Annotated in this window: 54 protein-coding genes (1 of these 54 only partly in view); 36 read left to right on the top strand and 18 right to left on the bottom strand. The window is 66.4% G+C overall.

The window, feature by feature from the left end; genetic code table 11:
* Positions 1–270 carry the 3' portion of a DUF333 domain-containing protein gene (locus ACOZHM_RS13060; protein ID WP_421569748.1) on the top strand. 3 nt of this gene lie to the left of the window's left edge, so only the last 270 of its 273 coding nucleotides appear in the window; the start codon falls outside the window, past its left edge; its stop codon occupies positions 268–270.
* Between the two features lie 421 nt (positions 271–691).
* On the opposite strand, the gene ACOZHM_RS13055 is transcribed toward ACOZHM_RS13060, so the two are convergent.
* Positions 692–1,021, bottom strand: a complete 330-nt coding sequence (locus tag ACOZHM_RS13055) for a nuclear transport factor 2 family protein (RefSeq protein WP_421569747.1) — start codon at positions 1,019–1,021, stop codon at positions 692–694.
* 99 nt (positions 1,022–1,120) lie between these two features.
* Between ACOZHM_RS13055 and ACOZHM_RS13050 the strand changes: the two genes are divergently transcribed.
* The 3 genes from ACOZHM_RS13050 (at position 1,121) to ACOZHM_RS13040 (ending at position 4,483) form a co-directional block, all read left to right on the top strand.
* Positions 1,121–2,062: a LysR family transcriptional regulator gene (locus ACOZHM_RS13050; protein WP_421569746.1), complete on the top strand. Its 942-nt coding sequence runs from the start codon at positions 1,121–1,123 to the stop codon at positions 2,060–2,062.
* Positions 2,063–2,187: 125 nt separating this feature from the next.
* A complete protein-coding gene (locus ACOZHM_RS13045; RefSeq protein WP_421569745.1) occupies positions 2,188–2,991 on the top strand; it encodes a hypothetical protein in 804 nt (267 codons plus the stop codon).
* Positions 2,992–3,439: 448 nt separating this feature from the next.
* Complete coding sequence (locus tag ACOZHM_RS13040) at positions 3,440–4,483, top strand: glycoside hydrolase family 43 protein (RefSeq protein WP_421569744.1); 1,044 nt, start codon at positions 3,440–3,442, stop codon at positions 4,481–4,483.
* Here the strand turns inward: ACOZHM_RS13040 and ACOZHM_RS13035 are convergent.
* The 4 genes from ACOZHM_RS13035 to ACOZHM_RS13020 all read right to left on the bottom strand — a co-directional run bounded on the left by ACOZHM_RS13035 (position 4,455) and on the right by ACOZHM_RS13020 (position 7,207).
* Positions 4,455–4,835, bottom strand: a complete 381-nt coding sequence (locus tag ACOZHM_RS13035; RefSeq protein ID WP_421569743.1) for a response regulator — start codon at positions 4,833–4,835, stop codon at positions 4,455–4,457. The two genes, ACOZHM_RS13040 and ACOZHM_RS13035, sit on opposite strands and share 29 nt — an antisense overlap.
* 278 nt (positions 4,836–5,113) lie before the next feature.
* Positions 5,114–5,806, bottom strand: coding sequence for a type 1 glutamine amidotransferase domain-containing protein (locus ACOZHM_RS13030; protein ID WP_421569742.1), 693 nt, complete (start codon positions 5,804–5,806; stop codon positions 5,114–5,116).
* A 101-nt stretch (positions 5,807–5,907) separates the two neighbouring features.
* Positions 5,908–6,513, bottom strand: coding sequence for a TetR/AcrR family transcriptional regulator (locus ACOZHM_RS13025; RefSeq protein ID WP_421569741.1), 606 nt, complete (start codon positions 6,511–6,513; stop codon positions 5,908–5,910).
* A gap of 49 nt (positions 6,514–6,562) precedes the next feature.
* Entirely contained in the window at positions 6,563–7,207 is a 645-nt protein-coding gene (locus tag ACOZHM_RS13020; RefSeq protein WP_421569740.1) for a TetR/AcrR family transcriptional regulator, read from the bottom strand.
* A 128-nt stretch (positions 7,208–7,335) separates the two neighbouring features.
* On the opposite strand from ACOZHM_RS13020, the gene ACOZHM_RS13015 reads away from it, so the two are divergent.
* Positions 7,336–9,639: a TonB-dependent receptor gene (locus tag ACOZHM_RS13015; protein ID WP_421569739.1), complete on the top strand. Its 2,304-nt coding sequence runs from the start codon at positions 7,336–7,338 to the stop codon at positions 9,637–9,639.
* A gap of 17 nt (positions 9,640–9,656) precedes the next feature.
* Positions 9,657–10,571, top strand: coding sequence for a tyrosine-protein phosphatase (locus ACOZHM_RS13010; protein WP_421569738.1), 915 nt, complete (start codon positions 9,657–9,659; stop codon positions 10,569–10,571).
* Positions 10,572–10,621: 50 nt separating this feature from the next.
* Here ACOZHM_RS13010 and ACOZHM_RS13005 read toward each other — a convergent pair whose 3' ends face one another.
* The 3 genes from ACOZHM_RS13005 to ACOZHM_RS12995 are packed head-to-tail and all read right to left on the bottom strand — an operon-like array spanning position 10,622 to position 15,721.
* On the bottom strand, positions 10,622–12,982 hold the full coding sequence (locus ACOZHM_RS13005; RefSeq protein WP_421569737.1) for a PAS domain-containing protein: 2,361 nt from the start codon (positions 12,980–12,982) through the stop codon (positions 10,622–10,624).
* A gap of 31 nt (positions 12,983–13,013) precedes the next feature.
* Positions 13,014–13,487: a response regulator gene (locus ACOZHM_RS13000; RefSeq protein ID WP_421569736.1), complete on the bottom strand. Its 474-nt coding sequence runs from the start codon at positions 13,485–13,487 to the stop codon at positions 13,014–13,016.
* A complete protein-coding gene (locus ACOZHM_RS12995; protein ID WP_421569735.1) occupies positions 13,484–15,721 on the bottom strand; it encodes an ATP-binding protein in 2,238 nt (745 codons plus the stop codon). Before ACOZHM_RS12995 ends, ACOZHM_RS13000 begins: the two co-directional genes overlap by 4 nt.
* 78 nt (positions 15,722–15,799) lie before the next feature.
* Here ACOZHM_RS12995 and ACOZHM_RS12990 point away from each other — a divergent pair, with 78 nt between their 5' ends.
* The 7 genes from ACOZHM_RS12990 (at position 15,800) to ACOZHM_RS12960 (ending at position 21,454) form a co-directional block, all read left to right on the top strand.
* On the top strand, positions 15,800–15,940 hold the full coding sequence (locus ACOZHM_RS12990) for a hypothetical protein (RefSeq protein WP_421569734.1): 141 nt from the start codon (positions 15,800–15,802) through the stop codon (positions 15,938–15,940).
* 100 nt (positions 15,941–16,040) lie between these two features.
* On the top strand, positions 16,041–16,898 hold the full coding sequence (locus tag ACOZHM_RS12985; protein ID WP_421569733.1) for an STAS domain-containing protein: 858 nt from the start codon (positions 16,041–16,043) through the stop codon (positions 16,896–16,898).
* A gap of 1 nt (position 16,899) precedes the next feature.
* Complete coding sequence (locus tag ACOZHM_RS12980) at positions 16,900–17,265, top strand: STAS domain-containing protein (protein ID WP_421569732.1); 366 nt, start codon at positions 16,900–16,902, stop codon at positions 17,263–17,265.
* Entirely contained in the window at positions 17,262–17,663 is a 402-nt protein-coding gene (locus tag ACOZHM_RS12975) for an anti-sigma regulatory factor (protein WP_421569731.1), read from the top strand. The genes ACOZHM_RS12980 and ACOZHM_RS12975 overlap by 4 nt, the downstream gene beginning before the upstream one ends.
* Positions 17,654–18,670, top strand: coding sequence for an ATP-binding protein (locus tag ACOZHM_RS12970; protein WP_421569730.1), 1,017 nt, complete (start codon positions 17,654–17,656; stop codon positions 18,668–18,670). Before ACOZHM_RS12975 ends, ACOZHM_RS12970 begins: the two co-directional genes overlap by 10 nt.
* Positions 18,667–19,527 carry a sensor histidine kinase gene (locus tag ACOZHM_RS12965; RefSeq protein ID WP_421569729.1) on the top strand — a complete coding sequence of 287 codons (861 nt, stop codon included), beginning with the start codon at positions 18,667–18,669 and terminating at the stop codon, positions 19,525–19,527. Before ACOZHM_RS12970 ends, ACOZHM_RS12965 begins: the two co-directional genes overlap by 4 nt.
* Positions 19,514–21,454, top strand: coding sequence for a response regulator (locus ACOZHM_RS12960; RefSeq protein WP_421569728.1), 1,941 nt, complete (start codon positions 19,514–19,516; stop codon positions 21,452–21,454). Before ACOZHM_RS12965 ends, ACOZHM_RS12960 begins: the two co-directional genes overlap by 14 nt.
* A gap of 31 nt (positions 21,455–21,485) precedes the next feature.
* Here the strand turns inward: ACOZHM_RS12960 and ACOZHM_RS12955 are convergent, their stop codons facing one another.
* Entirely contained in the window at positions 21,486–21,788 is a 303-nt protein-coding gene (locus ACOZHM_RS12955; RefSeq protein ID WP_421569727.1) for a putative quinol monooxygenase, read from the bottom strand.
* A 224-nt stretch (positions 21,789–22,012) separates the two neighbouring features.
* Here ACOZHM_RS12955 and ACOZHM_RS12950 point away from each other — a divergent pair, with 224 nt between their 5' ends.
* A complete protein-coding gene (locus ACOZHM_RS12950) occupies positions 22,013–24,556 on the top strand; it encodes a methyl-accepting chemotaxis protein (RefSeq protein WP_421569726.1) in 2,544 nt (847 codons plus the stop codon).
* Positions 24,557–24,658: 102 nt separating this feature from the next.
* On the opposite strand, the gene ACOZHM_RS12945 is transcribed toward ACOZHM_RS12950, so the two are convergent.
* A complete protein-coding gene (locus ACOZHM_RS12945; RefSeq protein ID WP_421569781.1) occupies positions 24,659–25,048 on the bottom strand; it encodes a DUF2628 domain-containing protein in 390 nt (129 codons plus the stop codon).
* 211 nt (positions 25,049–25,259) lie between these two features.
* Between ACOZHM_RS12945 and ACOZHM_RS12940 the strand changes: the two genes are divergently transcribed.
* From ACOZHM_RS12940 to hemC, 6 genes are all read left to right on the top strand, one after another.
* A complete protein-coding gene (locus tag ACOZHM_RS12940) occupies positions 25,260–25,424 on the top strand; it encodes a hypothetical protein (protein WP_313348036.1) in 165 nt (54 codons plus the stop codon).
* Positions 25,425–25,897: 473 nt separating this feature from the next.
* Positions 25,898–27,802 carry a glucans biosynthesis glucosyltransferase MdoH gene (gene mdoH, locus ACOZHM_RS12935; protein ID WP_421569725.1) on the top strand — a complete coding sequence of 635 codons (1,905 nt, stop codon included), beginning with the start codon at positions 25,898–25,900 and terminating at the stop codon, positions 27,800–27,802.
* A 108-nt stretch (positions 27,803–27,910) separates the two neighbouring features.
* Positions 27,911–28,585, top strand: coding sequence for an alpha/beta hydrolase (locus ACOZHM_RS12930; protein ID WP_421569724.1), 675 nt, complete (start codon positions 27,911–27,913; stop codon positions 28,583–28,585).
* Positions 28,586–28,588: 3 nt separating this feature from the next.
* Entirely contained in the window at positions 28,589–29,635 is a 1,047-nt protein-coding gene (locus tag ACOZHM_RS12925; RefSeq protein WP_421569723.1) for a sensor histidine kinase, read from the top strand.
* A 10-nt stretch (positions 29,636–29,645) separates the two neighbouring features.
* Complete coding sequence (locus ACOZHM_RS12920; RefSeq protein WP_421569722.1) at positions 29,646–30,374, top strand: LytR/AlgR family response regulator transcription factor; 729 nt, start codon at positions 29,646–29,648, stop codon at positions 30,372–30,374.
* A 10-nt stretch (positions 30,375–30,384) separates the two neighbouring features.
* On the top strand, positions 30,385–31,296 hold the full coding sequence (gene hemC, locus ACOZHM_RS12915; protein WP_421569721.1) for a hydroxymethylbilane synthase: 912 nt from the start codon (positions 30,385–30,387) through the stop codon (positions 31,294–31,296).
* A 90-nt stretch (positions 31,297–31,386) separates the two neighbouring features.
* On the opposite strand, the gene ACOZHM_RS12910 is transcribed toward hemC, so the two are convergent.
* On the bottom strand, positions 31,387–32,163 hold the full coding sequence (locus ACOZHM_RS12910) for a DUF481 domain-containing protein (RefSeq protein ID WP_421569720.1): 777 nt from the start codon (positions 32,161–32,163) through the stop codon (positions 31,387–31,389).
* 117 nt (positions 32,164–32,280) lie between these two features.
* Entirely contained in the window at positions 32,281–32,901 is a 621-nt protein-coding gene (locus ACOZHM_RS12905) for a hypothetical protein (RefSeq protein WP_421569719.1), read from the bottom strand.
* Between the two features lie 96 nt (positions 32,902–32,997).
* On the opposite strand from ACOZHM_RS12905, the gene ACOZHM_RS12900 reads away from it, so the two are divergent.
* Both ACOZHM_RS12900 and ACOZHM_RS12895 read left to right on the top strand, forming a co-directional pair.
* Positions 32,998–33,963 carry a helix-turn-helix transcriptional regulator gene (locus ACOZHM_RS12900; RefSeq protein ID WP_421569718.1) on the top strand — a complete coding sequence of 322 codons (966 nt, stop codon included), beginning with the start codon at positions 32,998–33,000 and terminating at the stop codon, positions 33,961–33,963.
* Between the two features lie 185 nt (positions 33,964–34,148).
* Positions 34,149–34,943, top strand: a complete 795-nt coding sequence (locus ACOZHM_RS12895; protein ID WP_421569717.1) for a MetQ/NlpA family ABC transporter substrate-binding protein — start codon at positions 34,149–34,151, stop codon at positions 34,941–34,943.
* Here ACOZHM_RS12895 and glpK read toward each other — a convergent pair.
* The 3 genes from glpK to ACOZHM_RS12880 all read right to left on the bottom strand — a co-directional run bounded on the left by glpK (position 34,940) and on the right by ACOZHM_RS12880 (position 38,932).
* Positions 34,940–36,436, bottom strand: coding sequence for a glycerol kinase GlpK (gene glpK, locus ACOZHM_RS12890; RefSeq protein WP_421569716.1), 1,497 nt, complete (start codon positions 36,434–36,436; stop codon positions 34,940–34,942). The two genes, ACOZHM_RS12895 and glpK, sit on opposite strands and share 4 nt — an antisense overlap.
* Before the next feature lie 233 nt (positions 36,437–36,669).
* Positions 36,670–38,157, bottom strand: coding sequence for a glycerol-3-phosphate dehydrogenase (gene glpD, locus ACOZHM_RS12885; RefSeq protein ID WP_421569715.1), 1,488 nt, complete (start codon positions 38,155–38,157; stop codon positions 36,670–36,672).
* Between the two features lie 142 nt (positions 38,158–38,299).
* Entirely contained in the window at positions 38,300–38,932 is a 633-nt protein-coding gene (locus ACOZHM_RS12880; RefSeq protein ID WP_421569714.1) for an OmpW/AlkL family protein, read from the bottom strand.
* Positions 38,933–39,123: 191 nt separating this feature from the next.
* Between ACOZHM_RS12880 and ACOZHM_RS12875 the strand changes: the two genes are divergently transcribed.
* From ACOZHM_RS12875 to lpdA, 4 genes are all read left to right on the top strand, one after another.
* Entirely contained in the window at positions 39,124–39,648 is a 525-nt protein-coding gene (locus ACOZHM_RS12875) for a DNA-deoxyinosine glycosylase (RefSeq protein WP_421569713.1), read from the top strand.
* A 213-nt stretch (positions 39,649–39,861) separates the two neighbouring features.
* Positions 39,862–41,586: a dihydrolipoyllysine-residue acetyltransferase gene (gene aceF / locus ACOZHM_RS12870; protein ID WP_421569712.1), complete on the top strand. Its 1,725-nt coding sequence runs from the start codon at positions 39,862–39,864 to the stop codon at positions 41,584–41,586.
* Positions 41,583–42,233: a hypothetical protein gene (locus tag ACOZHM_RS12865; RefSeq protein ID WP_421569711.1), complete on the top strand. Its 651-nt coding sequence runs from the start codon at positions 41,583–41,585 to the stop codon at positions 42,231–42,233. Before aceF ends, ACOZHM_RS12865 begins: the two co-directional genes overlap by 4 nt.
* Positions 42,234–42,250: 17 nt before the next feature.
* Positions 42,251–44,062, top strand: a complete 1,812-nt coding sequence (gene lpdA, locus ACOZHM_RS12860) for a dihydrolipoyl dehydrogenase (RefSeq protein WP_421569710.1) — start codon at positions 42,251–42,253, stop codon at positions 44,060–44,062.
* A gap of 66 nt (positions 44,063–44,128) precedes the next feature.
* Here the strand turns inward: lpdA and ACOZHM_RS12855 are convergent, their stop codons facing one another.
* Entirely contained in the window at positions 44,129–44,944 is an 816-nt protein-coding gene (locus ACOZHM_RS12855; RefSeq protein ID WP_421569709.1) for a hypothetical protein, read from the bottom strand.
* Between the two features lie 538 nt (positions 44,945–45,482).
* Here ACOZHM_RS12855 and ACOZHM_RS12850 point away from each other — a divergent pair.
* The 10 genes from ACOZHM_RS12850 to glmU all read left to right on the top strand — a co-directional run bounded on the left by ACOZHM_RS12850 (position 45,483) and on the right by glmU (position 54,066).
* The gene (locus ACOZHM_RS12850; protein ID WP_421569780.1) at positions 45,483–45,851 is read left to right on the top strand and encodes an ATP synthase subunit I; all 369 of its coding nucleotides are present in this window, start codon (positions 45,483–45,485) and stop codon (positions 45,849–45,851) included.
* A gap of 35 nt (positions 45,852–45,886) precedes the next feature.
* A complete protein-coding gene (gene atpB / locus ACOZHM_RS12845) occupies positions 45,887–46,681 on the top strand; it encodes a F0F1 ATP synthase subunit A (protein WP_421569708.1) in 795 nt (264 codons plus the stop codon).
* Between the two features lie 67 nt (positions 46,682–46,748).
* Entirely contained in the window at positions 46,749–47,051 is a 303-nt protein-coding gene (gene atpE / locus ACOZHM_RS12840) for a F0F1 ATP synthase subunit C (protein WP_038686092.1), read from the top strand.
* A gap of 111 nt (positions 47,052–47,162) precedes the next feature.
* Positions 47,163–47,633 carry a F0F1 ATP synthase subunit B gene (locus ACOZHM_RS12835; protein ID WP_421569707.1) on the top strand — a complete coding sequence of 157 codons (471 nt, stop codon included), beginning with the start codon at positions 47,163–47,165 and terminating at the stop codon, positions 47,631–47,633.
* A 3-nt stretch (positions 47,634–47,636) separates the two neighbouring features.
* Positions 47,637–48,164, top strand: a complete 528-nt coding sequence (locus tag ACOZHM_RS12830; RefSeq protein ID WP_421569706.1) for a F0F1 ATP synthase subunit delta — start codon at positions 47,637–47,639, stop codon at positions 48,162–48,164.
* Between the two features lie 44 nt (positions 48,165–48,208).
* Positions 48,209–49,756, top strand: a complete 1,548-nt coding sequence (gene atpA / locus ACOZHM_RS12825; RefSeq protein WP_421569705.1) for a F0F1 ATP synthase subunit alpha — start codon at positions 48,209–48,211, stop codon at positions 49,754–49,756.
* Positions 49,757–49,834: 78 nt separating this feature from the next.
* Positions 49,835–50,698 carry a F0F1 ATP synthase subunit gamma gene (atpG, locus tag ACOZHM_RS12820; protein ID WP_123730109.1) on the top strand — a complete coding sequence of 288 codons (864 nt, stop codon included), beginning with the start codon at positions 49,835–49,837 and terminating at the stop codon, positions 50,696–50,698.
* 38 nt (positions 50,699–50,736) lie between these two features.
* Positions 50,737–52,143 carry a F0F1 ATP synthase subunit beta gene (gene atpD, locus ACOZHM_RS12815; RefSeq protein ID WP_421569704.1) on the top strand — a complete coding sequence of 469 codons (1,407 nt, stop codon included), beginning with the start codon at positions 50,737–50,739 and terminating at the stop codon, positions 52,141–52,143.
* A 2-nt stretch (positions 52,144–52,145) separates the two neighbouring features.
* Positions 52,146–52,568, top strand: a complete 423-nt coding sequence (locus ACOZHM_RS12810) for a F0F1 ATP synthase subunit epsilon (protein WP_313348055.1) — start codon at positions 52,146–52,148, stop codon at positions 52,566–52,568.
* Between the two features lie 133 nt (positions 52,569–52,701).
* Positions 52,702–54,066, top strand: coding sequence for a bifunctional UDP-N-acetylglucosamine diphosphorylase/glucosamine-1-phosphate N-acetyltransferase GlmU (gene glmU, locus ACOZHM_RS12805; protein WP_421569703.1), 1,365 nt, complete (start codon positions 52,702–52,704; stop codon positions 54,064–54,066).
* Positions 54,067–54,090: 24 nt separating this feature from the next.
* On the opposite strand, the gene ACOZHM_RS12800 is transcribed toward glmU, so the two are convergent.
* Together ACOZHM_RS12800 and ACOZHM_RS12795 are read right to left on the bottom strand one after the other, a co-directional pair.
* A complete protein-coding gene (locus tag ACOZHM_RS12800; protein ID WP_421569702.1) occupies positions 54,091–55,446 on the bottom strand; it encodes a sensor histidine kinase in 1,356 nt (451 codons plus the stop codon).
* Positions 55,443–55,716, bottom strand: a 274-nt coding sequence (locus ACOZHM_RS12795) for a helix-turn-helix domain-containing protein (protein WP_421569701.1), incomplete at its 5' end; no start/stop codon positions are given. The genes ACOZHM_RS12800 and ACOZHM_RS12795, both read right to left, overlap by 4 nt.

The raw sequence follows: 55,716 nt of genomic DNA, 5'->3' as shown, positions 1-55,716 counted from the left end.
CGTCTGCCCACATACGCAATACTTCTTGGCGCTGCGATCGTGGTCGCCGGAGTGTCCGGGTGTTCCCAGCAGAGCCAGGAAACGCGCGAGAACGGTGTTCGCACCGGCATGGCCAATCCAGCGTCCGAGTACTGCGTGAAGCGCGGTGGGAAAGTCGTCATCGAAAAAGATGAGGCCGGTGGCGAGCGCGGTATCTGCCACCTGCCGAACGGTGACGAGATCGATGAGTGGGAACTGTTCCGTCGGGACGCTCCGCAGAAGCCGAGCTAGTGCTCTACCCGGGAAGCTGTCGCAGCCCGGTAAGCCGTGCCGCCTGATTCACCTGATCGGCCAGCTGCAGCATCTCTCCGTTCGCCTCACAGCAGACGAAGCGCCACGAATCTGCGCACATTTCCCCGATCCCGCGGCTGGAAGCTCGACCTCATCCAGGGCAGGAGCTACCGCGACGGATCTGGCGAAGTCGACGGCGCGACCGAGAATGGTTTGTGCATGGAGTTCGATGAAGTTCGCCAGCTCACTGTGCATTCTATCCGCCCGCCGCAATTCAGATATGGGTCATAGTCCAGATCGGAGGCCGACGCCGTCAGACCGAGTTGCGAACAACCGCACCTCGGGAACGTCGTGCCGTTGGCACGGCGCCGCCATCAATCGGTCACCAGCACGCGCGTGCCGGCCAACTGCAGGTCGAAGCTCATGCGCCGATCTCCAGCGTCGCGATCCTTCCGCGTTGCAGGGTGAAGACGTAGCGCAGGTCCACAGGGCTGCCCGGGAAAGTACCCGCCACACGGCTGGTCACGATGTAGCTGCGCTCCCGCATCTCCAGCGAATGCGGCGTAGCGGTGTAGGTGTAACGGGCGGATGCGTCCGCCTTCCAGGCCGCGATGGCTTCAGGGCCGGCGTGGTCGTGGCCCTCGTCCCGGACCACCCCGTCGCGGGTGAAGCAGCGCGCTACGGCAGCGGCGTCCTGGCGGTCGGCATCGAAGTAGGCGGCGATCGGCTCGGGCAGGGTGAGGTCATTCATGGCAGTGCTCCTTCGCGGTTGGTGGAGCAAGCGTGAGCCGTTCATATAGCGAAGAGAATCGCCTATGATCGGATCAGGCTATGTAGAAAACGGTGCACAATGCGCGGCGCTGAATTTGCGGAACTGAAGGCCTTCGTGGCCGTCGTGGACCGGGCCAGCTTTGCCCGCGCGGCCGATCACCTGGGCCTGTCGCGGTCCGCCCTCAGCCAGGTCATCCGCCAGCTTGAATCCCGGTTGGGGGTGCGGCTGTTGAACCGGACCACCCGCAGCGTGTCGCCCACCGAGCCGGGACGCCGTCTGCATGAGCGTGTCGCCCCCATGCTGCGTGGCATGGATGAGGCGGTTGCCGAAGCGGTGGGTGCCACGGCGCGTACGGCAGGAACGTTGCGGATCAATACCCTGAGCATGGCCGCGAAGAGGGTGATCGCGCCGCGCCTGGGGCGCTTCGCCTCTGCGCATCCGGAGGTGGTGCTGGACATCGTGATCGATGACGGGCTGACCGATATCGCGGGCGAAGGCTTCGATGCCGGCATCCGCGTGGGCGGCCGCCTGCAGAAGGACATGGTGGCGGTGCGGCTCACCCCGGACATCGAGCTGCTCGCCGTTGCCTCACCCGACTACCTGGCGAAATACGGTGCACCGAAGACCCCGGCCGAGCTGAGCGGGCACGCCTGCATCAACTGGCGCTTCCCTGGCAGCGGAGCCATCGCGGGCTGGGAGTTCGGCAGGAAAGGAAAGCGTGTCGAGTACGTGGGCGAGGGCAGGGTGATATCCAACCACCAGGACATCATCGTGCCTGCGGCCCTGCAGGGGCTGGGCATTCTGTACGCCTACAACGACGACGGCATCGCCGACGCGCTGCAGGACGGGCGACTGAAGCGTGTCCTCGCCGACTGGTCGCCCACCGTGCCGGGCCTGTATCTCTACTATTCCAGCCGGCGCTATCTTCTCCCCGCGCTTCGTGCCTTCATTGACTGCCTGCTTGACCGTGATATTGCGGACGAGGGCCCATCCCATCCCCGCAGCTCCGGAATGCCATGAGTGCCACACGCTGTTTCCCCTTTCGCTGGGCTGCACTGCTTGCCGTCGCGTCACTGCTGGTAGCTGGATGTGGAAGGACAAGTCGCGAGCCGGTGTTTTCGTCAGGCCCGCTGAAGGTGGTGGCAGTGACGGAAAGCACGCTGGACATCAATGTGAGCCAGTACCGGCACTACACCACCTATGTGATTTACCTCGAAGGTGACAGGCTGTCGGACAAGGGCTTCGCCGCGCTGCTGCGCGACCCGGACGCGATCAACGAACAATTCGTGCATGACGAAGCGATCGTGCTGGATCCCAATGCCATTCTGCTGGCGTCGCGGAACAAGGATGGCACGCGATGCTGGAGCACGCGGGTGACCACCGGTGGCGGCACTGCAGCGGTGGAGGTCATCGACAAGGGCAGCATCGACTGCACCACCCGCACCGCGCCACGCGGATGGCGGGCGCTGTATGACGCGTCCAGCAACCTGCTGCTGGTGCGCGAGCAGCCGTTCCATGTCCATGCGATGGCGGGCTACTGGTACCCGCTGTGGATCGAGGGTGACATGGTCGCGCTGTACCAGGAACAGAAGGAGCACGAGCGCCTTGTCGTGAAGCTCGCGCGGATATCCTCCGGCGAGACACTGGGAAAGCAGCTGCTGCCCATGGCGCAGTTTGCCGAACCCGAGTTGCTGCGGGCATCGGCAGAGGAGCGGCAACAGTGGCTGCTCGACAATTTCGTAGTGTCCGCATCGCCCACCGCTTCTATCCGCCTTCGCCCCGACAGTACGCTCAAGACGATTTCGCCCGAGACGTGGGCGGCGTACAAGGAGATCGACCGCCACAACCGCGAGGAGGACGCCCGCGCCCGTGCCGCCGGCGAGGCCTGGCACCAGGCACAGCGCGAAGAACTGATGCGGGATGAGGCGGCAAGGCAGGGTGGCGATTGATCGATTCCTGAAAGTCATCTCTCCTGGAGAGCGCTCAAATAGCCACTCGCCCAGCCGGGCGAACCCCGATCGCAGTCGTTGGCAACGGGTTATGGCTGTATGAAGCAGAGAGGATGCGTTGCGGACGCGGGTTCGATTCCCGCCAGCTCCACCACTTGCGCACTGCGGTGCTCAGCTGAAGGGGCTGCACTGGTTTCGACGTGGCGAGCAGTCAATGTGGACAGCCCGAGAGGCGACCGACGTAATCGGCGCAAAAACTGTAATCGCCAATGAAAGCGTTTACGATCAGCCGCAGGAGCGCGAGCTTCTGGTTGCCTGATTCACGCAAGCGCACGTGATCACCCAACGCGCAAACACCCCGCCCACCAGGGCGGGGTGTTTTTCTATGGAATGCCGATATGAATCGATCTAATATCGAAGCATACGATCCGGCAGGGGAGCGCTGTAGATGGCACTGGGGAAGATCACGCTCGCAGCAGCGCTGGCTGCCGCACTTTCAGTTGGCGCGGCGGCGGCGCCGGCCAAACAGGACGCCCAGCACGTGGCGATGTCCGGCAACCCCATCCTGCCGGGCTGGTATGCCGATCCGGAAGCGGCGGTGTTTGGCGATACGTACTGGATCTATCCCACCACCTCCAAGCCCTATGCCGAGCAGGTGGGGTTCGATGCGTTCTCCTCGCCTGATCTGGTCCACTGGACCCGGCATCCCAATGTGTTGTCGATGGCGTCGATCCCGTGGGCCAAGCAGGCGATGTGGGCGCCGGCGGTGGTCGAGAAGGACGGCAGGTACTACTTCTTCTTCTCCGCCAACGACATCCAGAACGACAACGAGGTGGGTGGCATCGGCGTGGCCGTGGCCGACCGGCCCGAGGGGCCGTATCGCGACCTGCTGGGCAAGCCGCTGGTCGGCGCGTTCCACAACGGTGCGCAGCCCATCGACCAGTTCGTGTTCAAGGACGACGACGGCAGCTGGTACATGATCTACGGCGGCTGGCGGCACGCCAATATGGTGCGGCTCAAGGACGATTTCAGCGGCCTGCTGCCGATGGCCGACGGCAGCCTGTACAAGGAAATCACCCCGGCTCCAGAGTATGTCGAGGGCTCGCTGATGTTCAAGCGCGACGGCCGCTACTATTTCATGTGGTCGGAAGGGGGCTGGGGTGAGCCGGAGTATTCGGTGGCTTACGCCATCGCGGAGTCGCCCACTGGACCGTTCAAGCGCATCGGCAAGATCCTTCAGCAGGACCCGGAGATCGCCACCAGCGCCGGTCATCATTCGCTGATCCACGCGCCCGGCAGCGACAACTGGTACATCGTCTACCATCGCCGCCCACTGGGCGAGACCGACCGCAACCACCGCGTCACCGCGATCGACCGCATGGTCTTTGATGCGCAGGGGCATATCCTGCCGGTGAAGATGACCCAAGAGGGTGTTCCGGCAGATCCGATGCGTTCGACGGAGCTTACGCGCCGCCCTGCACCGCGGCCTTGACTCCCGCGAGCAGATCTTCAATCCGGAAGGGCTTGGCGACGAACGGCACGTCACGGTGGCGCGTGGGCACCATCTGCGAGTACACCGCAGACGCGAACAGGAACGGCGTGCCCAGCTCCGCCAGGCGGTCGGCGACCGGAAAGACCGTGCCATCGCGTAGTTCGATATCCAGCACCGCCGCATCGAAGTGCTGCTGCGACAGCACACCCAGCGCATCGGAGAGCGAATAGGTGGGCACCGCGGTATAGCCGGCGTCGGTGATCACTTCGACGAAGAGCCTGGACAGCTCGATTTCGTCCTCGACCACCAGAACGTTGCCCTGAAATTCGGAAGTCTCGATTACGCCGCTCACGCGCCCTCGCTCGGTTGCCGTGCGACGCGCACGTGATGGAGATGGAACATGCCGATGTCGGGCATCTGGGAAGCCTCAGCACGGGGCTCAACGTGGTCAGTGCTGGGTCATATGCTTGATTGCCGTATCAACGATAGATCGGCGCACTGTCAGCATACGGCGCTGCCTGTGAGCCGAAGGTGTTCAAGCCTGTGTACGCATGGTGTGCGTCTGCACGGTGTTTCAACGAAGGCACGCCACCCTTGCGATGGCGTGCCTCTGCAACGCTTCGCGACCTATCAGGCGTTCGCAGCCTTGCCGACCTTCGCCACCAGCACCGCCGCCGCTTCGGCGGACGACGCCGGGTTCTGCCCGGTGATCAGCAGCCCATCGCTCACCACGTACGAGCCCCAGTCCGGTCCCTGCGAGTACAGGCCGCCGGCCGCCTTCAGTTCGTCCTCCACCAGGAAGGGCACGACGTCGGTCAGGCCGACTCCCGCTTCTTCGCTGTTGGTGAAACCGGTGACCTTCTTGCCCTGCACCAGCGGGTTGCCGTTGGCCGCCTTGACGTGGCGGAGCACGCCCGGCGCATGGCAGACCAGCGCCACCGGCTTGCCGGCTTCGATGAACGATTCGATCAACGCGATGGAGTGTGTGTCTTCGGCGAGGTCCCACAGCGGGCCGTGACCGCCGGGGTAGAACACGGTGTCGAAGTCGGCCTGGGACACGCTGTCCAGGCGCACGGTGTTGGCAAGCTGGGCATTGGCGGCGGCATCGGCTTCAAAGCGACGGGTCAGGTCGGTCTGGAAGTCCGGCTCATTGCTCTTGGGGTCCAGCGGCGGCTGCCCGCCCTTGGGCGAGGCCAGCACGATCTCCGCGCCGGCGTCCTTGAAGGTGTAGTACGGCGCGGCCAGCTCTTCCAGCCAGAAACCGGTCTTGCGGCCGGTGGTGCCGAGTTCGTCGTGGGAGGTCAGGACAATGAGGACTTTCATGGGCGATTCCTTGAGTGGGCGGGTAACAGTAGACCGGTCGTCTAGAAACAGGTCGTGAAAAAAGGCACTGCAGGACGTGAAGTGCCGAACGGATGTCGCTGTCAGGGAGAAAGGGTGAGGATCGCGGCGGTGGTGCGCCACGCGGTGTCGAACGGCTGGGGAGTCCGCACGATCTTGACCATGATGCTGGCACCTAGCCAGAGCTGGTAAAGGCTTTGCGCCACGATCTCGGGCGCATCGTCGAGGCTCAGCGAACCCTCTTCAATGCCGTGCCGGATGGCCTGGGTGAGGCGATCGATGATCCCGGCAGTGCCACGCTTCAGCGCGGCGCGCATGCTTGCCGACAGGTCGGCCACCTCGGCGCCGAGTTTCACCGCCAGGCATTTGCCCTGGCAGTCCTCGAATGACTGGTTGTCCTTCCAGGCCTGGAAATAGGCGGTCAGCTGCTGTGCCTTGGTCTGGCCAGGGTGACTGAAGGTGCGGTCCATGTCGGCGAGGTACGCGGCGAAGTAGTCCTCCAGCAGGGCCTCGCCGAAGGCGTCCTTGGAGCCGAAGTAGTGATAGAACGAGCCCTTCGGTACCCCGGCCGCGGTCAGCACTTCGTTCAGCCCCACCGCCGAGAACCCCTTGCCGCCCATGATCCGCTGGCCCGTGGCCAGGATCTTTTCGCGGACATCGGTGGATTCGGAGGCGGAGAGGGTGTTCATGGGGCGCACTCTACGCCCAATTAGACCGGTCGTCTAGTGCGGCCGGGAATCAGCGGCCGACGACGCGGAGAACCGCCTCATGCAGCAGCGCGCGGACCACGTCCGGGGCGAGATCCGGGTCGCGCACCGCGCGCATTGCCAGCCCCTCCACGGTGATGCGGAACAGCAGCGTGCGCTGCCGAAGGGCGGCCTCGTCAATCGGCACGCCGCACGCCTGGTCATGCCTGCGCAACCAGGCGCAGACGCCTTCGGTGGTGAGTTTGTCGTGCCGGCGCAGCACCTCGGCCACCATCGGATCGCGCTGTGCCTCGGCGGTGATTTCGGCATACAGCGCGACGCTGGCAATGGCGGTGTCGTGTCGACTGATCGACTCTCCCCGCGCCCAGACCTGGTAGCAGGCCAGCAGCGATTCGACCAGATCGACGGACGCCGGCATCTGTCCGATCGAACGCTGGTCCGCGTCGAGCTGGCGCTCGATCAGCGCAAGAATCATGGCCCGTTTGTTCTCGAAGTAGCGGTACATCAGCCCCTGGCTGATGCCGGCTTCGATGGCGATGCCGCTGACCGAGGCCGCGTGGAATCCGCTGGCTACGAAGCAGCGCTGGGCGGCGTCGAGGATGCGGTGGCGCTGTGCTTCGGCGCGGGCGGCAGCGCCATTTTCGGGCGGTGGAGTGAGCGGTTCGGTAGGCGTCATTGTCGGTCTGTGCGGTCATCCATGGAGATAGGGTAGTACACCAGAAAAGAGAATGAACGGTCATTCATTTGTCATCGGGGGTGCGCAGACTGCGCCGGCTTGCCCACCCTTCACGTGACCGGAACCTCATGCGTCTCTCCCTCTCCCGTGTCGCCCTGCGCCCGCAGGTACTTGCCCTTTCCATCGCCGCGCTGTTGCCCTCGCTGGCCTTCGCCGAGGCGGCGGTGCCTGCCGATGCGGCGCCCGAAACGAGCGCCGACGCCCGTGATGTCGTCGCCCTGGACCAGGTGGTCGTCACCGCCCAGAAGCGCGCCACCAATCTGCAGGAAACGCCGATCTCGGTCAGCGTCATCGATGCCGGGATGCTCAAGGACCGCAGCGCGATCTCGCTGGCCAGCTTCGCGGACGGCTCGATTCCCTCGCTGCGTATCACCCCGTTCGCCACGCGCAGCTCGGCCCTGAACATCGGCATCCGCGGCATCGGTGCCTCAAGCGATGCCAACCAGCCCGCACGCGATGCCGGCGTGGGCGTGTACGTGGACGGCGTGTTCCTCGGGCGCTCGCAGGGCCTGGGCACGATGCTCTATGACGTGGACCGCATCGAGGTGCTGAAGGGCCCGCAGGGAACGCTGTTCGGCCGGAATACGGAAGGCGGTGCGATCAGCATCGTCACCAAAGCGCCCACGGGTGAGTTTGGCGGTACGGTGAATGCCGGCGTGTCCAACTACAGCGGCTATACCAGCGGCCTGCACCTGGACCTGCCGAAAGTGGGCGACGTCAGCGTCAAGATCGACGCGGTGCAGGCCAAGCGCGGCGGCACCACCGACAACCCGATGCGCGGCGAGGAAGACTTCAACAGCTACAACAAGCGCGGCGCGCGGATCAGCGCGCTGTGGCAGCCGAGCGACACGTTCTCCGCGCTGTACGCGTTCGACCGCTCCTACGACGCCACCACGCCGTACCACACGCAGGTACTGGTCCCGGGCCCCTACCTGAGCCCGCTGCAGAAGGCCGGAGCCAGCGAAGACCGCCGCGACAGTGCGATCCTGGGCGGCCCGCAGGAGGAGAACATCGGGCGTACCAGCGGCCACCTGCTCAACCTGGGCTGGACGCTGGGCGAGAACCTGGAATTCAAATCGATCAGTTCCTACCGCGAACTGGAGCAGGGCCAGTTCGACATGGGTCTGGTCGATGCCATCTCCGCATACGGCGGCGCCAATACCCCGTTTGGCCGCTACAGTCTGGCGCAGGTCTACCAGCACCAGTACAGCCAGGAGTTCCAGCTGATCGGCAACACCTCGCAGGTGCAATACCTGGTCGGTGCGTTCTATTACCACGAGACCGCCGGCGACAACGCGCAGACCCCGAACATGCTGCTCTGGGGGCCGGGCGGCAACAGCTACACGCTCAACCCGGCCACCAACCCGCTGAATCTGGCGAACGTGCGGATCGATCGGGCCAGCAAGGCCTGGACCGACAGCCTCGGCATCTTCGGCCAGGCCACCTGGACGCCCGCCGCGCTGCCCGACCTGCACCTCACCGCGGGCGGGCGCTACACCCGCGACGAGAAGAACGGCAGCCTGTACACGGTCAACGGCGCCGCCACCGACCTGACCTTCGACGACGCGTGGGGCCGCTTCGACCCGATGGTCAACGTGGCCTACGACGTCGGCGACAACGCGATGGTCTATGCGAAGTACAGCACCGGCTTCAAGGCCGGTGGCGCGAACTCGCGTTCCACCACCTATACCGCGTTCGATCCGGAAGAAGTCACCGCGTACGAGCTTGGCTTCAAGTCGCAGTTCTGGGACAACCGCGCGCGTTTCAACGTGGCCCTGTTCGATTCGAAGATCGACCACAAGCAGATGGACTTCACGCTGCCGTTCGACCCGAACAGCGGCGAGACGCGCACCACCATGGTGACCACCAACGCCAAGGGCAGCACCACCTCGCGGGGCGCGGAGCTGGAGTTCAGCATCATGCCGGTGGACAACCTCACTGTCGGCTTCACCCACGCCTATACCGAGATCGACTCGCTGACCACGCAGGATCCCTTCGGCGCAGGCGTGGAAGTCACCGTGCAGCCGCTGCTCGCGCCCAAGCATGCCAGCAGCCTGGCGCTCGACTACTGGGTGCCGTTCGCGAACATGTCGGCGCTGAAGTTCCACGTCGACGGCAACTGGTCGGATGGCTTCTTCACCAGCGAATACGACCAGATGCGCACCGACAGCTCGTTCGTGGTGAACGCGCGCGTGGCCTTGGTCGATGTTCCGCTCAACGCCGACGGCGCCAGCCTCGACGTTTCGCTGTGGGCCCGCAACCTGCTGGACGAAGAACACCTGTTCTACAAGCTCAACAACGCCTCGCTCGGCCAGTCCGGCATCTTCAACGACCCGCGCACCTATGGCCTGGAACTGGCCGTGCGCTTCTGACCTCCTGGAGCCTACCCATGAATGCTTTGCATCCCGTAACCCTGAGCGTGGCCGTCGCGCTGGCGCTGTCGTCGTGGGTCGCTGTGGCCAGCCCACAGGCGGCCGCCACCGCTGCCGCCGCCGCGCCGCAGAGCGCCGCTCCGGTCGCGCGCAACGTGCAGCCGGTTGCCGATGACGCGCAACGCGTGCTGGCACTGGAAGGCGCGTGGAACGTGCGCACGTTCGCCGGCCTGCAGGGGCGCAACGGACCCATTCCGGCCATGGCCTTTGTGCGTACCGCGGACCTCAGCCGCCTGACCGACGCCGACAAGGACAGGCTCGCCGCCGCGGGCGTTGCGCTGGACATCGACCTGCGTACCGGCGATGAAGAACAGCAGTCGCCCGACGTGCTCGCGAAGGATCCGCGCTTCGATTACCAGCGCATCTCGTTGATGGGCACCGAGAAGATGGACCTGCAGAAGATGATGACCAGCTTCCCGGACACGCTGGGAGCGGCCTACGTGCAGTGGCTGGGCAGCAACCAGCCGCAGTTCCGCGAGGTGTTCCAGCGCATGGCCGCGCAGCGCGATGGCGCAGTGCTGTTCCATTGCACGGCAGGCAAGGACCGCACCGGCATCATCGCCGGCATCCTGCTGGACCTGGCCGGCGTACCGCGTGCGGACATCGTGCACAACTACGCGGTGTCGGCGCACTACCTGGAGGGGCAGCCCAAGGACAGTGCCATGAACGTGCAGATGATGGCGCTGCTGAAGCAGCATCCGGAGATCGCACGGAAGATGGCCGGCATGGGCGGTACCGCGCCGGAGAACATGGAGATGTTCCTCGACACCCTGCACCAGCAGTACGGCGGCGCGGCGGGCTTCCTGAAGGAAGTCGGCCTGAGCGAGGCCGAGATTCACAGCCTGCAGGTGCGACTGGGCCAGGCCGGCTGACTCGAACAGGGCAGGTGCCGACCAACGGTCGGCAGCTGCCGCCGGCGGCGCTATTCCGTTCCGTCCCGTAGCGAACCGCGGATCGAACGCGCCAGGTCGCTGCGGGTGAAGGGCTTGGGCAGGATCGCGATGCTCTTTCCGACCGCGCCGCTGGCATCGATGTCGCGCGGGTAGCCGGAGGTGAACAGCACGCGCAGGTCGCGCTTGTGCGCCAACGCGCGCCGGGCCAGCTCCCAGCCGGACATGCCCGGCATCACGATGTCGGAGAACAGCAGGTCCACGCTCACGTCGGTGCGCTCCAGCAGACGCATCGCAGATGCGCCGTCATGTGCCTCCAGCACCCGATAGCCCAGCTGGCGCAGCGTCTCGACCGTGTAGGCGCGCACGTCGTCGTTGTCCTCGGCGACCAGCACGGTGGCCTCGTCCTGCATCTCGTAGCCGGCCAGGCCACGGGTCTCGGTCTTCCGGTCCTGCGGCAGTTCGGCGGCCGAACGCGGGAACAACAGGGTGATGGCCGTACCCACGCCCACCGTTGAATCCACCAGCACATGGCCACCGGACTGCTTGGCGAAGCCGTAGACCATGGACAGCCCCAGCCCGGTGCCGCGGCCAACTTCCTTGGTGGTGAAGAACGGCTCGAACACGCGCGTGAGGGTTTCGGCGGACATGCCGTGGCCGGTGTCCTTCACCCGCAGCATCGCGTAGTGACCCGGTGGGACGTCGGGGTTCTGGGCGCTGAAGTCATCGTCCAGGTGGGCGTTGTCCACCTCGATGATCAGGCGGCCACCCTCGGGCATCGCATCGCGTGCGTTGACCGCCAGATTGAGCACCGAGGCCTCGAGCTGGCTGGGGTCGACCTCCACGCACCAGATGTCCGGGCTGTGCACCATCTCCAGCTGGACCAGTTCGCCGAGCGCGCGCTGCAGCATGTCCTGCATGTCACGCACCTGCGCGTTGAGGTCCACCGGCATGCTCTTCAGCGGCTGGCGACGCGAGAACGCCAGCAGGCGCTGGGTGACGTTGGCCGCGCGCATCACGCCCTTCAGCGCGTTGTCCAGGGCGCGCGACGAGTTGCCCGCCGCATCGCCGAGGCGCTCGGTCAGCATCTTGGCGTATTCGACGTTGCCGGCGATCACGGTGAGGATGTTGTTGAAGTCGTGGGCGATGCCGCCGGTGAGCTGGCCCACTGCCTCGATCTTCTGGCTCTGCCGCAGCGCCTCCTCGGCCTGGCGGCGCGCGGTGGTTTCGACCGCTTCGGACACAACCGCAGTTACCGCCCCCTGATGGTCGAGCAGCGGGCGGAACGAGAATTCGAAGGCGCGCTTGCCGGTGGGCAGGCGCAGCTCGAGCTCATGCCGGGAAGCATTGCCGGCGGCGGCTTCCAGCACCGCCTGGCAGACGATGGCGGGCACGCCCTCGGTATCGGCGAACCAGGCCGACTCGCAGTAGATCGCACCGCGCACGTCCTCCTTCGTGGCCAGAATGGCGGCCAGCGAGGCGGAGTTGGTGTCGATGATGCGCCCATCCAGCGTGAGCAGGTTCTGGTGCTGGAAGCTGGATTCGAACAGTGCCTGCAGCCGGCTCTCGCTGCGGTGCAGGGCCGAGGTGCGCTCGTTGACCTGGCGCTCCAGCGATTCATTGCTGGCCTTCAGCAACGACTGTGCCTGCTTGAGTTCGCTGATGTCGCGGGCCATGGCGTAGTAGCCCAGCACCGCGCCTTCGGCGTCCAGCTCGGGCACGAAGTCGACCTGTGCGTAGCGGGGCGGACCGGCGCGACGGGGGGCCAGCGTTTCAAAACTCACCCGCTGGCCGCGCAGCACGGTGTCAAACTGTTCCTGCAGGCCGGCAAAGCCGTCGTCGCCGACCAGCTCGCGGGCATGTTTGCCGACCACGTCTTCAGGCGCCAGGCCATGCCATTCCACATACGCCTGGTTGGCGAAGCGGTAGTGATGGTCGCGGTCGAGGTAGGCGATCAGCGCCGGCAACGAATCTGTGATCAGGCGCAGGCGCTGGTGGCTACCGCGCAGTTCGTTCTCCACCTGGAGCAGCCGGCGGCGTTCCTCGCCCTCCTTGATGGCGCGCAGGATGGCATCGGGCAGGCGCTGCAGGCGCGCCTTGACCACATAGTCGCGCGCGCCACGCTTGAGCGCTTCCACGGCGAGCTCCTCGCTCAAGGTGCCGGACACGAAGATGAAGGGCACCCCGGGCGCCAGCTCGCAGGCCAGCTCCAGCGCGCGGTCGCCGCTGAAACCGGGCAGCACGTGGTCGGCGAGGATGACGTCGAAGTCATGTGCGGCCAGGGCGTCACGCATGCCCTGGTCGGACCAGGTGCGTTCGACGGTGAACGGCAGGCCGGCGCGGCGCAGCTGCAGGGTAATCAGCTCCGCGTCCAGTGCATTGTCTTCGACCATCAGAACCCGGATCGATCTGCCCGATGAAGCTTCAGCCATCGTTGCGACTCTTGGCGCCGAACAGGGTGCCGTGCGGCGGCGGTTGATTGGTGATGCCCCAGAACATGCCCAGGCCCTGGATGGCTTCCAGGAATTCCTTGAAGTCCACCGGCTTCACCACGAAGGCATTCACACCCAGTTCGTAGCTGCGCACCAGGTCCTGCTCCTCGCGCGAGGAGGTGAGCATGACCACCGGCGTACTGCTGATCGAGGCGTCGGTCCGGATTTCCTTCAGTACTTCCAGCCCGTTGAGCTTGGGCAGCTTCAGGTCCAGCAGCACCACCACCGGGCCGCCGTGCATGGCGCCCTCGTAACGGCCCTGGGCGCGCAGGTACTCCAGCGCTTCCACGCCATCGCGCACGTGGGTCACTTCATTCAGCAGCTGGCAGCGTGCCAGTGCAGCCAGCGTCAGCTCGGCGTCTTTCAGGTTGTCTTCCACGAGCAGAATCGGCCGCAGATCTCTCATACGTAGTCTCCAGTAACAAAGGGAATGGTGAAGAAGAATTTGGCGCCCACTCCCAACTGCCCTTCGGCCCACGTCCTGCCGCCGTGGCGGGTGATGATGCGGTGTACGTTGGCCAGGCCGATGCCGGTGCCCTCGTATTCGTCGGCATGGTGCAGGCGCTGGAACACGCCGAACAGCTTGTCCACGTAGCGCATGTCGAAACCGCAGCCATTGTCCTGGACGAAAAACACGTGCTCGGTATCGGTGCGGTAGTGACCCACCTCGATGCTGGGGTGGGCAGTGTCGCGGGTGAACTTGATCGCATTGGACAGCAGGTTCTGCCAGACCAGGCGCAGCATGCCCGGGTCGGCCTGCACACGCGGCAGATGACGGATCGTCCAGCGGATGGTCCGACCCTCGTATTCCATGTCCAGCTTGTGCCGTACGTCTTCGACCAGGGCGGTCATGTCCATGGCGATCTGCCCCATCGTGGACCTGCCCATCTGCGAGAAGCTGAGCAGGTCGTCCACCAGTGTTCCGGCCGATTGTGCAGACTCGACGATGGTGTCGAGAAATCTCTTTTCTGAATCGTTTAGCCTTTCGCCGGCCGACGCCCAGAGCAGCTCCGAATACCCCACGATGTGGCGGAACGGCGCGCGCAGGTCATGGCTCACCGAATAGGAGAACGCTTCAAGCTCCTTGTTGCTGCGCAGCAGCTGCTCATTGAGCGCGGCCATCTCCTCGGCCTTGCGCAGCACGATGTCCACGATGGCGGTGCGCAGTTCCAGCGCGGCATCGCGGTCGACATCGTTCCACGGCAGCGACTGCCGGCGCACCGTCTGCTTCCAGCCCTCGAACGAGGTGCGGGGCGACAACGGCTGGCCGGTCTCCTCCTTGCGTGGGTCGCCGCCCCAGCGCACCGTGCGCACGACTTCCGGGCGGAACCACAGCACGAAGCTGTCGTGGATCTGGGAGATGGAAATGGCCAGTACGCCGCTGGCGACGTCGGCGAAGGCGTCCGCTACGTTCCAGTCCAGCGGCAGCCGGTCGGTGCAGAACAGATCGCCCTCCTGCTGCTGGACGGTCAGCCATTGCACCAGTTGCATCACCTGCTCCTGGCTCGGGCAATCGCCATGCAGGATGCATTCGCCCCGGTGGACGATGGCCGCACCGCCGGACTGGGTGAGCGAGAGCAGGTTCTGATGGTCCCTGCCCAGCGCCGCCATGAAGTCCGTGTCGCCCGCCATGCGGCCCAGCAGCCTTACCTGGATGGCGCGGCGCGCGACGCGCTCTTCGACCACGGCGGCGCGTTCCTTCAGCGCGATCTGCAGGGACAGGATCTGCCCGATGAACTCGCAGGCGGTACGCACGTGGTAGGGCACGCGCTTGGGGACCTCGTTGTGGCAGGAGATCAGCCCCCACAGCTCGCCTTCGCGCAGCAGCGAGACCGACATCGATGCGCCGGTGCCCATGTTGCGCATGTACTGGAGGTGCACAGGCGAGACGCTGCGCAGCATCGCCGGGCTCAGGTCCGTCGGCGGTGCGTCCGCGTTGGCGGCGCTGCGTACCAAGGGCACCGGCTGGTAATCGTTGTCGGCGATCAGCCGTACCCGGTTCTGCCGGTACAGCGCACGCGCCTGGGCCGGGATGTCCGATTCGGGGAAGCGCAGGTCCAGGTAGCTGGGCAGCACGCCGTTGCCATCCTCGGCCACCACCGCGCCGTTCCACTCCGGATCGAACTGGTAGACCAGGGTGCGGTCGAAGCCGGTCAACTCCCGGATCTGCACCGCCGCCAGCTCGCACAGCTCGCGGGTGCTGGCCACCCGCTCGATCGCGCCCATGAAGCGGCGGATGGCAGGGTAGAGGTCTTCCAGCGAGCCCGGCTCGCCCGCTACCGGCTCTTCCAGTTCGATGATCAGGTCATCACCGATGCGGTGCGCCACCACGTGGTGGCCACCATGGCTGCCGATGGGATGGGCACCCAGGAAGTGCGACGTGTCCGGCGCGAGCGCTTCGAGCGCCGGCCGGCACTGGATCAAGGCGCCGCCCAGCGCCACATCGATGTGGTGACCCAGCGGATCGCCCACCGTCTCGAGCACATCCGCGCGCGCGATGGCGCGCTCCTTGACGGTGAGGGTCTGGGGATCCAGTACCAGGATCAGGCCGTAAGGTTGGATGGCGCCTGGAGTACGTATTGGTTCTCTGGCACAGCTGTTGAGATCCAAGGCGTTTTCTTTCATGTTCCAGGACGACATTCGTTGATTTTCCCCAGCAGGCGCGTGCTTGCGCCAATAGCTTGGCATATCCATAGCGCTTCTTTCGTGAGGAAAGGGATGGATGTGCATGCAGGCGCAGGCATCCGCGATGCGACTGTCGGTGCCGATCTTCGACAGGCGGTGACGGGCTGGACGCCGCCGTTTTATGAACAAGTCAGGATTGTGCATTCGGCCTTCACGCGACAGCCGCTGTCGTGATGGTTCGTCTACCTGAATTCATTTAAGCTCAGGTGCACACAAGCCCTGTCGCGCCGTTGCGCCGGGGCTTTCCCACTTTTTCCTTGCAGGAATCACCCCCATGGCGGCATTGCAGCAGCGCACGATCGACCTTCTTCGCGCCCATCAAGACACCGTGGTGGTGCAGTGGACCCAGCAACTCGCCGCGCAGGGACAGGATGGCCGCTTGGGTGCGCGCGAGCTGGAGAACCAGGTGCGCGAGTTCTGGCGCCTCTTCCAGGCGGCGCTGTCCACCGCGTCGTCGGGTGCCAACGTGGCCGGCACAGAGTGGCAGGACACCCGCCAGTTCCTTGAGCAGTTGTCGCGCGACCGCGTGCTCAAGGGCTTCAGCTCTTCCGAGACCGCCAGCTTCCTGTTCTCGCTCAAGCGCCCGCTGTTCGAGCTGCTCCAGCAGAACTTCGCCGACGATCCCAAGGCGCTGGGCGACCAGCTGTGGGCGATCTCCGAGCTGATCGACGGCCTCGGGCTGCAGAGCGTCAAGGTTTACCAGAAGACCCGCGAGGACGTGATCCAGCGCCAGCAGGAAGAAATGCTGGAGCTCTCCACCCCGGTGGTGAAGCTGTGGGAGGGCGTGCTCGCCCTGCCGATGATCGGCACGCTGGACTCGCAGCGCACCCAGGTGGTCATGGAGTCGCTGCTGCAGCGGATCGTCGATACCGGTTCGGAGATCGCCATCATCGACATCACCGGCGTGCCCACCGTGGACACGCTGGTGGCCCAGCACCTGCTCAAGACGGTGACCGCCATCCGCCTGATGGGCGCCGATGCGATCATCAGCGGCGTGCGGCCGCAGATCGCACAGACCATCGTGCACCTGGGCCTGGACCTGCAGGGCATCGTCACCAAGGCCAACCTGGCCGACGCGCTGGCGTTGGCGCTCAAGCGCACCGGCCAGACGGTGACCAAGGTCGCCCGCTGAGATGGACCGCATCCCTATCCTGCAGATGGGCGATCTGCTGCTGGTGACCATCCAGGTGGACATGCACGACCAGCTCGCGCTGACGCTGCAGGACGACCTGACCGAGAAGATCCGCGTGACCTCCGCGCGTGGTGTGCTGATTGATATCTCCGCGCTGGACATCGTGGACTCGTTCATCGGTCGCATGATCTCCACCATCTCCTCGCTGGCCCGGATCATGGATGCCACCACCGTGGTGGTGGGCATGCAGCCGGCCGTGGCGATCACACTGGTGGAACTGGGCCTGACCCTCACCGGCGTGCGCACCGCGCTCAATGTCGAGCGTGGCATGCACCTGTTGCGGCAGCCCGACGAAGAGGCGTCATGACCGGCGTCAGTGGCTCGTTGCCGATCCGCGTGGAACAGGACGTGGTGCTGGCCCGCCAGGCGGCGCGCCAGGCGGCCGTGGCCTGCAAGCTGCGGCTGATCGACCAGACCAAGCTGGTCACCGCGGCCAGTGAGCTGGCCCGCAACGCCGTGATCTACGGTGGCGGCGGCAGCATGACCTGGGACGTGGTGGACAGCGGCGTGCGCCGTGGCCTGCGGCTGGTGTTCTCGGACAACGGCCCGGGCATCCCGGATGTCGCCCAGGCGCTGACCGATGGCTGGACCTCCGGCAACGGCATGGGACTGGGCCTGTCCGGTTCCCGGCGGCTGGTGGACGTGTTCGAGCTGGAGAGTGCGCCCGGCGAAGGCACGCGGGTCGCCATCACCAAATGGATCTGAACTTTGCCGGCCGCGTTACCCGGGTAGTGGTCGTGGAGGAAGTGTCGCAGGTGGGCCAGGCCCGCCGCGAGGCGCTGTCCATGGCCGATGCCATCGGCTTCGACGAGATGGACGCCGGGCGTGTGGCCCTGGCGGCCACCGAGCTAGCCACCAACGTGATCAAGCACGGAGGTGGCGGGCGCATGTACCTGTCCGTGGTGTGCGGGCGTGGTGGTAACGGCATTGAGCTGTGCACGCTGGATGCCGGGCCGGGCTTCTCGCTGGCCGAGGCCATGCCGGATGGCTATTCGACCGGGGGCACCCAGGGCCTGGGGCTGGGCGCGATCCGGCGCCAGGCCACGGTGCTCGACGCCTGGTCCGACGACAAGGGCAGCGTGGTGGTGGCACGCATCTACGCCAGCCGCGCGGCCCGCGATGTGGATGTCCCGTACGGCGCCCTGCGCCTGGCGATGCGGCACGAGGTGGCGTGCGGCGACGCCTGGCACCTGCGCGCCGATGCCCAGTCGGTGGGGGTGACGCTGATCGACGGCCTCGGCCACGGGCTGCCCGCCTCGGATGCGGCGCAGGCCGGTGTGGCCGCCGCGGCCGAGCGTGGCAATGCGGCGGCGGCGGACGTGATTGGTGCGCTGCATGCGGCCATGTCCGGTACCCGCGGCGGCGCCGCGGCCGTTGCCACCGTGAATGTGGGCAGCGGCGCCCTGGAGTTCGCCGGCATCGGCAACATCTCGGCCACCCTGTGCGAACCGACCACCACCCGCGGCCTGGCCTCGCACCCGGGCATCGTCGGGGTGCAGTTCCGCAAGGCGCAACCATTCCATTTTCACGCGGCCGCAGGCACGCTGCTGCTCATGCACAGTGATGGACTGCAGGCGCGTTGGAGCCTGCGCGCTTACCCCGGCCTGTTCCATCGCCACCCGGCGCTGATCGTGGCGGTGCTGCAGCGCGATTTCGATCGCGGCCGCGACGACACCGGCATCATCGCCCTGCGGCTCGGAGACCTGCATTGAACGCGCTTTCACCCGAACAGGAACTCGACCAGCTGCGTGCGGAAGCCGACGCGCTGCGCACCGAGCTGGAAGAAACCAACCAGGGCGTGCTCGCCCTGTACGCCGAACTGGACCAGCAGGCCGAGCAGCTGCGTGAAGTGTCCGAGCTGAAGAGCCGGTTCCTGTCCTACATGAGCCATGAGTTCCGCACCCCGCTGGGCTCGATCCTGAGCATGACCCGGCTGCTGGAAGACGGCATGGATGGCCCGCTGACCGACGAGCAGCGCCGCCAGGTGCGCTTCATCAGCGGCTCGGCCAGCGAACTGCGCGAGATGGTTGATGACCTGCTGGACCTGGCCAAGATCGAAGCCGGGCGCATCACCATCTCGCCGGCCTGGTTCGACCTGATGGACCTGTTCTCCGCACTGCGCGGCATGTTCCGCCCGCTGGTCGAAGGCAACCAGGTGGACCTGCTGTTCGAGGACCCGCCGCCGCTGCCGTTGCTGTATACCGACGACAAGAAGCTGGCGCAGATCCTGCGCAACTTCATTTCCAATGCGCTCAAGTTCACCCCGAACGGGCAGGTGGTGGTGTCGGCCCAGCTGGTGGACAACCACTCGGTGCGCTTCAGTGTGCGCGATACCGGTGTCGGCATTCCGCAGGACGTATTGCCAACCCTGTTCGAGGACTTCGTGCAGGTCGATTCGCCGCTGCAGAAGCGCCTGCGCGGCACCGGCCTGGGCCTGTCGTTGTGCAAGCGTTTCGCCGAGCTGCTGGGCGGGCGGGTTGGCGTGGTCAGCGCGGTCGGCGTCGGCTCGGAATTCCATGTCATCCTGCCGCTCAACCTGGCCGCGGAGCCCGTCGATGCCGATGCGTGACACGATCCTGGTGGTGGATGACAACGCGGCCACCCGCTACTCGGTGCGCCGGGTGCTGGAACACCACGGCTTCAGCGTCGAGGAAGCCGGTACCGGTGGCGAAGGCCTGCAGCGGCTGGCCGAACAGGATTTCGGTGCGCTGGTGCTGGACGTCAATCTGCCCGATACGAGCGGTTTCGACGTGGTCCGTCAGCTGCGTGCCGATCCGCGCATGCAGCTGCTGCCGGTGGTGCATGTGTCGGCGGCGTCCATCGCCACCGGTGATCTCATCACCGGCCTGAACGCCGGCGCCGATGCGTACCTGATCCACCCGGTGGACCCGGATGTGCTGCTGGCCACGCTGCGCAGCCTGTTGCGCGCGCGCCGTGCCGAAGAGGCATTGCGGGAGGCCGAAGCGCGCTTTGGCGAAATCTTCCGCCAGATCTATGCGCCGATCGGCGTGCTCGATGCGCAGTTGCAGGTGCATGAGGCCAACGACGCGTTCAAGCGCCTGCTCGGCGATGACCTCGGTTCCGGGCGGGTCGAGTTGCTGCTCGAAAACCAGGTCGCGCCGCTGAGCGCGCTGAAAGTGGCGCTGGCCGAAGGCGAGCGCTGGCAGGGCACGTTCGCGTTGCAGGTGCAGGGCAGCCGGCGCGTGACCGAATGGCGGGTGACGCCCTACAGCGCGCCCGGGCTGGGCCTGGTGCTGGTCGAGGACATCACCGAGCGCCACGTGCGCGAACTGGAGCAGCGCCAGGAACTGGAGAGCGCCACCAGCGAACTGGCGTTCCAGATCGCCGAACGCGAACGCACCGAAATGGAGCTGATGCAGTCGCAGAAGATGGACTCGCTGGGCCAGCTCACCGGCGGCATCGCGCACGACTTCAACAACCTGCTGACCACCATCATTTCCGGGCTGGACATGATCGAGATGTCGGCCAGCGCCGGCAAGTGGGACAAGACCGCGCGCTATGTGGACATCGCGACCGCATCGGCGCACCGCGCGGCGGCGCTGACCCAGCGCATGCTGGCCTTCGCCCGCAAGCAGCCCCTGGACCCGCAGGCCTTCGACGTGGTGGCCCGGGTCCGTTCACTGGAAGACATGCTGCGGCGCTCGATCGGCGAGAACATCGAACTGGAACTGGAGCTGGGGACGGAACCGCTGGTGGCGGTGGCCGACCCCAACCAGTTCGAGAACGTCATGCTCAACCTGGTCATCAATGCACGCGATGCCCTGGCCGGCTCTGGCCTGATCCGGATCCGCGCCGGTCGTACCCTGATCGAGCGCGACCATGAGCTGTCGCCGGGCCAGTACATCAGCGTCAAGGTGATCGACAACGGCAGCGGTATTCCGCTCGAACTGCTGGGCAAGGTGTTCGAGCCGTTCTTCACCACCAAGCCGCAGGGCGAGGGCACCGGCCTGGGGCTGTCGATGACCTACGGGTTCGCCCGCCAGTCCGGCGGCAGCGCCCGCATCGCCAGTGAACAGGGCGACGGCGCCGAGATCGAACTGCTGTTGCCCGAAGGCCAGCAGCCGATGAAAGAAGAGGCGGCGTCGCCGCTGCAGGTGCAGCGCGGCCAGGCCGAGCGCATCCTGCTCGTGGACGATACCGACTCGGTGCGCATGATGGTGCGCGAGATGCTGATCGAATCCGGCTACCAGGTGGTGGAGGCGATCAATGCCCAGCAGGCGTTGCTGGAGCTGCATTCGGACCGCGAGGTGCAGCTGCTGCTGTCCGATGTCGGCCTGCCGGGCATGAACGGCCGCGAGCTGGCCGATGCCGCGCGCGCGCTGCGCCCGACGCTGCCGGTGCTGTTCATCACCGGCTATACGGAGAGTGCCGCCGTGCGGCACGAATTCCTCGGCGAAGGCATGTCGCTGCTGCCCAAGCCGTTCAGCGTGCACGAGCTGCTGCGCAGCGTGCGCGCGATGTTCGGTCCAGCCTGATCGCGTAGCGGCCCCAGCGCGGCCGCTGCCGTCAGTCGCCTGCGGCCAGCCCATGGCCCCCCACCGGTTCGGTTTCGAAGCGCTCGCCGAAACCGGTGATATGCGGCCGTGCGCGCGCGATGGCCTGCTGCACACCGGGCAACGCCAGCGACGCATGGTGCAGCTCGGCGCTGTCCCAGACTTCGCTGATCCAGATGGCATCGGCATTGGCGGGATCCTTCGCCACCACATAGCTCCGGCACCCCGGCATGGCCTGGGTACCCTCCAGCAGGATCGCGATGACCCCGTCGCGCTCGCCGGGAGCGATGTTCATCTTGCCGATCAGTCCATACATGTGCGTGCGCCTGCCTGTGGAAGAACGCGCAGCGTGCGCCGGCCGGGTGCGACGGTCAATGCGCGGCACCCTTCGCTGAACCCGGTCAGGATCCGGCGCTCAACATTGGCAGGACAGGGCCGCTACCAGCTCATGACCCGGCCCGCCGGGCCGCAATGGACTGCGTGACGTAGTAGCGGCGCCCTCGGCGCGCGCTGTTCAGTACTCCTGCCTGGAACACCCCCATGTCCGCGTCCCGCTCGACCGCTTCCAAGCGCCCCGGCAGCATCGCCAACCGGCTGATGCTGGGTACGGCGCTGATTGCCATGCTGTGCTTCGGTGTTACCGCCGCCCTGAGCTATCACGAGGCCAGCCAGGCATTGCTGGAATCGTCGCGGCGGACCATGGAAAGTCAGGCCGAGGCAGAATCGCGCCGGGTCGGCGCGGACCTCGCGGCGGCGTTCGCCACCAGCCAGGCGCTGGCCGACAGCCTGGTGGTGCAGCACCGCGAAGGCGGTCTGTCGCGCGCAACCGCTGCCCATATCCTGCAGCAGCAGACGCAGTCGCACCCGGAGTGGGTGGGGCTGGGCACGCTGTGGGAACCGCAGGCCTTCGATGGCAAGGACGCGGACTTCGTCGGCGCCGAGGCCCACGACGACACCGGCCGCTTCATGAGCTATTGGGCCTGGCAGGGCGGCACGCCGGTGCAGGATGTCCTGAAGGGTTACGACGTGCCCGGCGATGGCGACTGGTACCTGCGCCCGCGCGCGCTCAAGCGGCAGACCGTGAGCGAGCCCTACGCGTATGAGATCGCGGGCAGGAAGGTACTGATGACGACGCTGTCCACGCCAGTGCTCGACAACGGCGAGTTCCTCGGCGCGGTCACCGTCGACTTCGGCCTGGCGGCATTGCAGGAGCGACTCGCCGCGCTGCGCCCGATGGGCGAGGGCCATGTGGAACTCATCTCGCCCGGCGGCATCGTGCTCGCCGCGCAGGACGCCAAGCAGATCGGCCAACGCCGCGACGATGCGCTGACTGCGCAGGTGCTGGCGGCCGTCGCCAAAGACCAGCGCTTCGAAGCCTTCACGCCCGATGCCGCCGGCAACGTCAAGGCGTACGTTCCGCTGCGCATCGGTGGCAGCCAGGAACGCTTTGCGCTGGGTGTGATCGTGCCGTATGCATTGATTACCGCACAGGCGCGCGCGCTGCTGTGGATCATTCTCGGCGTGGGCTTCGGCGCCGCACTGGTGCTGAGCGCCAGCGTGTACGTGCTGCTGCGCCGACAGGCGATCCGTCCGCTGGCCGATGCGGTTCGCCTGTCGGCCGATGTGGCCGAGGGGCGTCTGGATACGCCGTTGCCGCCGGCGCGCGACGACGAAGTCGGCCGCCTGCTGGATTCCATGCAGCGCATGCGCGGCCAGCTGCGCGCAGTGATGGCTGCGCAGGGCGACATGGCGCGTCGCCACGAAGCCGGTGAGCTCAGCTATCGCATGGATGCCGAGGCGTTTCCCGGCGAGTACGGGCGTATGGTGGGCGACACCAACCAGCTGGTCGGCGCCAACATCGCCGTGACGCATCGCCTGGTCGACGTGATGCAGCGCTATGCGGTGGGTGACCTGTCGCAGGACATGGACCGCCTCCCCGGCGAGCAGGCCGCGTTCACCGATGCCATGGATACCACCAAGGCCAACCTGCGTGCGATCAATACCCAGATCCGCGACCTGGCCGGCGCGGCGGCGCTGGGCGACTTCACCCAGCGCGGCGACGTGGTCCACTTCGACCACGACTTCCGTGCCATGGTGGAGAACCTCAACACCATGATGCAGGTCAGCGACGACAACCTGCAGCAGATCTCCGCGCTGCTGCGCGCCATCGCCGCCGGCGACCTGACTGCCCGCATGCAGGGCGAGTTCCACGGCGTATTCGCGCGCATGCGTGACGATGCCGATACCACCGTGACCCAGCTGACCGACATCGTCGGCCGTATCCAGCAGGCCACCGCCAGCATCAACCTGGCCGCCGGCGAGATCGCCTCGGGCAACAGCGATCTGTCGCGCCGCACCGAACAGCAGGCGGCCAGCCTTGAAGAGACCGCGGCGTCGATGGAGGAACTCACCTCCACCGTGCGCCAGAACGCCGATCACGCCGTACAGGCCAACCAGCTGGCGGCGGGTGCCGCCGACGTGGCCGAGCAGGGTGGGCGCGTCGTGGGGCAGGTGGTCAGCACCATGGCCGGCATCGAATCGTCGTCCAAGCGGATCGCCGAGATCATCTCGGTGATCGATGGCATTGCCTTCCAGACCAACATCCTGGCGCTCAACGCCGCCGTGGAAGCGGCGCGTGCGGGGGAACAGGGACGCGGGTTTGCGGTGGTGGCCACCGAAGTGCGCGCGCTGGCGCAGCGCTCGGCCGGCGCCGCCAAGGAGATCAAGCACCTGATCGACGACTCGGTCGCGCAGGTCACCGAGGGCTCGGCGCTGGTGCAGACGGCGGGGCGCACCATGCAGGACATCGTGACCGGCGTGCGCCGGGTGAACGACATCATGGCCGAGATCTCCGCCGCTTCGAAGGAGCAGTCCGCCGGCATCGAGCAGGTCAACCAGACCATCACCCAGATGGACGAGACCACCCAGCAGAACGCGGCGCTGGTCGAAGAAGCCACGGCCGCTGCCCGTGCCATGGAAGAGCAGGCCCAGCATCTGGGCACGGCCGTGGCCAGCTTCCGCACCGAGGCAGGTACCGCTGCGGGCAGCGCGCCGCAGGTCGCGCGGATGCGGCGAACGGGCTGACGCCACCGAGCGACGCCCGGGCTCGACCTGCCGGCCGCCGCGCCAACGAAAAAGCCCGGTCGGGTGACCGGGCTTTCTTTGCCTGCAGCGGGGCCGAAGGGCTTACCAGCGCATGCCCTGGAAGGGGTTCCAGCTGGTGTCACCCTTTACCTTTTCCAGGTAGTAGTTGTAGTTGGTGGTCAGCGCGATCAGCAGCGACCAGGCGAACGCCAGGCCCCGGCCGACCACGTCGGGCAGGAACGCCAGCGCGACGGCCAGCACGACGGTCAGGCCGACGATGGTCAACGCCTTGCGCCACATCCCGAGGATGAAAAGGTAGATGCAGCCGAAGAACAGGGCGAAGAAGTTGAAGTTGACCTTGATCTTCTGGCCGAACGGCAGTGCCTTGTAGGCCGCCTTGAAGGCGGGCGTGTTGGGCGCGCCGTAGGTGTTGAAGAAGTTGAAGCGGAACTGCCACTTGGGGCTGACGGCGGGTGCGATGTTGGAATCCATATCCATCTAGTAAGGTTGAAAACGTTTACATGATAGTCGTTGGCTATCATTTCGCGCCAGTTCTCTGACGCCTGGCCGTGGTGATATCCCGCCGCCAGCGTGACGTCACACATTCGTCCGAAAATTCATATAGGGTTCGCATTCCGCGCGGCAGGGAGCCCCGCGGCGTATTTGGAATGCCAAGAGAAACCAGACCATGTCGAGTGTAGTGATGTCCCCTGAGCGCCCTCAGGCCGGCCCGCGGATCGCGCCGTGCCCGATCGCCACCCAGGCGCAGCATCTGCTGGCACAGCTGCAGTATTCCCACGTCGGTTCGCGCGCACTGGCGCGGCCGCCGGTTGAAACCGACGTCGCTGTCGAGGCCACGCCGGCCTGACGTGCCCGGCCGGGTTGCGGCCGGTCGCCAGCTGGCCGGTCGGGCAGGCCCGACATTGCGCAGGACACGGGACGCCGCCGTCGCGGCGGCAGTGCCGGACGCACCTGCGCTGCCGGCGCCCTAGCGGGACCCTGCGGGGAGCGCTGAATAGGGAAAACCTTATGCGGCAAGGCCCGCGGCCAATTGTCGCACCGGGCCCGGCCGGCTGGCTGCTTGAGTTTGCTGAATGGGGAGAAATCGCCGAGAGACCCCTTCGCGCCCGGCTTACATTTGCCCCCCTATGCTGGGCCGCATTTTTCGTCCCAAGCGGTTGGAGAGTTCGTGGGTTCCGGTAGTCACAGACATCAGCGGGGCGCCGACCACGGCCGTGCCCGCCCAGGACACAGCAGCGCCGGGGTGCGCGCCGGGATCGGGATGACCCATCAGCTGCCGGGTAACGCCGGCTGGACGCGTGTCACGCAGGGTAGCCCGGCATGAGTGTGCAGACAGTCAACGCCACGCTCGACGCGGGGCGCTCGGTGCTGCCCGCCGAATCCCCCCTGGGCATGCCCGAACAGACCTTCCGCGACGGCCGGCTGCAGGTACGGCGCCAGCGCACCGCGCCGCGCATGATCGCGCTGCGCCGCTTCTATATCTTCGGTGGCACCGCGGCGATGACCGTGGCCGCCACCCACATGATGTGGAAGGTGCTGTCCATCAACGGCCTCTCCGTGCTGGAAGGCTGCCTGCTGGTGCTGTTCGTGGCCCTCTTCGCCTGGATCGCGCTTTCTTTTGCCGGTGCCGTGGCGGGGTTCCTCACGGCCGTGTTCGACCGGGGCTACAAGCTGGGCATCGATCCGGACCAGCCGCTGCCGCAGGTGCACACCCGCACCGCGCTGCTGATGCCGACCTACAACGAAGACCCGCGCCGGCTGCTCGCCGGGCTGCAGGCCATCTACGAATCGGTGGCCAGTACCGGACAGCTGGAACAGTTCGACTTCTTCGTGCTCAGCGACACCCGGCGCGACGACATCGGCGCCGCCGAAGAGCAGGCGTTCGACGAGCTGTGCGCGGCAGTCGGCGGGCATGAGCGCCTGTTCTACCGCCGCCGTGGCGACAACAGCGGCCGCAAGGCGGGCAACATCGCCGACTGGGTGCGCCGCTTCGGTGCCGGCTACCCGCAGATGCTGATCCTCGACGCCGACAGCCTGATGACCGGAGACACCATCGTGCGGCTGGTCGCCGGCATGGAACACAACCCCGATGTCGGCCTGATCCAGACGCTGCCGGCGGTGATCGGCGGGCGCACCCTGTTCGCCCGCATGCAGCAGTTCGGCGGGCGCGTGTATGGCCCGGTGATCGGCCGTGGCGTGGCCTGGTGGCATGGCGCGGAAAGCAACTACTGGGGGCACAACGCGGTCATCCGCACCGAGGCGTTCGCCGACAACGCCGGGCTGCCGCCGCTGCCCGGCCGGCAGCCCTTCGGGGGCCACGTGCTCAGCCATGATTTCGTGGAAGCGGCGCTGATGCGCCGCGGCGGTTGGGCCACGCACATGGTGCCCTACCTGCGCGGCAGCTACGAAGAAGGCCCGCCGACCCTGACCGACATGCTGGTGCGCGACCGCCGCTGGTGCCAGGGCAACCTGCAGCACGCCAAGGTGGTGGGCTCCAAGGGCCTGCACTGGGTCAGCCGCATGCACATGATGATCGGCATCGGCCACTACTTCACCGCGCCGATGTGGGCGATGCTGATGCTGATCGGCATCGCGATTCCGCTGTTCCAGGGCGGCATCGACTTCAGCGAGATGCTGCACCTCTCGCCCGGCGTTTACTGGCGCCAGCAGGACGAGACCCAGGTGATCCGCATGTTCGCCATCACCATGGCGGTGCTGCTGCTGCCCAAGGTGCTGGGGTACTTCGCGATGCTGCTGGACCCGGTCGAGCGCCGCGGGTGCGGTGGTGGCATCCGCGCGTTCGTGTCGATGCTGCTGGAAACCGTGCTGGCGGCCTTGATGGCGCCGGTGGTGATGTACGTGCAGTCGCGCGGCGTGGCCGAAGTGCTCGCCGGCAAGGACTCGGGCTGGGACGCGCAGCAGCGCGATGACGGTGGCATTTCCTGGCCGGCCTTGATCAAGGGCTACGGTGGCCTGAGCGTGTTCGGTCTGTTCATGGGCGTCCTGGCCTATGCGGTGTCGCCGGCGCTGGCCGCGTGGATGGCGCCGGTGGTGATCGGCATGGTGCTGGCCATTCCGGTGGTTGCGCTCACCTCCGGTCGTCGTGCCGGCGATCTGCTGCATCGCCTGGGGCTGATGGACATTCCCGAGGAGTCGGCCCCGCCGACCATCCTGGTGCGTGCGGCGCAACTGCGCCGCGCCGCCGCCGAACGCGCCGCCCACTGATCCGCAAAGGCGATCGGCGGCCGCGACTGCCCCGCGACCGTAGAGCCACGCCATGCGTGGCTGTGCTCCAGGACGCATAATGCGGCCAGAACGTACTGGAGCCGCACGATGTCGCACCCGCTGGAAACCGTAGTCAACGAAACCGCCCCCAACCCGCAATGGGCCGTGCTCTGGCTGCATGGGCTGGGTGCGGACGGCAACGACTTCGCGCCGATCGTGCCCGAGCTGCTGCGCCCGCACTGGCCGGCGATCCGCTTCGTGTTTCCGCATGCGCCGGTGCAGCCGATCACCATCAACAACGGCGTGCGCATGCGCGCGTGGTACGACATCGTCAGCATGGATTTCCGCTCGCGCGCCGATGCCGCCGGCGTGGATGCCTCGGTGCAGGCGCTGGACGCACTGGTCGAACAGGAGATCGCGCGCGGCATTCCCGCCGAGCGCATCCTGCTGGCCGGCTTCTCGCAGGGCGGGGCGATCATCCTCAGCGCGGTGCTGCGCTGGACGCGGCCGATTGCCGGTGTGATCGCACTCTCCACCTATCTTCCCGACCCGGATGCGGCCGCCGCCAACCGCGTCGCGGACGGTATCCGCCCGCCGGTGTTCATGGCCCACGGCGCGCAGGATCCGGTGATTCCGCAGCCGATCGCCGCCCATACCGCACAGACCCTGGGCGCGCTCGGCTTCCCGCTGGAGTGGCATTCCTATCCCATGGCCCACCAGGTCTGCGCCGAGGAACTGCAGGCGCTGGGCGACTGGCTGGACGCGCGCTTCAAGGCTCCCTGAGCCATGAACGACCTGCGCCAGCAGCCCTGGCTGCCCGACCTGTGCCGACTGCCGCGGCTGGCGGCGATGCTCGGCCTGGCCGAGCTGGTGGTGGTGGTGGTGGCGCTGGTGCCGGATGGCAGTCGACACTGGGGCGTGTCCGGGTTCCTGTCCGCAAGCGGCCTGGCGTTGTGGTTGGCGTTGGCCGTGACAGTGTGTCTGTGCGCGGCACGCGCCACGCTGTCGCGCCTGCCCGAAATGCTGGGTACCGCGCTGGCGGTTGGCATGGCCGCGCTGATCGCGGCGCTCTGTACCGGCATCGTGCACGCGCTGTATGCGGTGCTGGACGTGCAGGGCTTCGCCGGCGTCATCGGCTTCTGGCGGTTCACGCTGGGCTGCGCCACGGTCACCGCATTGATCGTGGCGCTGGCGCTGCGCTACTTCTATGTCAGCGACCGGTGGGGCGCGCAGACCGTGGCCAATGCGCGCGCGCAGGCCGACGCGCTGCAGGCGCGCATCCGCCCGCATTTCCTGTTCAACAGCATGAATCTCATCGCCAGCCTGGTGCGACGCGATCCGGTGGTTGCCGAACGCGCGGTGTTGGACCTGTCGGACCTGTTCCGCGCCGCGCTGGGCGCAGGCGAGGGCGATTCCACGTTGCAGGCCGAGTGCGAACTGGCCGAGGCCTATCTGTCGATCGAATCGCTGCGCCTGGGCGAGCGTCTGCAGGTGCAGTGGCAGCGTGAGGAACCCCTGCCGTGGACGCTGGCGATGCCGCGCCTGGTGCTGCAGCCGCTGGTGGAAAATGCCGTGCTGCATGGCATTTCGCGGTTGCCCGACGGCGGCACCATCGTCATCGCGCTGTCCTGCGACGGCGGCACGCTGCATGTGCGCATCCAGAATCCGGCGCCGGACCCGGACGCCCGCGCGTTGCCGCTGATGCAGGGCGCCGGCCACGCCCAGCGCAACATCGCCCACCGCCTGGCCTGGCGGTTCGGGCCGGCGGCGCGGATGACGGGGGCATGGGACGGCGGCTACTATGCCTGCGACATCTTCGTGCCCGTCCAGTGAGGAAGCCTGCTTGAAAGTGGTGATCGCCGACGACGAGCCCCTCGCCCGCGAGCGCCTGCGCAGCCTGCTGGCCGAACAGCCCGGCGTGCAGGTAGTGGCGGAGGCCGAGAACGGCGAACAGGCCCTGCATGCCTGCGCCGAGCTGCAGCCGGACCTGGTGCTGCTGGACATCGCCATGCCCGGGCTGGACGGACTGGAGGCGGCGCGCCACCTGGCCACCTTCGATCCGCGTCCGGCCGTGGTGTTCTGCACCGCTTACGACGCGCATGCGCTGTCGGCGTTCGAGGCGGCCGCCATCGATTACCTGATGAAGCCGGTGCGTCCCGAGCGCCTGGCCGCTGCGCTGGAGCGCGCGCGCACGTTCCTGGCCGGCCGCAACGGCCAGCCCAGCACGCCCAGCCAGCAGGCCCGCACGTTGCTGTGCGCGCGCCTGCGCGGCAGCCTGCGGTTGATCCCGATCGACGATATCCACTACATGCAGGCCGAGGAAAAGTACGTGGTGGTCCATCACGCGCGCGGCGAGGACCTGATCGAGGAGTCGCTGAAGTCGCTGGAGGAGGAATTCGCCAGCCGCTTCGTGCGGATCCACCGCAACTGCCTGGTGGCGCGCCACGAACTGGTCGAGCTGCGACGGAATGGCGCAGGCCAGGTGCAGGCGGTGCTGCGGCATGGCAAGGCCCCGCTGGAAGTCAGCCGCCGCTGCGTGGCGAGCCTGAAGCAGGATCTGAAACACCTGTAATAATGGGCGCATGAACACCCTGCGCATCGCCACCCGAAAGAGCCCGCTTGCCTTGTGGCAGAGCGAACACGTCGCCGATCGCCTGCGCCAGGCCCACCCGGGGCTGGATGTGGTGCTGGTGCCGATGAGCACGCGCGGCGACGAAGTGCTGGACCGCTCGCTGGCCGCGATTGGTGGCAAGGGCCTGTTCCTCAAGGAACTGGAACTGGCCATGCTGCGAGGGGACGCGGACTGCGCGGTACATTCGCTCAAGGACGTGCCGATGGAGCTGGATGCGCCGTTCGCCTTGCCGGCCATGCTGACCCGCCACGATCCGGCCGACGGCTTCATCTCCAATCTTTATGCCTCGCTGGACGCGCTGCCGATCGGCGCGCGCGTGGGCACGTCCTCGCTGCGCCGTCAGGCCCAGCTGCGCGCGCTGCGCCCGGACCTGGAACTGCTGGACCTGCGCGGCAACGTCAACACGCGCCTGGCCAAGCTGGACAACGGCGGCTACGACGCCATCGTGCTGGCCGTGGCCGGGCTGGAGCGGCTGGGCCTGGGCGGGCGCATCGTGGCGCGGCTCGCGGCGCCGGACTGGCTGCCGGCACCGGCCCAGGGCGCGGTCACGGTGGAATGCAATGGCGACGATGCCCAGGTGATGGCGCTGTTCGCTGCACTCGACGATGCGCGCACGCGCGCCTGCGTGGAAGCCGAGCGCGCCATGAATCGTGCGCTGCACGGCAGCTGCCACGTGCCGGTTGCCGGCTACGCGCAATGGGAAGGCGAGAACCTGTTCCTGCAGGGGCTGGTTGGCGGCGTGGCCGATGGTCGCCTGATCCGCGCCGAGGCGCGCGGTCCGGGAACACATCCGGACGCGCTCGGTAAGGCGGTAGCGCAGGGTCTGTTGGACGGCGGCGCCGGCGAATTGCTCGCGGTCTAGCGCGTACCGACCAACGGTCGGTACCTACCGCAAACAAAAACGCCGGCCAGAGGCCGGCGCTACGTTGCGTTGCGGTGCGCTTCGCGCAACTTATTTAAACTTGTAGACCACGTTCATCGTGGTCAACGTATCGGTCTTGCGCTTGTCTTCGGCCACGTCGCTGTTGTAACGCGCCTGCCAGCCGGCCTTCAGCGCCAGATGTGCGTTCATGCTCACCGACACGCCGAAATCGTTCTGGCCGAAGGTGTTGTACGAGCCCGATTCCACCAGCAGGGTGTTGACCAGGTCGGTGTTCGGGGTCAGCGAATACTTCACATCGAACAGCCCGCGGCCGATCAGGCCGGTGCGGGTTTCATCGTCCTCGGTGTTGTGCGTGCGGCGCACACCCGGGCCGATCTGGGCGTCCATGTAGAAGCGGTCGCCTTCCATGAGCCGGGTGCCGTAACCCAGACCGAACGAGCCCTGGCGGTCGTAGGTGGCGAAATCGTCGCGCTCGTAACGCACCGTGGCGGTCAGCTGGCGGTGTTCGCCCAGCTGCAGCGCACTGCCGGCGCTGCCGGTGTAACGGTTGGCGGTGGTGTTGCTGCGCTTGGTGACGGTGCCGTCGTCGTTGGTTTCGGTGTATTCCGAACGCGAACGCAGGCCGAACAGGTCCAGGCTGTGCACCCAGTCGTCGTCGGTGTAGCGCAGGCGCAGACGGCCGTTGGCGCTTTCCGTGTTGCTGTTGCCGCGGGCCGAGGCAAAGCCGAATTCGCCGCCGCTGCCGCTCCACGGCGAGGTCATCGCGGCCGGATCGATGGTGTCCTGGGCAAAGGCCACCGGGGCACTCAGCAACAGGGAAGCAAGCAACGTCACGCGCAGGAACATCAACGGTTCTCCGGATCAGACAGGGGGGAGGAGCAACGGGTGATGATACTTGATGCCTTCACGCCGTTTTTCCAACTCGCCCCCGCGCTTTAGGAGAGGTTCGGACTCCGCGCCTGTTCAGGGGACATCGATGCGCAGGTCGGGGTCGTTGAAGCGCGTGTAGTCCACCGTGGCGCGGAAGGCCTGCCCGTTGGTCTGGCCCTGCCGCTCGATCCGCACCGGCACGCCGTCCCCGTTGATCCAGTACAGCAGCCCATCCGGCGCTGCCGTGGCATGCCGGACGCGGTATTTGCGTGCCTGCTGGCCGGCCACGCGCTCGCTGCCGAGGTCCTCGACCTGCAGGTCGGCGGGCGCGGCATCGGCCGGCAGCGGGCTGCGCCACTGTGCAAGCAGGCCCGGCGGTACCGGCACCTGGCGGACCTCGCCGGCACGCTGCAGGAAGAACGTGCCGCCGATGATGGTCTGCAGGCCCTCGTCGGTCTCGAGCCGGTAGCGGTCGGGCGCCACGAAGTCCATGGCCACCTTGAGCGTGCGTGGGCCCTGCATCTGCAGGGTGGCGTGGAAGCTGCGCAGTTCGCCGAAACGCTGGCTGGCTGCCAGCACCGCCTGGACCGGATCGGCGGCGGGCGGGACCTGTGTCGGCACGGACAGGGGCGCAGCGCCGGCAGGGGGCGCCGGTGTGCGCTCGCAGGCGGACAACAACAGGGACAGCACAACGGCGGCAGGCAACAGGCGCATGGTGGGGAAGGGGCGGGGGGCGGTGGCGGGCCTTCACGATAGCCGAAGATGGTGTCAGGGCCGCCACAACGGCGGCGACTCGGACATAATCGGGTCATGGACCGATATGAACGCATCAACGCCCTGCATCGCCTGCTGAAGTCCGCCCGTTACCCCGTGACGGTGGCCACCCTGCAGGAAAAACTGGAGTGTTCGCGCGCCACCGTCTACCGCGACTTGGCCTTCCTGCGCGACGCATTGATGGCGCCGGTGGAGGGCGACGGCGAGGCCGGCTTCCGCTACCAGGACGACGAAAGCGACCGCTTCGAGTTGCCGGGCCTGTGGCTCAGCTCCGAGGAGCTGCACGCCCTGCTGGCCTCGCAGCACCTGCTCTCGCGTACCGGCGGCGGCGTGCTGTCGTCGGTGCTGGCGCCGCTGCAGCAGCGCATCGAGGGGCTGCTGGCCGCGCAGGCTGGCGTATCCACCTGGCCGGTGGACCGGGTGCGGGTGATCCCGCACCGGGGCCGCAAATTCGATGAAGCCAGCTTCCGCGCGGTGGCCTCGGCGGTGCTGGAGCGCAAGCAGCTGGGCTTCGAATACCGTGCCCGTTCAACCGACGAGGCGACCAAGCGCATTGTGTCGCCGCAGCGCATGACCCATTACCGCGACAACTGGTACCTGGACGCCTGGGACCACGGCCGCGAGGGGCTGCGCAGCTTCGCGGTGGACCGCATCTACAAGGCGCGGGTGATCGATACCACCGCGCGCGACGTGGACGACAGCGAGCTGGACGAACAGCTGGGCGCCAGCTACGGCATCTTCTCCGGCCCGCCCAAGGGCTGGGCGACGATTGTGTTCAGCGCCAAGGCCGCCCGCTGGGTGGCGGACGAGCATTGGCATTCCAAGCAGCAGGGCCGTTTCCTGGCTGATGGGCGTTACGAGCTCAAGGTGCCTTACAGCGTGTCGCGCGAGTTGCTGATGGACGTGCTGCATTACGGGTCGGATGCCGAGATCATCGAGCCGGTCATGCTGCGCGAGCAGGCCAAGGCGTTGTTGATGATGGCGTTGAGCAATTACGAATGACGCGGCTCCGCGCAGCCACCCATGGGGTGGCTCTACGATGATGGCTAGTGCCCGTAGAGCCACCCCATGGGTGGCTGCGCGGGACTGGAACGGTCATTCCTCCCGGTAATATGGCCGGGATACCCGTCCGCCCGGGGCTTGCGGTATGGTTGGCTGCTACCGCAGCCCCCCGGATTCCCGCCCCCATGAAAAAGACCCTGTTGCTCCCGCTGCTCGTCGCCTCGCTGGCCCTGGCGGCCTGTGGCAAGCCGGCCACCGACTCCAAGAAGCTGGTGGTCGCGGCCACCGCGGTCCCGCATGCCGAGATCCTGGCAGTGGTCAAGCCGATCCTGCAGAAGGAAGGGCTGGAGCTGGACGTGAAGGTCTTCAACGACTACGTGCAGCCCAACGACCAGCTGGTGCAGAAGCAGGTGGACGTGAACTACTTCCAGACCGAGCCCTACCTGGACGCGTACAACCGTGACCGCAAGACCGAGCTGACCAAGGTCATCGGCGTGCACATCGAGCCGTTCGGCGCCTACTCGCGCCGCTTCAAGTCGCTTGCCGACCTGCCGGTCGGTGCCGACGTGGTGATCCCCAACGACCCGAGCAACAACAGCCGCGCGCTGATCCTGCTGCACAAAGCCGGCGTGATCACGTTGAAGGACCCGACCAATGCGCTGGCTACCCAGCGCGACATCATCGCCAACCCCAAGCAGCTCAAGTTCCGCGAGCTGGACTCGGCCATGCTGCCGCGCGTGCTCGATCAGGTCGACCTGGCCCTGATCAACACCAACTACGCGCTGGATGCCGGGCTCAACCCGACCCAGGACGCACTGGCGATCGAAAGCAAGGATTCGCCGTACGTGAACTTCCTGGTCGCCCGCCCGGACAACAAGGACGACCCGCGCGTGCAGCAGCTGGCCAAGGCGCTGACCAGCCCGGAAGTGAAGGCCTTCATCGCCGAGAAGTACAAGGGCGCCGTGCTGCCGGCGTTCTAAACCCGGAATCCCATCGTGGCTTCCACCGCCTGCAACCACCCGGCATACAGGGCCTCGCGCTCGCTCACCGCCATCTGCGGCACGAACCGGCGATCCACCGCCCACTGCTCGGCGATTTCCGCGCGGCCGGTCCAGAACCCGGTCGCCAACCCGGCCAGATAGGCTGCGCCCAGCGCGGTGGTCTCGGCCACCTCCGGGCGCAGCACCGGCACCCCGAGCAGGTCGCTCTGGAACTGCGCCATGAAGTCATTGGCGATGGCGCCGCCATCGGCGCGCAGTTCCTTCAGTGCGATACCGGCATCGGCCTGCATCGCGGCCAGCACGTCGCGGGTCTGGTAGGCGATCGACTCCACCGCCGCGCGGATGAAATGCTCCTTGGTGGTGCCGCGGCTGAGGCCGAACACCGCGCCGCGCACGTCGCTGCGCCAGTACGGCGCGCCGAGGCCGACGAACGCGGGCACCATATAGACCCCCCCGTTGTCGGTGGCGCGTTCGGCGTAGGCCTGGCAATCACTGGATTTGCCGAACATGCGCAGCCCGTCGCGCAGCCACTGCACCACCGAGCCGGCCACGAAGATGGAGCCTTCCAATGCGTACTCGACCTGGCCGTCGATGCCCCACGCCAGGGTGGTGAGCAGCCCGTTGTTGGAGGTCACCGCCTGGGTGCCGGTGTGCATCAGCATGAAACAGCCGGTGCCATAGGTGTTCTTGACCATGCCGGGCTCGAAGCAGGCCTGCCCGAACAGCGCGGCCTGCTGGTCGCCGGCGATGCCTGCGATGGGGATGTGCTGGTCGAAGAAGAACTGGGCACGGGTGGTGCCGTACACCTCGCTGGAGCTGCGCACCTCGGGCAGCATTGCCGCTGGAATATCCAGCAGCGCCAGCAGTTCCGGGTCCCACTGAAGGGTGTGGATATTGAACAGCAGCGTGCGTGAGGCGTTGCTGTAGTCGGTCACGTGCTGCGCACCACCCGTGAGGTTCCACACCAGCCAGCTGTCGATGGTGCCGAACAGCAGTTCACCGCGCTCGGCGCGCGCCTGGGCGCCGTCGACGTGGTCGAGGATCCAGCGGATCTTGGTGGCAGAGAAGTAGGCATCCACCAGCAGGCCGGTGCGTGCGCGGATCAGGGGTTCGTGCCCGTCGGCCTTGAGCCGCTCGCAGATCTCGTTGCTCTGCCGCGACTGCCACACCACGGCATTGTGGATGGGTTGCCCGGTGGCCTTGTCCCACACGACGGTGGTCTCGCGCTGGTTGGTGATGCCGATCGCGGCAATCTGGCGCGGGTCGACCTGCTGGCGGTTGAGCAGTTCGGTGAGGGTGGTATAGACGCTGGTCAGTATCTCGCGCGGGTCGTGTTCCACCCAGCCAGGCTGCGGGAAGATCTGCGCAAACTCGCGCTGGGCGACCCCGACCACGCGCCCGCCGCGATCGAACAGGATCGCGCGCGAGCTGGTCGTGCCCTGGTCGATGGCGAGTACGTAGCGTTTGTCCATGCGGGTTCCGTTGTTCTGGCGTGGGGGTATGGTAACGCTGGTGGGGCGGGGCTTCGGTTTGCTCTAAACGCCGGATAGATGATCGGAGCCATGGTGCGTTGGCTTCGGCGATTTGTGCCGCGCTCTGCGCGGATGCCACGCATGGCGTGGCACTACGAGTTGTTACGTGCACAGGACGATTTGGCTGGAACAGCGTAGAGCCACGCCATGCGTGGCTGCCCCCCGTTCCGGGGTCATGGACGCGGTTCGCCCAGGTATGCGGCCACTGCCGCGCGCTGTGCTTCATCCAGGCGCAGGCCGAAATGGGTGCGCCGCCATAAAAGGTCATCGGACTCGACCACCCACTCGTGTTTGACCAGGTAATCCACCTCGCATTGATACAGGCCCGCACCAAAGTGATGGCCCAGCTGGTCGGGTGTGCGTACGTCGCCCAGCACGCGGCGTGCGCGGCTTCCGTGTCGACGGGCCAGATGCAGCAGCAGCGCGCGAGGCAGTTCGGGATACGACCTTTCCAAGGCCGGTAGAAGGTCCTGAAGAGGCCCTTCGTCGCCACCCGGCAGGGCGGGGCCGTCCGCCGTCCACGCCGGTTCGCCGCGGCCCAGTGCTGCCCCAAGCTGATCCACCGCTTCCTCGGCCAGGGTGCGGTAGGTGGTGAGCTTTCCCCCCAGCACGCTGAGCATCGGTGCCTGCTGGGCATCCAGGTGCAGGCGGTAATCGCGGGTGACCTTGGCCGCGTCGTGGTGGTGGTCGGCCAGCAGCGGGCGCACGCCGCTGAACTGCCAGACCACGTGTTCGGGCGTTACGGCGGTGCGCAGCCAACCATTCACCGCATTGCACAGGTAGGTGACCTCGTCGGGTGCGATCTGCACCCGCGCCGGGTCGCCGTCGTAATCCAGGTCGGTGGTGCCGATCAGGCTGTAGTCCTGTTCGAAGGGAATCACGAACACCACGCGCTGGTCGGGTTGCTGGAAGAGGTAGGCGCTGTCATGTGCGTACAGGCGTGGCACCACGATGTGGCTGCCCTGGACCAGCCGCAGGCCGATCGGGGCATCCATGCCGGCCCGCTCCAGCAGGTTGCCGGCCCAGGGCCCGGTCGCGTTGACGACCGCACGCGCACGCAGCCGCGTGATCTGGCCATCGCTCTGGCGCAGGACCGCCAGCCAGTGATCGCGATGACGGATCAACTGTTCGCACCGCGTGCGCGGACGGATGTCGGCGCCGCGCTCACGCGCATCCAGCGCGTTGATCACCACCAGGCGCGCGTCGTCCACACGTGCATCGGCGTAGCTGAAGGCGGTGCGTACGCGTGCCTGCAGCGCATCGCCACGCGGATCGCGGCGCAGGTCGATCCGTCGCGCGTGCGGGAAGTCAGGGCCGGGGTGCTCCAGATGGTCGTACAGCCACAACCCGGCGCGCAGCATCCACACCGGGCGCAGGTGCGGCGCATGCGGCAGCAGGAAGGTGGTGGGCGTGACCAGGTGCGGCGCCAGCCGGTGCAGCACGCCGCGCTCGCGCAATGCCTTGCGCACCAGCGAGAACTGCCCGTACTGCAGGTAGCGCAGGCCGCCATGGATCAGCTTGGTACTGGCACTGGACGTGTGCGCGGCCAGATCGCCCTGCTCGCACAGGCACACCGACCAGCCGCGCCCGGCCGCGTCACGGGCGATGCCCGCGCCATTGATGCCGCCGCCTACCACCAGGACATCCACGATGTCATCCATCGGCACTCCCCTTGCGCGCCCGCAGCGCACTGTCGCCAGTATTGAAGACACCGGAGCAAGGACAAATGAAATGCCATGGTGCGACCGCCAAAACAACAACGGGCCCACAAGGGGCCCGTTGCTTTACATCCAACGACCGCGCTTAGAAGCGGGCGCCGATACCGAAGCCCACGGTCCACGGGTCCAGCTTGGCCTTGTCGCCGGTGCCGTCGCCGTTGACGGTCAGTTCCGGGCGCGAATGCATGTAGCGCGCATCGGCACGGGCGAACCAGGTGCTGTTGATGTTCATGTCCACGCCGACGGTGCCGATGGCGCCCTTGGCGGTGTCCAGCCCGATATGGCCGGTGTCGCTGGCCAGCTTCTCGTTGCTGAAGTTCGACTCGTAGTAGCCCACGCCCACGAACGGACGGAACACGTTGTCGGCCTGGCCGAAGTGGTACTGGCCGCTCAGCGCGATCGGCTGCTGCTCGACGGTACCCAGCTTGGCATTGTTGGCACCGCGCACGCGGTGGTCGAACTTGTCAGCTGCGCCCCACAGTTCCACGGCCCAGTTGTCGTTGATGTAGTAGCTGAAGCTCAGGGTCGGCGCCGGGCCGCCATCGACCTTGTCGATGCCTTCAATCGGATCATTCTTCGGCTGCAGCAGTGCGACGCCGCCGACGACGGCGAAGTGCTTGCCCGAGGCCGTGTCGGTGCTGCTGTCCTGCGCGAAGGCGGCAGGTGCGAAGGCGAGAGCAGTCAGGGTAGCCAGGGTCAGGGTGCGGATGGAGCGCATGGGGGAATCTCCTCAGAAGTCTTTTTTTGTTATTGGCCCGTTGTGTCGGGGCGAGGCAAACGTAGTCCTCCCAACATGAATCGAATCCGACGCTCGTTAAAAAATAGTTTGTTCCGTTCAGCGATCGTCTCGAAAACCCTGCGGTGGCGCGCGATGATGCAACGCTCGACATTCACGCATCTGGAGACGGTGTGACGGAAACGACACATTGCATCGGGCTTGGCGCGCAGGTTGCGGCGGACTGCCGCGTGCTGGTGCTGGGGTCCATGCCCGGTGTCGCCTCGCTGCAGGCGGCGCAGTATTACGCGCACCCGCGCAATCGGTTCTGGCCCCTGATGGCGGCGTTGACCGGCATCGACGCGGCGCAGCCTTACGCCGCGCGTTTGCAGGCACTGCAGTCGGCCGGCGTGGGTATGTGGGATGTGATCGGGGCCTGCGAGCGACGCGGCAGCCTGGACACGGCGATCGTGCGCGGCAGTGAAATACCCAATGCACTGCCGGAACTGATCGCACAGCTGCCGCAGCTGGCCGCGGTGGCCTGCAACGGTGCAACGGCACACGCCGCATTCGTACGCTACGTCCAGCCCCTGCTGGGCGCTCGCGTCACATCGCTGGCGGTATGGCCGCTGCCCTCGACCAGTCCGGCCAATGCGGCCTGGCCGCTGCCACGGCTGCAGGCGGCGTGGCAACCGCTGGCCGATGTCCTGGCCGGCTGATCCGGAACAGCGCGGGACAATACGGTACCGACTGGTGCGGTGCCGACGGGAGCGGTCGATGCGGCGGCTGCGTTGCCGGTTCTGCCGGGAAGCGCCCGCTGCAACAGGCTGTCCCGGGACAGAGGCAGTGAATATTGCGCAACCCGGTTGGCGCTGACGCCTCGTACCCCCACAATAGGCGATTCCCTACACCAGATTGCCGGAGTTATCCCCATGGCCGAAATCAAGGAAGCACTTGTCCCCGATATCGGTGACTACAGCGACATCCCGGTAATCGAGGTGCTGGTCGCCGTTGGTGATACCGTCAAGAAGGACCAGGGTCTGGTCACGCTGGAGTCCGACAAGGCCACGATGGAAGTGCCGTCCTCGGTCGCTGGCGTGGTCAAGGAGATCAAGGTCAAGGTCGGCGACAACCTGTCCGAGGGCAAGGTCGTGGCGCTGATCGAAGTGGCCGACGCCGCCGCCGCGCCGGCAGCGGCTCCGGCTCCGGCTCCCGCCGCCGCGCCGGCCAAGGCCGCTGCGGCGGCCGCTCCGGCCCCGGCCACCCAGAGCGCCCCCGCTGCGCCGGCCGCCGCCGGTGGTGGCCCGGTCGAAGCGCTCGTGCCCGACATCGGCGACTACACCGACATCCCCGTCATCGAAGTGCTGGTTGCCGTAGGCGACACGGTCAAGAAGGACCAGGGCCTGGTGACCCTGGAGTCGGACAAGGCCACGATGGAAGTGCCGTCGTCGGTCGCCGGCGTGGTCAAGGAAATCAAGGTCAAGGTCGGCGACACCCTGTCGCAGGGCAAGGTGGTTGCCATCATCGAGGCCGAGGGTGCTGCTGCTCCGGCCCTGACCCAGGCCGCCGCTGCGGCTGCCCCGGCCGCTGCTGAAACCGGCACCAAGGTGGAACCGGTCGCCGTGCCGGCCCAGCCGGACAAGCTGGCGGCGCGCGACATCGCCAGCGCCCCGTCGGCCGGCGCCCCGAGCAGCCCGCCGGTGCAGTTCAACGCCGACAGCGTGCTGCCGTCCAAGGTGCCGTACGCCACCCCGGCGGTGCGCGTGTTCGCCCGCGAGCTGGGCGTGGACCTCAACCGGCTGACCGGCACCGAGAAGGGTGGCCGCATCACCAAGAGCGATGTGCAGAAGTTCGTCAAGTCGGCGCTGACCGGCGGTGCTGCCGCAGTTGCGGGTGGCCCGGTCGCTGCCGGCGGCGGGCTCAACCTGCTGCCGTGGCCGAAGGTCGATTTCAGCAAGTTCGGCGAGGTCGAGACCCAGCCGCTGTCGCGCATCAAGAAGATTTCCGGCGCGAACCTGGCGCGCAACTGGGCCATGATTCCGCACGTCACCCAGTTCGAGCAGGCCGACATCACCGACCTGGAAGGCCTGCGCGTGGCGCTGAACAAGGAAAACGAGAAGGCCGGCATCAAGCTGACCATGCTCGCCTTCCTGATCAAGGCCAGCGCCGCGGCGCTGAAGCAGTTCCCGGAATTCAACGCATCGCTGGATGCGGCCGGTGAAAACCTGACCCTGAAGAAGTACTTCAACATCGGGTTCGCCGCCGACACCCCGAACGGCCTGGTCGTTCCGGTCATCCGCGACGTGGACAAGAAGGGCGTGGTGCAGATCGCGCAGGAAACCGGCGAGCTGGCCAAGAAGGCGCGCGACGGAAAGCTGGGCCCGGCCGACATGAGCGGCGGCTGCTTCTCGATCAGCTCGCTGGGCGGCATCGGTGGCACCGCGTTCACCCCGATCGTCAACGCGCCTGAAGTGGCCATCCTCGGCGTGTCCAAGTCCTCGATCCAGCCGGTCTGGAACGGCAAGGAATTCGCCCCGAAGCTGATGCTGCCGCTGTCGCTGAGCTACGACCACCGCGTCATCGACGGTGCGCTGGCGGCCCGCTTCACCACGTACCTGTCGCAGGTGCTGGCCGACATGCGGCGCGTGCTGCTGTGAGGCAGCGCCCGGCGGTCATTGCGGTTGTGTTGGCCGCGTTGGTTGCTGCGCCCGGCGCGTCTGCGGCGTGCACCACCGCGCTCGGGCACGGCTGGCCGCCGGCCGTGGGCAACTACGGCACCGCCGTGGAGACCCTGTTCGAAGGCAAGGCAACGCCGGCGCTGTCGCTGGTGGTCCTGCCCACCGGTGGGGTGGAAAGCGGCGTGGCGCTGCTGCCCGGTACCCAGGACGGGGAATGGACGCTGCGCTACAGCAAGGCCGACAAGCGCGTGTACAACTGGAACAACAGTGCCCGCGGCGGCGGCCTTGAGCTGCGCGTGGACCAGGAACCCGACCAGTACCAGGTGGCGATTCCGGCCGAGCTGGCGCAGCGCCTCGTGCGCAGTTGGCGTGCCGCTCTCGATTCGGCCGTGCCGGGCGAGCGCAAGGCGCCGGTCGGTGACGGTGAGGTGCTGTCGTTCCGGGTGGACGGCGAGCGCTACAGCGGTCCGCGCTGGGAGTGCGGGGCCGGCAAGCTGATGATGAAACAGGTGGCGCTGCTGATCGAAGCCAGCGACACCAAGGAAAAGAAGCTCGACCGTCGCTGGAAGGATCTGGACGAGTCGCTCGACGAACTGCAGCAACTGCTCGGCGGCACTGCCGGCTGAGCACCAGGAGAACACGAATGGCCGCTATTGAAATCAAGGTTCCCGACATCGGCGATTACAGCGGTGTCCCGGTGATCGAACTGCTGGTCGCCGTGGGTGACACGGTGAAGAAGGACCAGGGTCTGGTCACGCTGGAATCGGACAAGGCAACGCTGGAAGTGCCGTCCTCGGCAGCGGGCGTGGTCAAGGAAATCAAGGTCAAGCTCGGCGACACCCTCTCTGAAGGCGACGTCGTGCTGCTGCTGGAGGCCGAAGGTGAGGCCGCCGCGCCCGCCGCGCCGGCCAAGGCCGATGCGCCCAAGGCCGATGTTCCGGCCAGCAAGCCGCCGGTGACCCCGTCGCATCGCGCCCCGGCCGAGCCGGCAGCGCCGCAGCCGGCGCTGTCGTCGGGCAAGCCGGCCGACATCGAGTGCGCCATGGTGGTATTGGGCGCGGGCCCGGGCGGTTATACCGCCGCGTTCCGCTCGGCCGACCTGGGCGTGGACACGGTGCTGATCGAACGCTACGCCAGCCTCGGCGGCGTGTGCCTCAACGTGGGCTGCATCCCGTCCAAGGCGCTGCTGCACGCGGCCGCGGTGATCGACGAAGTCGCGCATGCCGGTGATTTCGGCGTGGAGTTCGGCGCGCCGAAAATCACGCTGGACAAGCTGCGCGGCTACAAGGAAAAGGTGGTCACCCAGCTGACCAAGGGCCTGGCCGGCATGGCCAAGCAGCGCAAGGTGCGCACGGTGCAGGGCGTGGCGACCTTTGTTTCGGCCAACGAGTTGGAGATCGTCGGCGACGACGGCAAGACCCAGCTGCTGCGGTTCCAGCAGTGCATCATCGCGGCCGGTTCGCAGGCCGTGAAGCTGCCGAACTTCCCGTGGGACGACAAGCGCGTGATGGATTCCACCGACGCGCTGGAGCTGGCTGACATCCCCGGCTCGCTGCTGGTGGTGGGCGGCGGCATCATCGGCCTGGAGATGGCCACGGTGTACGCGGCACTGGGCAGCAAGGTCACCGTGGTCGAGTTCATGGACCAGCTGATGCCGGGCGCCGACAAGGACCTGGTCAAGCCGCTGGCGGACCGCCTGAAGAAGCAGGGCGTCGAGGTCCACCTGAAGACCAAGGCGTCCGGCGTGAGCGCGGACAAGAAGGGCATCACGGTGACTTTCGAGGCCGCCGCCGAAGGCGAGAAGCCGGGCCTGGAGCAGGGCACTTTCGACCGCGTGCTGGTGGCCGTGGGCCGTTCGCCGAACGGCAGGAAGATCGGTGCCGAGAAGGCCGGCGTGGGCGTCACCGAGCGTGGCTTCATTCCGGTGGACCGGCAGATGCGCACCAACGTGCCGCACATCTTCGCCATCGGCGACATCGTCGGCAACCCGATGCTGGCCCACAAGGCCACGCACGAAGGCAAGCTGGCGGCGGAAGTGGCGTCGGGTGAGAAGAAGGAGTGGGTGGCGCGGGTGATTCCGTCGGTGGCCTACACCAACCCGGAAATCGCCTGGGTCGGCGTGACCGAGACCGAAGCCAAGGCGCAGGGTCTGAAGGTCGGCGTGGCCAAGTTCCCGTGGGCCGCGAGCGGCCGTGCGATCGGCATCGGTCGTACCGAAGGCTTCACCAAGCTGATCTTCGACGAAGAGACCCACCGCATCATCGGCGGCGCGATCGTCGGCGTGCACGCGGGCGATCTGCTGGCGGAGATCGGCCTGGCGATCGAGATGGGCGCGGAAGCCGAGGACATCGGCCACACCATCCACGCCCACCCGACGCTGAGCGAATCGGTGGCGATGGCCGCGGAAATCTACGACGGCACCATCACCGATCTGTACATGCCGAAAAAGAAATGAACCAACAAAAAACCCGGCGAACGCCGGGTTTTTTGTGCGGTAACACAACCAACCAACGCGGTTGGATCAGAACGAAACGCTGATGCCGGCCACCGGGCCCTTGAACTCCTGCTTCAGGCCGATGGTGCCATCGCTGCCGGTCTGGTCCACGTCCAGCTTGAACCAGTCGTAGCCGGCGAAGATGCCGAAGTTGTCGGTGAAGCGGTAATCCACGATCACATTGGCGCGGGTCAGGTCGCCGTCGTAGTCGTCGAAGTTGCCCCACTTGGTGTTGAGGTACTGGCCCTGCGCGGTGATCATCCACTTCTCGGACGGGGTGACGGTGAAACGTGCACCCACCACCGGCGCGACGCCGTCGGCCTTCTCGTCCAGGAACGTGCCTTCGTACACGGTGCCCAGGTCGGCGTAGGCCTTGGTGCTCACCTTGGCGTATTCCGCACCGAGCTGCAGGCCCAGGTCGAACTTCTCGGTGTCCACCACGGAGTAGTCGTACACCAGGCTGGCCACCTGGTACTTCAGCTCGCCCTTGACGAAGCTGCCGGCCGGCACGGTTTCGCCGCCGAAGCTGATGCCGTCGTTGAGCGTCTCGCGGCGGTCCTTGTCGTACTTGAAGTAGTTGAACAGCAGGCGCTGACGGTCGCTGATGCGGAACAGGCCGTCAATGCGCGGCTCCCATTCTTTGCCACCCAGGCCGAAATCCTCGGAGAAGCCCACATCCTGGCCCAGCACCGTGGTGTTGCCGCGGATGGTGTTGTCCGAGTCGATGTTCATGGCGCCCAGGCGCAGCGCGAAGCGGTCGTCGCCCTCGGCGGCGCTCGCGGACGTGGCGTGGGTGAGGGCGGCCATGGCCAGCGGCAGGGCGAGCAGGGAAAGCAGGCGCATCGTTCTATCCTTGGAGGGATTCAGTGAAGTGGAATCACTCTGACGAGCGCGGCGTCCACCATTCGTGAACGTATGGTGGAGGGAGTGTGTACCGTTCATCGGGCGCAGGCGCCCGTTCGGCTCCCCTGGTGGCCGCTTTTACGGCGCAACGCCGTTGTAGGGCGAGGGCCGCCGGGGCAGCGCCGGGGGCGTGAGGTCCCCCAAAAAAAGGCGGCCCCGGAGAGAGAGCTTCGGGGCCACCCGGTACCGGCCTGCTTCAGGGGCGTCGACGAGGATCGAATTGGCAGGCCCGTTGCTATGACCGGCCCCCACGACCAAAGTTCAATATGGTGCGATGCGACATGAATTGGGGCCCGCGCGGCGGGGGTGGATCGGCTGCCACGGCCAAAATCTTTGGCGATGCAGCAACTTGCGTCATCCGGGATGAACAGGCAGCGGTTGTCTCGCAAATTGTCCCGTTGCTATAATTCGGGGGCTCGACGAGGCAATAGTGTTTGCGGCCTCGGCCATTCTCTCCATTAACATGCAGGACAATCGTGTGCTGAACTCCGTTGAAGCGGGTCGGCGACTGATGCTGCGCGCCGCGGTCTACCCGCTGGTCGCAGTGGCTGTCCTGGCCTTGGTCCTCCTGCTGATGGCAGGTCCGAAGGCCGCCCTCGGGGCGCTGGCCTCGGGTGTCGCGGTGACGGCGGGAGGCTGGTTCGTGGCGCGGATGGGGCTGGACGGTCGCGTGCGCCCGGCCGGTTCAGCCTTGTTGAGGCTCGTCCTCGGCATGGCGGCAAAGCTGGCGCTGCTTATTGTTGTGCTGGTGGTGAGCATCCTGGTCTTCAAGCTGCCTGGTCTGGCGCTGCTGGCAGGAATCATCATCGGACTGACCTTCCAGGCCTTGGCTCTGGCCAGGCACTGATCCACATTCATTTTTAACTCTAAGGTTCCGGACACATGGCAGGCGAGGCGCTTACACCCACCTCCTACATCCAACATCACCTGCACAACCTGACCTTCCATATCCAGGAAGGCGGTTTCTGGGCGATCCATGTCGACACCATTGTGACTTCGGTCGCCATGGGTTTGTTGATGGTGTTTGGCTTCTGGCTGGCCACCCGCAAGGCCACCGCCGGCGTGCCGGGCAAGTGGCAGGCGTTCGTGGAGATCTGCCTGGAGTTCGTTGACCGCCAGGCCAAGGACACCTACCACGGCACCAGCAAGCTGGTGACCCCGATCGCGATCACGATCTTCTTCTGGATCCTCCTGATGAACCTCATCAAGATGATCCCGGCCGATTTCATCGCCCTGCCGCTCGAAGCGCTGGGCGTGCCGTACTGGAAGCCGGTGCCGACCGCCGACGTCAATGCCACCCTGGGCATGTCGATCAGCGTGTTCTTCCTGATGCTGTTCTTCGCGCTGCGTGCCAAGGGCCTGGGTGGTTTCACCAAGGAATTCCTCACCGCGCCGTTCGGCAAGTGGATGATGCCGTTCAACCTGATCCTCAACATCGTCGAGTGGCTCAGCAAGCCGATCTCGCTGGCGATGCGACTGTTCGGCAACATGTTCGGCGGCGAAATCGTCTTCCTGCTGATCTGGGTGCTGGGCAGCGCGGGTATTGCCGGCGCCATCGCAGGCGGTGCATTCGGCCTGGGCTGGATGCTGTTCCATCTGCTGGTGATTCCGCTGCAGGCCTTCATCTTCATGATGTTGTCCATCGTGTACCTGAGCCTGTCGGAAGACGCTCACTGAGTTTTCGCTTCACCCTTCATCCGTTTGTTTCTAAACCCTTAGCTATTCAAAGTTCCAGGAGAAAACCATGTACCTCGCCGTCCTGACCAACCTCGCCCAAGTCCAGAGCTCCACCGTCCTCGCCGTCGGCATCATGATCGGCCTGGCCGCGCTGGGTGCCGGTCTTGGTCTGGCCATCATGTCCGGTAAGTTCCTGGAATCGGCTGCCCGCCAGCCGGAACTGATTCCGGTCCTGCAGGTCCGCATGTTCATCACCGCCGGCCTGATCGACGCCGCGTTCATCATCTCGGTCGCCGTCGGCCTGCTGCTGGCCTTCGCCAACCCGACCATCGGCGAGTTCGTTGCACGTCTGCCGGCCGTTGCTGGCTGATCCAGCAACAGCGAAACGATCAGGCGCCCCGTGCGCCTGATCGCGGATGAAGGATCGGATGCGCCGCCACGGCGGCCCATCCACCCCGTCACCCCCGATTGAGCGAACCCCATGGATATCGGCTTTACCCTCGTTGCCCAGGCACTGGCTTTTGCCGGTCTGATCTGGATCATCGCGACCAAGATCTGGCCGCCGCTGATGAATGCCATCGAAGAGCGCCAGCAGAAGATCGCTGAAGGCCTCGCCGCTGCCGACCGCAGCCAGAAGGATCTGGCCCAGGCGCAGGAAAAGGTCAACGAAGCACTGAAGGACGCGCGCACCAAGGCCAACGAGATCATCGATCAGGCCCATGCCCGCGCCAACCAGATCGTTGATGCTGCCAAGAATGAAGCCATCGTCGAAGCGAACCGCCAGAAAGACCTGGCCCACGCCGAGATCGAGGCTGCCGCCAACCGTGCCCGTGAAGATCTGCGCAAGCAGGTGTCCGTGCTGGCCGTGAGCGGTGCCGAAAAGCTGCTCAAGCGCGAAATCGACGCCAACGCCCACAAGGCGCTGCTCGACGAGCTGGCATCGGAGATCTGATCGATGAGCCAGGCCCTCACGCTTGCACGCCCGTATGCCCGCGCCGCGTTCGCGACCGCGCGCGACGAAGGCACGTTCGCGCCGTGGTCGGACGCGCTTGCGTTCTCCGCCCACGTAGCCGCCGATCCGCGCGTGTCGGCCCTGCTGTCGAACCCGGAGCTGGGCCGTGACGATGCCGTCGCGCTGCTGGCCCCGGAAACGGCGGGCGAGTCGTTCGGTCGCTTCCTGGCCATCCTGGCCGAAGCGCACCGTCTGCCGCTGCTGCCGGAAATCGCAGGCATGTACGACCAGCTCCGCGCCGAAGCCGAACACGTGGTGAAAGCCACGGTGACCTCGGCCGCCGAGCTGTCTTCCGCTGAGCTGGACGCCATCAAGGCCGCGCTGCGCAAGCGCTTCGGCCAAGAAGTCGACGTCACCACCGCCATCGATGCGTCGCTGATCGGCGGTGCGGTGATCGATGCTGGCGACGTGGTGATCGATGGCTCGCTCAAGGGCAAGCTGTCGCGCCTGCAGACCGCGCTCGCTAACTGAATTCATTTAACGTCCGGCCTAACCGCCGGCACTAGGACTTGACGATGGCAACCACGCTCAACCCCTCCGAAATCAGCGAACTGATCAAGAACCGCATCGAGAAGGTCAAGCTGGCCGCGGAATCGCGCAACGAAGGCACCGTGACCAGCGTGTCCGACGGCATCGTGCGCATCTTCGGTCTGGCCGACGTGATGCAGGGCGAAATGATCGAACTGCCGAACAACACCTTCGCCCTGGCCCTGAACCTGGAGCGCGACTCGGTCGGCGCCGTGGTCCTGGGTGACTACCAGCAGCTGCGCGAAGGCGATGTCGCCAAGACCACCGGCCGCATCCTGGAAGTGCCGGTCGGTCCGGAAATGCTGGGCCGCGTGGTTAACGCGCTCGGCGAGCCGATCGACGGCAAGGGCCCGATCGCCGCACAGGCCACCGCGCCGGTGGAGCGCGTTGCCCCGGGCGTGATCTGGCGCAAGTCGGTCGACCAGCCGGTGCAGACCGGTTACAAGTCCGTCGACTCGATGATCCCGATCGGCCGCGGCCAGCGCGAGCTGGTCATCGGTGACCGCCAGACCGGCAAGACCGCGCTGGCCATCGATGCGGTGATCAACCAGAAGAGCACCGGCATCAAGTGCGTGTACGTCGCGATCGGCCAGAAGGCCTCGACCGTGGCCAACATCGTGCGCAAGCTGGAAGAGAACGGCGCCCTGGCCCACACCGTGGTGGTTGCTGCGACCGCGTCCGAATCGGCCGCGATGCAGTACATCAGCGCCTACTCGGGCTGCACCATGGGTGAGTACTTCATGGACCGCGGCGAAGACGCCCTGATCGTGTACGACGATCTGTCCAAGCAGGCCGTTGCCTACCGCCAGATCTCGCTGCTGCTGAAGCGTCCGCCGGGCCGTGAAGCCTACCCGGGTGACGTGTTCTACCTGCACTCCCGCCTGCTCGAGCGCGCCGCACGCGTCTCGGAAGAGTATGTGGAGAAGTTCACCAACGGTGCCGTCAAGGGCAAGACCGGCTCGCTCACCGCGCTGCCGATCATCGAAACCCAGGCCGGTGACGTCTCGGCGTTCGTGCCGACCAACGTGATCTCGATCACCGACGGCCAGATCTTCCTGGAGACCGACCTGTTCAACTCGGGCATCCGCCCGGCCGTGAACGCCGGTATCTCGGTGTCGCGCGTTGGTGGTGCGGCCCAGACCAAGATCATCAAGAAGCTGTCGGGCGGCATCCGCATCTCGCTGGCCCAGTACCGTGAGCTGGCCGCGTTCGCGCAGTTCGCTTCCGACCTGGACGAAGCCACCCGCAAGCAGCTCGAGCGCGGTCAGCGCGTCACCGAGCTGATGAAGCAGAAGCAGTACGCGCCGATGTCGATCGCCAACCAGGCGCTGACCATCTACGCCGTCAACGAGGGTTACCTCGACGACGTGCCGGTCAGCAAGCTGCTGGCGCTGGAAGAGGGCCTGCACGCCCACTTCGCCAACACCCAGGGCGAGCTGATCAACAAGATCAACGCCACCGGCGGTTGGGACAACGACATCGAAGCGGCCTTCAAGCAGGGCATCGCCGAGTTCAAGACCACCGGCAGCTGGTAAGGCGCATGTGCGGCGGGGCCTGGCCCCGCCACACCGTTGAATGCAGCGGGGCAGCGCCCCGCTCTACGGGAATCAAAGATGGCTAGCGGACGCGAAATCAAAACCAAGATCAAGAGCGTGCAGAACACCCGCAAGGTGACCCGCGCGCTTGAAATGGTCTCGGCCTCCAAAATCCGCAAGGCGCAGGAGCGGATGAAGACGTCGCGTCCGTATGCGCAGGCGATGAAGCAGGTGATCGGTCACCTGGCCCAGGCCAGCACCGATTACCAGCATCCGTTCCTGGTCCAGCGTGACGAGGTCAAGCGTGTCGGTTACATCGTGATCTCGTCCGATCGCGGTCTGGCCGGCGGCCTGAACAACAACCTGTTCCGAAAGATGCTGGGCGAAGTCCGCCAGTACCAGGAGAAGGGTGCCGAGATCGATGTGGTGACGGTGGGCCAGAAGGCCTCCACCTTCTTCCGCCGGGTCAAGGTCAACATGGTCGGCAGCGTCACCCACATGGGCGATGTTCCGCACCTGGAACAGCTGATCGGCGTGATCAAGGTGATGCTGGATGCGTTCACCGAAGGCAAGGTCGACCGCGTGTACCTGGTCTACAACCGCTTCATCAACACGATGACGCAGAAGGCCAGCTTCGACCAGCTGCTGCCGTTGCCGGCCGCCGAGAAGCAGGTCGCGCACCACGACTGGGACTACCTGTACGAACCCGACGCCGCGACCGTGCTCGAGCACGTGATGACGCGTTACGTCGAGTCGCTGGTGTACCAGGCGGTTCTGGAAAACGTCGCCTCCGAACATGCGGCACGCATGGTGGCGATGAAGTCGGCCAGCGACAACGCGAACAAGCTGATCGGAACCCTGCAGCTCGTCTACAACAAGGCGCGCCAGGCAGCGATCACCCAGGAAATTTCGGAAATCGTCGGCGGCGCGGCAGCAGTCTGACCGCGTTCGTTCAAAGCACACATTTAGAGGATGCAGCAATGAGTCAGGGCAAGATCGTTCAGATCATCGGCGCCGTCGTCGACGTCGAGTTCCCGCGTGAATCGGTGCCGAAGGTGTACCACGCGCTCAAGGTGGACAACACCGACATCACGCTCGAAGTGCAGCAGCAGCTCGGTGACGGCGTGGTCCGCTGCATCGCGCTGGGCTCCACCGACGGCCTGAAGCGCAACCTGGTTGCCACCAACACCGAACGCGCCATCTCGGTGCCGGTCGGTGCAGGCACCCTGGGCCGCATCATGGACGTGCTGGGCCGTCCGATCGACGAGGCCGGTCCGGTGACCGCCAGCGACACGTGGGAAATCCACCGTGGCGCCCCGTCGTATGAAGACCAGTCCCCGGCCACCGAGCTGCTGGAAACCGGCATCAAGGTCATCGACCTGATGTGCCCGTTCGCCAAGGGCGGCAAGGTCGGCCTGTTCGGCGGCGCCGGCGTCGGCAAGACCGTCAACATGATGGAACTGATCAACAACATCGCCAAGGCGCACAGCGGTCTGTCCGTGTTCGCCGGCGTGGGTGAGCGTACCCGTGAGGGCAACGACTTCTACCACGAGATGAAGGACTCCAACGTCCTGGACAAGGTCGCGATGGTGTACGGCCAGATGAACGAGCCGCCGGGCAACCGCCTGCGCGTCGCGCTGACCGGCCTGACCATGGCCGAGTACTTCCGCGACGAGAAGGACGAAAACGGCAAGGGCAAGGACGTGCTGCTGTTCGTCGACAACATCTACCGTTACACCCTGGCCGGTACCGAAGTGTCGGCACTGCTGGGCCGCATGCCGTCCGCGGTGGGCTACCAGCCGACCCTGGCCGAGGAAATGGGCGTCCTGCAGGAGCGCATCACCTCGACCAAGAATGGCTCGATCACCTCGATCCAGGCCGTCTACGTGCCGGCCGATGACTTGACCGATCCGTCGCCGGCGACCACCTTCGCCCACCTGGATTCGACCGTGACCCTGTCGCGTTCGATCGCCTCGCTGGGTATCTACCCGGCCGTGGATCCGCTGGATTCGACCAGCCGCCAGATGGACCCGCTGGTCATCGGCCACGAGCATTACGACACCGCCCAGCGCGTCCAGCAGACCCTGCAGAAGTACAAGGAACTGAAGGACATCATCGCCATCCTGGGCATGGACGAACTGTCCGAAGAAGACAAGCAGGCCGTGACCCGCGCCCGCAAGATCGAGCGCTTCTTCAGCCAGCCGTTCCACGTGGCCGAAGTGTTCACCGGCTCGCCGGGCAAGTACGTGTCGCTGAAGGACACCATCCGTGGCTTCAAGGCCATCGTCGATGGTGAGTACGACCACCTGCCGGAGCAGGCGTTCTACATGGTCGGCAGCATCGAAGAAGCGGTCGAGAAGGCCAAGAAGATGGCTGAGAAGGCCTGATCATGAGCACCATCCGTTGCGACATCGTCAGCGCCGAGCAGGAAATCTTCCGTGGTGAAGCGACTCTGGTCGTGGCCACGGGTGAGCTTGGCGAACTGGGCATCGCGCCCAAGCATGCCCCGCTGATCACCCGGCTCAAGCCGGGCAAGGTGGTGGTCACCCTGCAGACGGGCGAGCAGCTGGACTTCGCCATCTCCGGCGGCATCCTCGAGGTGCAGCCGCAGGTGGTGACCGTGCTGGCCGACACCGCCATCCGCGCGCAGGACATCGACGAAGCCTCGGTCCGCAAGGCCAAGGAAGAAGCCGAACGCATCCTGGCCAACCGCGGTGAGGCAATGGAAGTGGCCGAGGCACAGCAGAAGCTGGCCGAGGCCGTGGTGCAGCTGCAGGCGCTGGAGCGCCTGCGCAAGACCCTCAAGCACTGAGTTCCAGCGCTTCAGCTGCAATCAACAACGCCGGCTTCTGCCGGCGTTGTTGTTTTCACGCCCTGCAAAGGCGGCACATTGACGGCAGGCGTTCTAGAATCGCAGCCAACACCGCCGATCACGCTACCGCCCCATGACCCAAGCCCTGCACGTCATCATCCTCGCCGCCGGCGCTGGCAAGCGCATGAAATCGGTCCTGCCCAAAGTCCTGCAGCCGATCGCCGGCCGCCCGATGCTGGCGCACGTGATCGACACGGCTCGCCAGCTTCAGCCCGATGCCATCCACGTGGTGTACGGCCACGGTGGTGAAGCGGTGCGTGCCGCCTTCGCCGACCAGCCGGACCTGCAGTGGGCCGAACAGCGCCAGCAGCTCGGCACCGGCCATGCCGTGCAGCAGGCGATGCCGCAGGTACCGGACGCGGCCACCGTACTGGTGCTGTATGGCGACGTGCCGTTGATCCGGGTGGATACCCTGCAGCACCTGCTGTCCCAGTCCGGCCGGTTGGCGGTGCTGGTGGCCGACATGGTCAATCCGACCGGCTACGGCCGCATCGTGCGCAATGCCGAAGGCAAGGTGGCCGCCATCGTCGAGCAGAAGGACGCCAACGAGGAACAGCTGGCCATCCGCACCATCAACACCGGCATCATCACCGCCGATTCCACCGCGCTGCGCACCTGGCTGTCGCAGCTGTCCAACAGCAACGCGCAGGGCGAGTACTACCTCACCGACGTGTTCGCCTCGGCGGCGGCAGACTACACCCCGGCCGACATGGCCTTCGTTGCCGATGCCCAGGAAGCGGAGGGCGCCAACGACCCCTGGCAGCTCTCGCAGCTGGAACGCGCCTGGCAGCTGCGCGAGGTGCGTGCCCTGTGCACGCAGGGCGCACGCGTGATCGATCCGGCGCGGCTGGATATCCGTGGCACGGTCACGGTGGGCCGTGACGTGCAGATCGACGTCAATGTGATCCTGGAAGGCACCGTGGTACTGGGCGACGGCGTCAGCATCGGGCCGTTCACCCGGCTCAAGGATGTCACTCTGGCCGCCGGCACCGTGGTCAAGCCGCATTGCGATCTGGACGGCGTGGTCAGCGAAGGCGCGGCGGACATCGGCCCGTTCGCGCGCCTGCGCCCGGGCACCGTGCTGGCCGAGGGCACGCACGTGGGCAACTTCGTCGAAACCAAGAAGGTGCACCTGGGCGCCGGCAGCAAGGCCAATCACCTCACCTACCTGGGCGATGCGGTGATCGGCAGCAAGGTCAACATCGGCGCGGGCACCATCACCTGCAACTACGACGGCGTGAACAAGTCGCAGACCACCATCGGCGACCACGCGTTCATCGGTTCCAACAGTTCGCTGGTGGCGCCGCTGACGATCGGGGAGGGCGCGACCATCGCGGCCGGGTCGGTGATCACCCGCAATGCGCCCGAAGGCAAGCTCACCGTGGCGCGTGGACGCCAGGAAACCATCGACGGCTGGAAGCGCCCCACCAAGCGGTAGGTACCCACCGTTGGTGGGTACGCATTACACCGGCAGGAAGATCGCCACGCACAGGCCGCCTTCGCGGCGGTTCTGCAGCGACACGCGGCCGCCATGGGCCTCGACGATCTCGCGGGTCAGCGCCAGGCCCAGCCCGGTGCCGTTGCGCTTGGTGGAATAGAACGGCATCAGGGCGTTCTGCAGCACGGCCTCGTTCATGCCCTTGCCGCGGTCCAGCACTTCCACCCGCAGCCACTGTGGCAGGCGGGTGAGGCGCAGCTCCACGTCTTCGTTGGGCGGGTCGGCCTCCGCGCACGCCTCGTGCGCGTTCTTCAGCAGGTTGAGCAGCGCCTGGCCGAGCTGGGCGATGTCCACGCGGCCGTACAGGTCCTCGGGAATGTCGGCCATGCGGAACGGGATCTGCAGTTGCAGGCCGGTCAGGAACTGCCGCCACTGGACGTTCTGCAACTGCGGCTGCGGCAGCTTGGCGAAGCGCGCATAGCCACGGATGAAGCCTTCCAGGTGGCGCGCGCGCTCCTCGATGGTGGCGAAGACTTCTTCGAGCCGTTCGGTCTTGTCACGCCGCACCAGCTCGCCACCGGAATGCGCCAGCGAGGCGATCGGGGCCAGCGAGTTGTTCAGTTCGTGGCTGATCACCCGGATCACCTTCTTCCAGGTCTGCACTTCCTGGCGGCGCAGTTCGGCCGTGAGCAGGCGGATCAGCAGCAGGTCGTGCGGCCGTCCATTGAGATGGAAGTTGCGCCGCGACAGGTGGTAGACCTGCTCGTCGTCCTCATCGCCCTCGTCATCGGCGTCGCCCGGCCCGCGTACCGCGAACAGGCTGTCGCCGCCGCGCTCGATGGCGTCGCGCAGCTCCACCGGCATGGTCTCCAGCACGTTCTGCATGGTCTGGCCTTCCAGCTTCCAGCCGTTGTGCAGCAGCTTGCGCGCGGCCAGGTTGGAGAACATCACGCGCTGGATGCCGTCGCCGCCATTGGCCAGCAGCAGCATCGATACCGGCGTGTTCTGCACCATCGTGTCCAGCAGCAGCTCGCGCTGGACCAGGCCCTGGCGCTGCTCGCGCAGCACGTCGCCGAGTTCGCGGTGCGCCTGCACCAGGTCGCCCAGTTCGTCGTTGCCCGGCCAATACACGCTGAAGTTGTACTCGCCATCGCGGTAGCTGCTGGTGGTGCCCGACAGCGCACGCAGCAGCGAGCGCACCGGCGCTGTCGCGCGGCGCAATGTCCACCACATCAATACCAGCAGCCCCACGGCCGACACCAGCGTCACCAGCCAGCCGCGGTCCATCCAGAACGCCAGCAGCCACGGCCCCGCCGCAGCCAGGGCCAGCACCGGCAACAGGCGCAGGAACAGGCGGAAGGTGAACGAGGTGCGCCTCATTCGCGCGGAATGCCGTAGCGGTCCATGCGGCGATACAGCGCCTGGCGGCTCAGCCCCAGTTCCGCCGCCGCCTGGGCAATGATGCCGTGGCTGTGCGACAGCGCCGATTCGATCCGGCTGCGGTCGGGGTCGACCACGGGCGCGGGCGCCCCCGGCGCGGCCGCGCGCGGCCGGGTCAGAAACGCCCCATAGAAGCGCGGCCCCGGGGCAAGCCGCCCGGCGCGCTGGATAACGTTTCGCCCCGCGCGCACGTTGCCCGGCCACCCGTGG

Origin of the sequence: Stenotrophomonas sp. PD6 (assembly GCF_049199305.1) — a bacterium.
Lineage (GTDB): Bacteria > Pseudomonadota > Gammaproteobacteria > Xanthomonadales > Xanthomonadaceae > Stenotrophomonas.
Note: the sequence above shows the minus strand (reverse complement) of the source record. Positions and strands in the feature narration are given on the sequence as shown.

Coding starts and splice junctions, on each gene's coding strand:
- ACOZHM_RS13055 (WP_421569747.1), bottom strand. CDS start 1,021: ATGAATGACCTCACCCTGCCCGAGCCGATCGCCGCCTACTTCGATGCC.
- ACOZHM_RS13050 (WP_421569746.1), top strand. CDS start 1,121: ATGCGCGGCGCTGAATTTGCGGAACTGAAGGCCTTCGTGGCCGTCGTG.
- ACOZHM_RS13040 (WP_421569744.1), top strand. CDS start 3,440: ATGGCACTGGGGAAGATCACGCTCGCAGCAGCGCTGGCTGCCGCACTT.
- ACOZHM_RS13030 (WP_421569742.1), bottom strand. CDS start 5,806: ATGAAAGTCCTCATTGTCCTGACCTCCCACGACGAACTCGGCACCACC.
- ACOZHM_RS13025 (WP_421569741.1), bottom strand. CDS start 6,513: ATGAACACCCTCTCCGCCTCCGAATCCACCGATGTCCGCGAAAAGATC.
- ACOZHM_RS13020 (WP_421569740.1), bottom strand. CDS start 7,207: ATGACGCCTACCGAACCGCTCACTCCACCGCCCGAAAATGGCGCTGCC.
- ACOZHM_RS13015 (WP_421569739.1), top strand. CDS start 7,336: ATGCGTCTCTCCCTCTCCCGTGTCGCCCTGCGCCCGCAGGTACTTGCC.
- ACOZHM_RS13010 (WP_421569738.1), top strand. CDS start 9,657: ATGAATGCTTTGCATCCCGTAACCCTGAGCGTGGCCGTCGCGCTGGCG.
- ACOZHM_RS13005 (WP_421569737.1), bottom strand. CDS start 12,982: ATGGTCGAAGACAATGCACTGGACGCGGAGCTGATTACCCTGCAGCTG.
- ACOZHM_RS13000 (WP_421569736.1), bottom strand. CDS start 13,487: ATGAGAGATCTGCGGCCGATTCTGCTCGTGGAAGACAACCTGAAAGAC.
- ACOZHM_RS12995 (WP_421569735.1), bottom strand. CDS start 15,721: ATGTCGTCCTGGAACATGAAAGAAAACGCCTTGGATCTCAACAGCTGT.
- ACOZHM_RS12990 (WP_421569734.1), top strand. CDS start 15,800: ATGGATGTGCATGCAGGCGCAGGCATCCGCGATGCGACTGTCGGTGCC.
- ACOZHM_RS12985 (WP_421569733.1), top strand. CDS start 16,041: ATGGCGGCATTGCAGCAGCGCACGATCGACCTTCTTCGCGCCCATCAA.
- ACOZHM_RS12980 (WP_421569732.1), top strand. CDS start 16,900: ATGGACCGCATCCCTATCCTGCAGATGGGCGATCTGCTGCTGGTGACC.
- ACOZHM_RS12975 (WP_421569731.1), top strand. CDS start 17,262: ATGACCGGCGTCAGTGGCTCGTTGCCGATCCGCGTGGAACAGGACGTG.
- ACOZHM_RS12970 (WP_421569730.1), top strand. CDS start 17,654: ATGGATCTGAACTTTGCCGGCCGCGTTACCCGGGTAGTGGTCGTGGAG.
- ACOZHM_RS12960 (WP_421569728.1), top strand. CDS start 19,514: ATGCCGATGCGTGACACGATCCTGGTGGTGGATGACAACGCGGCCACC.
- ACOZHM_RS12955 (WP_421569727.1), bottom strand. CDS start 21,788: ATGTATGGACTGATCGGCAAGATGAACATCGCTCCCGGCGAGCGCGAC.
- ACOZHM_RS12950 (WP_421569726.1), top strand. CDS start 22,013: ATGTCCGCGTCCCGCTCGACCGCTTCCAAGCGCCCCGGCAGCATCGCC.
- ACOZHM_RS12945 (WP_421569781.1), bottom strand. CDS start 25,048: ATGGATTCCAACATCGCACCCGCCGTCAGCCCCAAGTGGCAGTTCCGC.
- ACOZHM_RS12940 (WP_313348036.1), top strand. CDS start 25,260: ATGTCCCCTGAGCGCCCTCAGGCCGGCCCGCGGATCGCGCCGTGCCCG.
- mdoH (WP_421569725.1), top strand. CDS start 25,898: ATGAGTGTGCAGACAGTCAACGCCACGCTCGACGCGGGGCGCTCGGTG.
- ACOZHM_RS12930 (WP_421569724.1), top strand. CDS start 27,911: ATGTCGCACCCGCTGGAAACCGTAGTCAACGAAACCGCCCCCAACCCG.
- ACOZHM_RS12925 (WP_421569723.1), top strand. CDS start 28,589: ATGAACGACCTGCGCCAGCAGCCCTGGCTGCCCGACCTGTGCCGACTG.
- hemC (WP_421569721.1), top strand. CDS start 30,385: ATGAACACCCTGCGCATCGCCACCCGAAAGAGCCCGCTTGCCTTGTGG.
- ACOZHM_RS12910 (WP_421569720.1), bottom strand. CDS start 32,163: ATGTTCCTGCGCGTGACGTTGCTTGCTTCCCTGTTGCTGAGTGCCCCG.
- ACOZHM_RS12905 (WP_421569719.1), bottom strand. CDS start 32,901: ATGCGCCTGTTGCCTGCCGCCGTTGTGCTGTCCCTGTTGTTGTCCGCC.
- ACOZHM_RS12900 (WP_421569718.1), top strand. CDS start 32,998: ATGGACCGATATGAACGCATCAACGCCCTGCATCGCCTGCTGAAGTCC.
- ACOZHM_RS12895 (WP_421569717.1), top strand. CDS start 34,149: ATGAAAAAGACCCTGTTGCTCCCGCTGCTCGTCGCCTCGCTGGCCCTG.
- glpK (WP_421569716.1), bottom strand. CDS start 36,436: ATGGACAAACGCTACGTACTCGCCATCGACCAGGGCACGACCAGCTCG.
- glpD (WP_421569715.1), bottom strand. CDS start 38,157: ATGGATGACATCGTGGATGTCCTGGTGGTAGGCGGCGGCATCAATGGC.
- ACOZHM_RS12880 (WP_421569714.1), bottom strand. CDS start 38,932: ATGCGCTCCATCCGCACCCTGACCCTGGCTACCCTGACTGCTCTCGCC.
- aceF (WP_421569712.1), top strand. CDS start 39,862: ATGGCCGAAATCAAGGAAGCACTTGTCCCCGATATCGGTGACTACAGC.
- lpdA (WP_421569710.1), top strand. CDS start 42,251: ATGGCCGCTATTGAAATCAAGGTTCCCGACATCGGCGATTACAGCGGT.
- ACOZHM_RS12855 (WP_421569709.1), bottom strand. CDS start 44,944: ATGCGCCTGCTTTCCCTGCTCGCCCTGCCGCTGGCCATGGCCGCCCTC.
- atpB (WP_421569708.1), top strand. CDS start 45,887: ATGGCAGGCGAGGCGCTTACACCCACCTCCTACATCCAACATCACCTG.
- atpE (WP_038686092.1), top strand. CDS start 46,749: ATGTACCTCGCCGTCCTGACCAACCTCGCCCAAGTCCAGAGCTCCACC.
- ACOZHM_RS12835 (WP_421569707.1), top strand. CDS start 47,163: ATGGATATCGGCTTTACCCTCGTTGCCCAGGCACTGGCTTTTGCCGGT.
- ACOZHM_RS12830 (WP_421569706.1), top strand. CDS start 47,637: ATGAGCCAGGCCCTCACGCTTGCACGCCCGTATGCCCGCGCCGCGTTC.
- atpA (WP_421569705.1), top strand. CDS start 48,209: ATGGCAACCACGCTCAACCCCTCCGAAATCAGCGAACTGATCAAGAAC.
- atpG (WP_123730109.1), top strand. CDS start 49,835: ATGGCTAGCGGACGCGAAATCAAAACCAAGATCAAGAGCGTGCAGAAC.
- atpD (WP_421569704.1), top strand. CDS start 50,737: ATGAGTCAGGGCAAGATCGTTCAGATCATCGGCGCCGTCGTCGACGTC.
- ACOZHM_RS12810 (WP_313348055.1), top strand. CDS start 52,146: ATGAGCACCATCCGTTGCGACATCGTCAGCGCCGAGCAGGAAATCTTC.
- glmU (WP_421569703.1), top strand. CDS start 52,702: ATGACCCAAGCCCTGCACGTCATCATCCTCGCCGCCGGCGCTGGCAAG.
- ACOZHM_RS12800 (WP_421569702.1), bottom strand. CDS start 55,446: ATGAGGCGCACCTCGTTCACCTTCCGCCTGTTCCTGCGCCTGTTGCCG.